The sequence below is a fragment of the Serratia sp. TSA_105.2 genome (genome assembly GCF_052692115.1).
Map to the genome: position 1 here is coordinate 55,735 of NZ_JBQZFT010000004.1, position 55,068 is coordinate 110,802.

The following is a 55,068-nucleotide window of genomic DNA, read 5'->3' on the forward strand; positions in this document are numbered from 1 at the left end:
GGTGCTCCGATGCCGGCAAGACCTGCAGCGCGGCGATCGCCTTGTCGGCTTCTTCTTCGGCGCGTTTGCGGGTGTACTCCAGCGAACCGCATTGTTGCATCGCCTGCAGTACCGGCTCCAACAGATGACGACCGTTGCCTTGCTCAATCGCACCGCGGATCATGTCACGCTGCGCGTCGTCGCCGTTGTGCATCGCGTGCAGCAGCGGCAGGGTCGGTTTCCCTTCGTTCAGATCGTCGCCGGTGTTTTTACCCAGGGTGCTGCCGTCGGCGCTGTAGTCGAGCAGATCGTCGATCAGCTGGAAAGCGGTGCCGAGGTAGCGGCCATAGTCTTGCAGCGCCTGTTCTTGCTCAGCGCTGGCACCGGACAGGATCGCCGACGATTGCGCCGCCGCCTCGAACAGACGGGCGGTTTTGCTGTAGATCACCCGCATATAGCTTTCTTCGGTGATGTCGGGATCGTGCACGTTCATCAACTGCAGCACTTCACCTTCGGCGATGACGTTGACCGCCTCCGACATCAGCGCCAGCACGCGCAGGGATTCCAGGCTGGTCATCATCTGGAAGGCGCGGGTATAGATAAAGTCGCCGACCAGCACGCTGGCGGCGTTGCCGAACGCCGCGTTGGCGGTGGCTTTGCCGCGGCGCATGTCCGATTCGTCGACGACGTCGTCATGCAGCAGCGTGGCGGTATGGATGAATTCGATCAGGGCGGCCACGGTGACGTGCTTGTTGCCTTCATAGCCCAACGCCCGCGCCGCCAGAACGGCGATCATCGGCCGGATGCGCTTACCGCCACCACTGATAATGTAATAGCCAAGCTGATTGATGAGCGTGACATCGGAATTCAGCTGTTCGAGAATTGTTGCGTTCACGGCCGCCATATCTTGCGCGGTTAACTCGGTAATTTGCTCTAGGTTCATTGTGTTTTTTTCAGCTGTGTTTCTCTTCACCGCGTTGAGATCGCTGCTCACATCGGTACATGGCGGTAACTGTCCCTATGATTGTACTTGAAAAACGGTTCAGATAAACGCCACGAAAGAAACTGCGCTTTTTTTCTTCTTTTTTCTTGTTCTGGTCTTATTCTGCTCTTGTCATGCGCTGCTTTTTTGCGTAGAATTCGCGCCCTATTGTGAATATTTATAGCGCGCTCTGAACTAACACAGTCGGGCACGCGGAAAGCGGAGTTTTATATGTACGCGGTTTTCCAAAGTGGTGGTAAACAACACCGAGTAAGCGAAGGTCAGACCGTTCGCTTGGAAAAGCTGGACATCGCAACTGGTGAAGCGGTTGAGTTTGACCAGATTCTGATGATCGCTAATGGCGAAGATATCAAAATCGGCGTTCCTTTCGTCGATGGCGGCAAGATCAAAGCTGAAGTTGTTGCTCACGGTCGTGGCGAGAAAATTAAAATCGTTAAGTTTCGTCGTCGTAAACACCACCGTAAGCAGCAGGGCCACCGTCAGTGGTTCACTGACGTTAAAATCACCGGCATCAGCGCTTAAGTTAGGAGAGCGGATTAATGGCACACAAAAAGGCTGGCGGCTCGACTCGTAACGGTCGCGATTCAGAAGCTAAACGTCTGGGCGTAAAACGCTTTGGCGGCGAAGCAGTACTGGCAGGCAGCATCATCGTTCGTCAGCGCGGCACCAAATTCCACGCTGGTACCAACGTGGGTTGCGGCAAAGACCACACTCTGTTTGCTTTGAAAGACGGTAAAGTCAAATTCGAAGTTAAAGGCCCGAGCAATCGTAAATTCATCAGCATCGAAGCTGAATAATTTTTCGAGCCTTACGAAATAGATGTAAGCCCCGCAATTCGTTGCGGGGCTTTTTACATTTATGGGTTGCCTGAGGGCAGGCCCGTCAGCGTTGGCGAAGGTGATATGGATACGAAGCAGCAGGTCGGCGTTGGCATTTCTCTGGCGTTAACCACGGCGGTTTGCTGGGGCGCGTTGCCGATCGCGATGAAAGAAGTGTTAGTGGTGATGGAGCCGTTTACCGTTGTCTGGTATCGCTTTACCATGGCCGCCATCGGCTTGGGCGTGATCCTCGCGGTGCGCGGCAAGCTGCCGCCGCTGACGATGTTCCGCCAGCCGCGTTGGCTGCTGCTGTTGGCGATCGCGACAGCGGGGCTGCTGGGCAACTTTGTGTTCTTCAGTTCCTCGCTGCAATACCTGAGCCCGACGGCGTCGCAGGTGATTGGCCAGCTGTCGCCGGTCGGCATGATGTTCGCCAGCGTGCTGATTTTAAAAGAACGCATGCGTATCACCCAGGTCATTGGCGCCCTGATGCTGATTTGCGGACTGATGCTGTTTTTCAACGTCAGTCTGATAGAGATCTTCACCCGGCTGACGGACTACACGCTGGGCGTCATGCTGGGCGTGTGCGCGGCGATGGTCTGGGTGAGCTACGGCGTGGCGCAGAAGGTGTTGCTGCGCCGACTGGCTTCGCCGCAGATCCTGGTTATGTTGTACACTTTATGTGCGATAGCGTTGTTCCCTCTGGCCAAACCCGAGGTGATTTTCCAGCTGAGCGGCTGGCAATTGGCGTGCCTGCTGTTTTGCGGCGCCAACACGCTGATCGGCTATGGCGCGCTGGCAGAGGCTATGGCGCGCTGGCAGGCGGCGCAGGTGAGCGCGTTGGTTACGCTGACCCCGCTGTTTACCCTGCTGTTTTCAGATTTATTGGCGCTGGCCTGGCCCCAGGCATTCGCCGCGCCGACGCTGAACATCGTCGGCTATGTCGGTGCGTTTGTGGTTGTGGCGGGCGCCATGTTTTCCGCAATTGGTCACCGGTGGTGGCCGCGACGGGCAGAACCCCCCCTGGTTGCTCCTTTGAAGCAATCCGGTGAATGATTTACGGAGACGGTAAATGAAGTTTGTAGATGAAGCAGCGATTCTGGTCGTTGCAGGCGACGGTGGTAACGGATGCGTCAGCTTCCGCCGCGAAAAATATATTCCCAACGGTGGGCCTGACGGCGGCGACGGCGGCGACGGCGGCGACGTCTACCTGCTGGCGGACGAGAACCTCAACACCCTGATCGACTACCGTTTTGAGAAGTCTTTCCGCGCCGAGCGCGGCCAGAATGGTCAGAGCCGCGACTGTACCGGTAAACGCGGTAAAGACGTCATCATCAAGGTGCCGGTCGGCACGCGCGTGAAGGATCAGGGCACCGGCGAGATCCTCGGCGACATGACCCGCCACGAGCAAAAGCTGATGGTCGCCAAAGGCGGCTGGCACGGCCTGGGCAACACCCGTTTCAAATCTTCGGTCAACCGAGCGCCGCGTCAGAAGACGCTGGGTACCGCCGGCGAAGCGCGCGACCTGTTGCTGGAGCTGTTGCTGCTGGCCGATGTAGGCATGCTGGGGCTGCCGAACGCCGGTAAATCGACCTTCATTCGCGCGGTGTCCGCCGCCAAGCCGAAGGTGGCCGATTATCCGTTTACCACGCTGGTGCCGAGCCTGGGCGTGGTGCGCATGGACCACGAGCAGAGCTTTGTGGTTGCGGACATTCCGGGGTTGATCGAGGGTGCCTCTGAAGGCGCGGGCCTGGGTATTCGCTTCCTGAAGCACCTGGAGCGTTGCCGCGTGCTGCTGCACCTGGTGGATATCGCGCCGATCGACGAAACCGATCCGGTGGAAAACGCCAAAGTGATCATCAACGAGTTGAATCAATACAGCGAAAATCTGGCGCAGAAGCCGCGTTGGCTGGTGTTCAACAAAATTGATGTGATTGGTGAGGAAGAAGCCGCCGAACGCGCCAAAGCGATTGTGGAAGGCATGGGCTGGGAAGGGAAGTACTACATGATCTCCGCCGCCAACCGCGAAGGCGTCAACGCGCTGTGCTGGGACGTGATGAACTTCATCAACACTCAGCCGAAAGCGATGGCGATCGAAGAAAGCGAACCGGAAAAAGTCGAATTCATGTGGGATGACTACCACCGCGAGCAGATCGCGGAAGTGGAAGCCGAAGCGGAAGATGACTGGGATGACGACTGGGACGAAGACGACGACGAAGGCGTCGAAATCATTTACCAGAAGTGATTCGGTGATAAAGGGCTCAGCAACGCTGGGCCCTTGTTATTTAAGCGCCTTTTCCGGCAGCCAACACTGGGCGTTCAGGCCGCGCACATTGCGGCGGTTTTCCAGCGTCAAACGGCCCTGATGCAACTGCGCGATGCGGATCACGATATTCAAGCCCAGTCCGCTGCCGCCGTAGCGTTGATCCATGCGGCGAAACGCCTGTGTCAGCTCCCCGACCATCTCCTCCTTGATACCTGGGCCATCGTCGATGACCTGCAGCAGATAGCCGTGGTCTTGCGGCGTTAACCGCACCTGTATCGCCCCGCCTTCCGGGCCGTAACGGTGGGCGTTTTCGACCAGGTTGCGCAGCAGCAGCCGCAGCAGCACCGGATCGCCGTTCACCGCGGCGACACCCGGCAATTGCCAATCCAGCGTCTGCCCGCGTTGGGCGGTCATTTCGTCGAGCTCTTCACGCAGCGGTTGAATCACATCGGCTACCCAATCGAAATGCTGATAATGGCCGCTGGCGAAGTCTTGTCCGGCGCGCGACAGCATCAGCAACTGCTCGACGGTGTGCATCAGCTGATCGATGCGGGCGATCAGCGCCTGGCTGCCCTTGACGCCCTGCTTTTCCATCAGTTCCAGATGCAGGCGGATGCCGGCCAGCGGCGTGCGCAGCTCATGGGCGGCGTCAGCGGTGAACAGGCGTTCCTGTTGAATGGTGTTATCCAGCCGTGAAAACAGCTGATTGAGTGCATTGGTGACCGCCACCATTTCCTGGCTGTCGCTGGTGATTGGCAGCGGCGTCAGGTTATCGGCAGAGCGCTTTTCCAGCCGCTGCTGCAATTGGTTGAGCGGGCGGATGATCCAACTGATGGCCCAAAACGACGCCAGCAGCGTGACGACCATCATGATCAGCGAAGGCGCCAGCAGCGACGCGATGGCCTCGGCGATCTCGGTATCGACGCGTTCGGTACGCACTTTGGCGGACAGGGTTTCGTCCACCAGGAAGCTGATCTGCTCCTGGCTTTCGTGCCACAGCCAAAAGGCGCTGATGAGTTGCGTGACCAGCAGGATCAGCGCCAGCATCAGCAGCAGGCGGCGGCGCATGCTGATCATGACGAGGGTTCCAGGCGGTAGCCGATGCCGCGCACGGTGCGGATGCGATCCTTGCCCAGTTTGCGGCGCAGGTTGTGGATGTGCACTTCCAGCGTGTTGGAACCCAAGTCGTCCTGCCAGGTGTAGAGGTCCTGTTGCAGGAGTTCGCGGTTGACCGTTTGGCCGGCACGCATGATAAGACGCGCCAGAATGGCGAACTCTTTCGGCGTGACCTCCACCGGCTGCTGCTGCAGATAGACCTGCTGGCTGGAGAGGTTCAACTGCAGGTCATCCACCTGCATCAGATTGTCGCTGTGGCCCTGGTAGCGCCGCAGGAGGGCGCGCACGCGCGCCTGCAGTTCGACCAGCGCGAAGGGTTTGACCAGGTAGTCATCGGCGCCGGCATCCAGCCCGTCGACGCGATCTTCCAGCGCATCGCGAGCGGTCAGGATCAGCACAGGCAGATCGATCTGCTGTCGGCGCCACTGCCGCAGCAGCGCGGCGCCGTCCATGTCCGGCAGGCCGAGATCCAGGATCACCATGCTGTATTGGCTGGTGATGAGCAGGCTGTTGGCCTCCGCCGCCGTGGCGGCGCAGTCGCAGACGTAGCCTTCGCCGGTCAGCGCCAGCGCCAGCCCCTGTTGCAGCAGTTCATCATCCTCAACGACCAGCAGCTTCATGGCGATCCTCAGTTGTTTTGGTAAATATCCCGATACAGGCGGCTTTCGAAGCGTACCAGCGGTGCGCGGCGCTGTTTCTGATCTTCCGGCGGTACGGCGTAACCGGAAAGATACTGCACGAACGCCATGCGCTGGCCGCTGGCGGTGGTGATGAAGCCCGCCAGGTTGTACACGCCCTGCAGCGCGCCGGTTTTGGCCGACACTTTGCCGTCGACGCCGGCTTCGTGCAGGCCGCCGCGGTAGCGCAAGGTGCCGTCATAGCCGGACAGCGGCAGCATCGAGATGAAGTTCAGCTCGTTGTCGTGCTGCGCGATGTACTGTAACGCTTGCATCATGGTCGCCGGCGCCAGCAGGTTGTGGCGCGACAGGCCGGAACCGTCGGCGATGATGGTATTGCCCAGATCGATGCCGGCCTTCTGGCGCAGCACCTGCCGCACCGCATCGGAACCCGCTCGCCAGGTGCCCGGTACGCCGAAGCGTTCGTGGCCAATGGTGCGGAAGACGGTATCGGCGATCATGTTGTCCGATTTCTTCAGCATGATCTTCAACAGATCGTGCAGTGGCGCCGACTGGGTTTGCGCGATTACCGTGCCGGTGATGCCAGGGCGCGTCTGGCGTTTCAAATGCCCGTCTATCTGGATACCGGCCTGGGTCAGTTCGTCTTTCAGGATGGCACCCGCATAGCTGGCGCCGTCCTGGATGGCGAAGGCCAGCGGCAGCGGTTCGCTGCGCTGCGTCAGGCAGCCGGTCAGGGTAAAGCGGTTCAGCTCGCCCGGCACCACGTCCAGCTCGCAGTACTGCGCGTCTGCAGAGCCGCGCGCCAGGGTGCGCACCTGGCTAAACATATTGACCGGATAATAGGAGGCGACGCGGATAAACGCCATGTCGCCCGGGTTCGGCGCGCTGTAGAGCGAGACCGAGAAACAGTTGCGATCGACGATGGCGGCGGCCGGCGGTGCGCTGAAGCACTGCGTCAGATCGTTCCACGGCCAGCCGGGCGCCTTGTCATGGCTGGCGAAGACCGAGGTATCGACCAGCACGTCGCCGCTGATTTGGCGCACGCCCTGTTTCTTCAGGACGGCCACCATATTGCGCAGGCTCTGGCGTTTGAAGGTCGGATCGCCGCTGAAGCGGGCGATCAGGTTGCCGCGCAGCACGCCGTCGCGGATATCGCCCTGGCTCTCCAGCGTGGTGGTGAAACGGTAATCGGGCCCGAGTTGCAGCAATGCCGCCAGCGCCGTCAGCACTTTTTGGGTACTGGCCGGCAGCGCCATCTGCTGAGAGTGATAATCGATCGTCGGCGCGCCGGCACCGATTTTCTGAACGACCAGGGCAAGGTTGGCCCCATCAGGCAGATATTGTGTGTACTCTTCAACCGGGGCCGCATTCGCATTCAGAACAAATGCGCAAGCCAATGCACTGACAATTCGTGAAAAACGCATAATCTCGGGATAACAGCTGGATAACGTGCCGTCATACTACGGTGCAATCAGGGAAAAAGTAAACGATGACCCTCAAGGAACTCTAGGCTAAAATGCGTATCAAAATGCAAAACCAATCTTGGCTTGGGCCTCGTTCCGAGTCAGGTTTCTTTTGTTTGTCGCCTGGAGGCGGGTGGCGGTATGCCAACCGTGTTTTCATCCGAATACGTCAGGATGACGGTTATTTGAACAGGAAAGATTTAGAGGTATTTATACGATGAACCAAATTCCGATGACCTTGTTTGGCGCTGAAAAACTGCGCGAAGAGCTCGAATATCTGAAAAGCGTGCGCCGCCCGAAAATCATTGCGGATATCGCTGACGCCCGTGAGCACGGCGATTTGAAAGAGAATGCCGAGTACCACGCCGCCCGCGAACAGCAGGGTTTCTGCGAAGGCCGCATTCAGGAAATCGAAGCCAAGCTGTCCAATGCTCAGGTGATCGATATCACCAAGATGCCGAACACCGGCCGGGTGATCTTCGGCGCCACCGTATCGGTGATGAATCTGGACAGCGAAGAAGAAGTGACTTACCGCATCGTTGGCGACGATGAGGCCGATTTCAAGAAAAATCTGATTTCGGTAAACTCGCCGATGGCCCGCGGCCTGATCGGCAAAGAGCAAGACGACGTGGTGGTGATCAAAACCCCCGGCGGCGACGTTGAGTATGAGATCCTGAAGGTCGAGTATCTCTGATCGAGGCCGTTGGTCACTAATGCGCCAACGTTTTGTAAAGATAGGAAAAAGGCCGCGAGCGGCCTTTTATCTTGGTCAGGCGCATGGCACCTTTTCGTTAACCTGATGGTTATTAACGCGGTAGACTGATCTTGCGCTCTTTCGACGGGCGGTAAAGAATAAGCGTACTGCCGATAACTTGCACATTGCAGGCGCCCGTTTCACGCACGATAGCATCGGCGATCAGGGTTTTGGTTTCGCGATCTTCAGCGGCGATTTTTACCTTGATCAGCTCATGATGCTCCAGAGCCTGTTCAATTTCAGCCAGCACCCCTTCGGTAAGACCGTTATTGCCCAGCATCACCACCGGTTTTAACGGATGCGCCAGGCCTTTCAGGTGCTGTTTTTGTTTATTATTCAGATTCATTGTCTTTTTTGCTTAAGTTGGGATTGAAAACGGTACATTCTACCGCCATCTCATGTATATCACCAAATCGGTCTTCACCGGTGTGAGTCTACGTGAGCAGCGACCCTGACATAAGACTCTTTTTATGATAGTTGGAAAACGAGATGGCTAATAAAAAGCGTTCGGCTAGCTCCAGTCGCTGGTTACAAGAACACTTTAGCGATAAATATGTACAGCAGGCGCAGAAAAAGGGACTGCGTTCCCGTGCCTGGTTTAAACTTGATGAAATACAGCAGAGCGACAAACTGTTCAAACCGGGCATGACCGTGGTTGATCTCGGCGCCGCGCCGGGTGGCTGGTCGCAGTATGTGGTCACCCAAATCGGCGGTACCGGGCGTATCATCGCCTGTGATATTTTGCCAATGGATCCTATCGTTGGCGTCGATTTCCTTCAGGGCGATTTTCGTGATGAACTGGTGCTGAAGGCGCTGTTGGAACGAGTAGGCGAGAGTAAGGTTCAGGTGGTCATGTCCGATATGGCCCCGAATATGAGTGGCACCCCGGCGGTCGATATTCCAAGATCGATGTATCTGGTGGAGTTGGCGCTGGATATGTGTCGTGATGTCCTCGCACCAGGCGGAAGTTTCCTGGTGAAGGTGTTCCAGGGAGATGGCTTTGACGAGTACCTACGGGAAATTCGCTCCCTGTTTACGAAGGTTAAGATTCGTAAGCCAGACGCTTCCCGCGCTCGTTCGCGCGAAGTGTACATTGTAGCGACAGGGCGCAAACTGTAGTACCCTAACGCTGTTTGTTAACACAGTTGTAAGATGAGGTTAATCCCTTGAGTGACATGGCGAAAAACCTAATTCTCTGGTTAGTCATCGCGGTAGTGTTGATGTCTGTATTCCAGAGCTTTGGGCCCAGCGAGTCGAATGGCCGTAGGGTGGATTACTCTACCTTCATGTCCGAACTGACCCAAGATCAGGTTCGCGAAGCGCGAATCAACGGACGTGAAATTAACGTTACCAAGAAAGACAGTAACAAATACACGACCTACATCCCTGTCAACGATCCTAAGTTGCTGGATACGTTGTTAACGAAGAATGTGAAAGTTGTCGGCGAGCCGCCTGAAGAGCCGAGCCTGCTGGCTTCTATCTTTATCTCTTGGTTCCCGATGCTGTTGCTGATCGGGGTCTGGATCTTCTTTATGCGGCAAATGCAGGGCGGCGGCGGCAAGGGCGCGATGTCCTTCGGCAAGAGCAAGGCCCGCATGCTGACGGAAGACCAGATCAAGACCACTTTCGCCGATGTCGCCGGTTGTGACGAAGCGAAAGAAGAGGTGAGCGAACTGGTGGAATACCTGCGCGAGCCGAGCCGTTTCCAGAAACTGGGCGGCAAGATCCCGAAAGGCGTGCTGATGGTTGGCCCGCCGGGGACCGGTAAAACGCTGTTGGCGAAAGCGATCGCTGGCGAAGCGAAGGTACCGTTCTTCACCATTTCCGGTTCCGACTTCGTCGAAATGTTCGTCGGCGTGGGTGCATCTCGCGTGCGCGACATGTTCGAACAAGCGAAGAAAGCCGCGCCGTGCATCATCTTCATCGATGAAATCGACGCCGTCGGCCGCCAGCGTGGCGCCGGCCTGGGTGGCGGTCACGATGAGCGCGAGCAGACCCTGAACCAGATGCTGGTTGAGATGGACGGTTTCGAAGGCAACGAGGGCATCATCGTCATCGCGGCTACCAACCGTCCGGACGTGCTTGACCCGGCGCTGCTGCGCCCGGGCCGTTTCGACCGTCAGGTCGTGGTCGGGCTGCCGGATGTGCGTGGCCGTGAGCAAATCCTGAAGGTGCACATGCGCCGCGTGCCGTTGGCCGCCGACATCGACGCCTCCGTCATTGCGCGCGGTACGCCGGGCTTCTCCGGTGCCGATCTGGCTAACCTGGTCAACGAAGCGGCGCTGTTCGCCGCCCGCGGCAATAAGCGCGTGGTGTCGATGGTGGAGTTCGAGAAAGCCAAAGACAAGATCATGATGGGCGCGGAACGCCGCTCCATGGTGATGACCGAAGCGCAGAAAGAGTCGACCGCGTATCACGAAGCGGGCCACGCCATCATTGGCCGCCTGGTTCCTGAACACGATCCGGTACACAAGGTGACGATCATTCCTCGTGGCCGTGCGCTCGGCGTGACCTTCTTCCTGCCGGAAGGGGATGCGATCAGCGCCAGCCGTCAGAAGCTGGAGAGCCAAATCTCTACCCTGTACGGCGGCCGTCTGGCGGAAGAGATCATCTACGGGCCGGAAAAAGTCTCTACCGGTGCGTCGAACGACATCAAAGTGGCGACCTCCATCGCCCGCAACATGGTGACCCAGTGGGGCTTCTCCGAGAAGCTGGGGCCGCTGCTGTATGCGGAAGAAGAGGGCGAAGTGTTCCTGGGCCGTTCCGTGGCCAAGGCGAAGCACATGTCGGATGAAACCGCGCGTATTATCGACCAGGAAGTGAAGTCGCTGATCGAGCGTAACTACACGCGTGCTCGCTCGCTGTTGATGGAAAACATGGACATCCTGCACTCGATGAAGGATGCGCTGATGAAGTATGAAACCATCGATGCGCCGCAGATCGACGATCTGATGAACCGCAAAGACGTGCGTCCGCCGGCGGGCTGGGACGATGCGAACAAAGGCAACAGCTCCGACAACGGCGGCACCCCGAAAGCCCCGACGCCGGTAGATGAGCCTCGCACCCCAACGCCGGGCAACACCATGTCCGAACAGCTCGACAAGTAACAGCGGCTGTGTAATAACATCGAACCCCGGCATGCCGGGGTTTTTTTTGCCCGGCGGGCAGTGAACCAGGCAACAATAAGGTGGACCAACCATGCAGTTAACCGTGCGCGACATGACGCTCAACCTCTCCCATCCGCAGGTGATGGGTATCCTCAACGTGACGCCGGATTCGTTTTCCGACGGCGGCCGCCACAACACCCTGAACCAGGCGCTGGTGCATGCGCATGCGCTGATTTCGGCCGGCGCCACGATGATCGATATCGGCGGTGAATCGACAAGGCCGGGTGCGGCGGAAGTGAGCGAAGAGGAGGAGCTTGAGCGGGTCGTGCCGGTGGTGGAAGCGCTTGCGCAGCGTTTTGAAGTCTTTATCTCTGTCGATACCTCGAAAGCGGGCGTGATCCGCGAATCGGCGCACGCTGGCGCACATCTGATCAACGACATTCGTTCGCTGCAGGAGCCGGGTGCCCTGGCTGCGGCGGCGGAAAGCGGGCTGCCGGTCTGTCTGATGCATATGCAAGGGCAGCCGCGCACCATGCAACAGGCGCCGCACTACGACGATCTGATCGCTGACGTTCAGGCGTTTTTCGAGCACCATATTCGGCGCTGTAACGAGGCGGGGATAACAAATCAGAAATTGCTGCTCGACCCAGGCTTCGGTTTCGGTAAAAATTTGGCGCACAACTATCAGCTTCTGGCCCGGTTGTCGGAGTTTCATCGTTTTGGTTTGCCGCTGTTGGTCGGCATGTCGCGCAAATCGATGATAGGACAACTGCTGAACGTACCGCCGGATCAACGGGTTATCGGCAGCGTGGCCTGCGCGGTAATCGCGGCGATGCAGGGCGCGCAGATTGTCAGAGTGCATGACGTTAAAGAAACCGTCGAGGCGATGCGTGTCGTCGAGGCAACACTTTCAGCTAAGGGACAGTAGAGACATGAGCGAGCGCAAATATTTTGGCACCGACGGCATCCGTGGCAAGGTCGGGGACAGCCCCATCACGCCGGACTTCGTGCTGAAGCTGGGCTGGGCGGCCGGTAAAGTGCTGGCGCGTCACGGTTCCCGCAAGATCATCATCGGTAAGGACACGCGCATCTCCGGCTATATGCTGGAATCCGCGCTGGAAGCCGGCCTGGCGGCCGCAGGGTTATCCGCCTCTTTCACCGGGCCGATGCCCACCCCGGCGGTGGCTTATCTGACGCGCACCTTCCGCGCAGAAGCGGGCATCGTCATCTCCGCGTCGCATAACCCGTTTTATGACAACGGCATCAAGTTCTTCTCGATCGACGGCGCCAAGCTGCCGGACAACGTCGAAGAAGCGATCGAAGCCGAGATGGAAAAGCCGCTGACCTGCGTGGAGTCGGCCGAGTTGGGTAAAGCCAGCCGCATCATCGACGCCGCCGGCCGCTACATCGAATTCTGCAAAGGCACCTTCCCGAGCGAGCTGAGCCTGAAAGGGCTGAAAATCGTGGTCGACTGCGCCAACGGCGCGACTTACCACATCGCGCCGAGCGTGCTGCGCGAGCTGGGCGCCACGGTGATCGCCATCGGCGTTGAGCCAGACGGCATGAACATCAACGAAAAATGCGGCGCCACCGACGTGCGCCAGCTGCAGGAGCGCGTGCTGCAGGAAAAAGCGCACGTTGGCCTGGCGTTCGACGGCGACGGCGATCGCGTGATGATGGTGGACCACCTGGGCAACAAGGTGGACGGCGATCAGATCTTGTACATCATTGCCCGCGAAGGCCTGCGTCAGGGGCAACTGCGCGGTGGTGCAGTCGGCACCCTGATGAGCAACATGGGGCTGGAGCTGGCGCTGAAACAGCTGGGCATTCCGTTCGCTCGCGCCAAAGTGGGCGACCGCTATGTGTTGGAGAAGCTGCAGGAGCTGGGCTGGCGTATCGGTGCGGAAAACTCCGGCCATGTGATCCTGCTGGACAAAACCACCACCGGCGACGGCATCGTGGCTGGGCTGCAGGTGCTGACCGCCATGGTGCGCAACCACATGACCCTGCACGACCTGTGCAGCGGCATGAAGCTGCTGCCGCAGATCCTGGTCAACGTGCGCTTCGCCGGCGATCACAATCCGCTGGAGTCTGAAGCGGTGCGTAAAGTCACCGAGCAGGTGGAAGCCGAACTGGCCGGCCGCGGCCGGGTGCTGCTGCGCAAATCGGGCACCGAACCGCTGATCCGCGTAATGGTGGAAGGCGAGGACGAGCAGCAGGTGACCGCGCTGGCGCATCGCATCGCCGACGCGGTAAAATCCGCCGGTTAAAACAGTCAGTTAGCCGCCGGGCTCGGCAAAGCTGAGCCCGGAGAGGCGATTGTTGGCGTTTTTTTCCGCAAACGCGCCGGCGGCTGCAAATTGCCCTTGCGCGGGTTGGCGGCTTTGGTTAGTATTCACACCCGCTTCAGTAGGCAGTTTATAAAAATGCCTGCTTGATGAGTGTGAAGCATTTGGCATGCGGTGAGGCCGCAAGGATACGGGTACTACTATGTACGAAGCTCTTCTGGTAATTTTCCTGCTGATTTCAATCGGGCTGGTTGCTCTGATTATGTTGCAGCAAGGTAAAGGCGCTGATATGGGAGCCTCTTTCGGAGCAGGTGCATCAGGCACATTGTTCGGTTCGAGTGGTTCCGGTAACTTTATGACCCGCATGACTGCTGTGCTGGCGACGCTGTTCTTCGTCATCAGCCTGATTCTGGGCAACCTCAGCAGCAACCAAAGCAAGAAAGGCAGCGAGTGGGAAAACCTGGGTCAGCCAGTGAAAACTGAGCAGACAACCGCGCCGGCAGCACCTGCCAAGCCGAGCAGCGACATCCCGCAGTAAGCCGCAAAAAAGTTTGTAAACGGTGGTTGTGAACTCGAAAAAACAACGGCCGTTAGCAGTAAGAATCAGTACCGAGGTGGTGGAATTGGTAGACACGCTACCTTGAGGTGGTAGTGCCCTAACGGGCTTGTGGGTTCGAGTCCCATCCTCGGTACCAAATCCCAAAGATAACTTGCAATTTTGCGATTATCGGCGTAGTATTTGCCACGTTTTCGGACGCGGGGTGGAGCAGCCTGGTAGCTCGTCGGGCTCATAACCCGAAGGTCGTCGGTTCAAATCCGGCCCCCGCAACCACTTTCCTTTAAGTGTTTATTTTCAAATACACTTTTCGATTGAAATCCGCTTTTCTCGATCAACATTTGAAAATGACACTTGCTCGAAAGTTGTACCGAGGCCGCCTAGCGGCAAACAGGGTCCAGTTGCATAAAGCCCCGATTTTTCGGGGTTTTTTGTTATTTGGCAACAGAATCACTGGGCTATTTAGCCCTTTTTTTATGTCTTGGGGGTGGGCTTGTCCACATTAGAGCAACAGTTAACAGAGATGCTTTCGGCACCGGTAGAAGCGTTGGGCTTTGAGCTTGTAGGCATCGAATTCATTCGTGCGCGCCAATCGACGCTCCGCATCTATATTGATAGTGATAACGGCATCAATGTTGATGATTGCGCTGATGTCAGCCACCAGGTCAGCGCTGTATTGGACGTCGAAGATCCAATCACGGTCGCTTACAACTTGGAAGTCTCCTCTCCTGGCCTTGATCGCCCGATGTTCACCGCAGAACACTATACGCGTTACCTCGGTGAAGAAGTCAGCCTGGTCCTGCGCATGGCGGTGCAGAACCGTCGCAAGTGGCAGGGTATTATCAAGTCTGTCGAAGGCGAGATGATCACGGTTACTGTGGAAGGGAAAGATGAAGTGTTCGCGCTGAGCAACATCCAGAAAGCGAACCTGGTACCCCACTTTTAAAGTTTGGAAGAGGCAACTAGGATGAACAAAGAGATTCTGGCTGTTGTTGAAGCAGTTTCCAATGAAAAATCCCTTCCGCGCGAGAAGATTTTCGAAGCGCTGGAAACTGCATTAGCCACCGCAACCAAGAAAAAATACGAGCAGGAAATCGACGTGCGCGTCAGCATTGACCGCAGAACCGGCGATTTCGACACCTTCCGCCGTTGGGTCGCCGTAGACGAGGTGACTCAGCCAACGCGTGAAATCACGCTGGAAGCCGCTCAGTTTGAAGATCCGAGCATCGAGCTCGGCGGCTACGTCGAAGATCAGATCGAATCCGTGACCTTTGACCGTATCACCACCCAAACCGCCAAGCAGGTTATCGTGCAGAAAGTGCGTGAAGCCGAGCGTGCGATGGTGGTCGACGCTTTCCGTGAACACGAAGGTGAGATCGTCACCGGCGTGGTGAAAAAAGTGAACCGTGACAGCATCGCGCTGGATCTGGGCAACAACGCCGAAGCGGTGATTGGCCGTGAAGACATGCTGCCGCGCGAAAACTTCCGTCCGGGCGACCGCATTCGCGGCGTACTGTACGCCGTGCGTCCTGAAGCTCGCGGCGCGCAGCTGTTCGTCAGCCGTTCCAGCTCTGAAATGCTGAAAGAACTGTTCCGCATCGAAGTGCCGGAAATCGGCGAAGAAGTGATCGAAATTAAAGCGGCAGCCCGCGATCCAGGCTCCCGCGCGAAAATTGCAGTGAAAACCAACGACAAGCGCATCGATCCGGTCGGCGCCTGCGTAGGTATGCGCGGTGCGCGCGTTCAGGCCGTGTCGAGCGAGCTCGGCGGCGAACGCATCGACATCATCCTGTGGGATGATAACCCAGCGCAATTCGTCATCAACGCCATGGCGCCGGCCGACGTCGCGTCGATCGTGGTAGACGAAGATAACTGCACCATGGATATCGCCGTTGAAGCCAGCAACCTGGCACAGGCGATCGGCCGTAACGGCCAAAACGTGCGTTTGGCTTCCCAGCTGCTGAAACAACACCGCGGCGACGATCGTTGGGAACTGAACGTGATGACGGCGGACGACCTGCAGGCCAAGCACCAGGCCGAGGCTCATGCCGCTATTGATACCTTCACCAAGTATCTTGATATCGACGAAGATTTCGCCACCGTACTGGTTGAAGAAGGCTTCTCCACGCTGGAAGAGCTGGCCTACGTGCCGATCAAAGAGCTGTTGGAAATCGACGGTCTGGATGAAGATACGGTTGAAGCATTGCGCGAACGCGCCAAAGCTGCATTGACCACGCTGGCCCTGGCACAAGAAGAAAGCCTGGGCGACAACAAACCGGCCGACGATTTGCTCAACCTGCCGGGTCTTGAGCGCAGCATGGCCTTTAAACTGGCCGCGCGTGGGGTTTGTACGCTGGAAGATCTTGCCGAGCAGGGTGTTGACGATCTGGCTGATATTGAAGGGCTTAGCGACGAGCAAGCCGGTGAGCTGATCATGGCTGCACGCAATATCTGTTGGTTTGGCGACAACGCGTAATAACTGTAGCAGGAAGGAACAGCATGACGACAGATGTAACCGTAAAATCGCTGGCAGCAGAGATTCAGACTCCGGTTGATCGCCTGGTACAGCAGTTTGCTGATGCAGGGATCAACAAGTCCGAGTCGGACTCTGTTACCCAGCAAGAAAAAGAAACATTGCTGGCGCACCTGAACCGTGAACACGGCAGCGCGCCGGGTAAACTCACTTTGCAGCGCAAAACGCGCAGCACCTTGAATATCCCGAGCACCGGCGGTAAAAGTAAATCGGTGCAAATTGAGGTCCGCAAGAAACGCACTTATGTAAATCGCGATACGCAGGAAGCCCAGTTGGCTGAAGCGGCAGAGCAGGCACAGCGTGAAGCGGAAGAGCAGGCACGGCGCGAAGCGGAAGAGCTCGTAAAACGCGAAGCGGAAGCGAAGCGCGCAGCCGAAGAGCAAGCCAAACGTGAGGCCGCGGAGATTGCTAAGCGTAATTCAGCGGAAAAAGAAAAAGTGACCAATCAACATACCGACGAAATGACCAAGCCAGCTCAGGCGGAAAAAGCACGCCGTGAAGCCGAAGCCGCTGAACTGAAACGCAAAGCGGAAGAGGAAGTGCGCCGCAAGGTTGAAGAGGAAGCCAAGCGCGTGGCGGAAGAAGCCCGCCGCATGGCCGAAGAGAACGGCGAGAAGTGGGCTCAGGCAGACGCGGCAAGCGCTGCGGTTGAAAGTGCCGACTATCACGTGACCACCTCTCAGCACGCCCGTGCCGCTGAAGACGAAAACGACGCCAAAGTTGAAGGCGATCGTCGCAGCCGCACCCGCGGCGGCAAAGCCACCAAGCAGAAGAAAGGCAACAAGCTGTCCGAATCCAAAGCGGATCGTGAAGAGGCGCGTGCCGTTACCCGTGGCGGTAAAGGCAAACGCAAGCCTAGCGCTCTGCAGCAGGGCTTCAACAAGCCGGCACAGGTGGTTAACCGTGACGTGGTGATCGGCGAAACCATCACCGTGGCCGAGCTGGCCAACAAGATGGCGGTAAAAGGTTCTCAGGTCATCAAAGTGATGATGAAGCTGGGCGCCATGGCCACCATCAACCAGGTTATCGACCAGGAAACCGCACAGCTGGTTGCCGAAGAGATGGGCCACAAAGTTATCCTGCGCCGTGAAAACGAGCTGGAAGAAGCGCTGATGAGCGACCGTGATACGGGCGCTGCGGCCGAGCCGCGCGCGCCGGTCGTGACCATCATGGGCCACGTTGACCACGGTAAAACCTCTCTGCTGGACTACATCCGCTCCACCAAAGTGGCGGCGGGCGAAGCCGGCGGCATTACCCAGCACATCGGTGCCTACCACGTAGAAACCGAGAACGGCATGATCACCTTCCTGGATACTCCGGGCCACGCCGCGTTTACCTCGATGCGTGCTCGCGGTGCTCAGGCGACTGACATCGTGGTTCTGGTGGTGGCGGCCGACGACGGCGTGATGCCACAGACCATCGAAGCTATCCAGCACGCGAAAGCGGCGCAGGTGCCGTTGGTGGTTGCGGTGAACAAAATCGACAAGCCGGAAGCCGATCCGGACCGCGTTAAGCAGGAACTGTCTCAGTACGGCGTTATGCCGGAAGAGTGGGGCGGCGAAGCGCAGTTCGTCCACGTGTCCGCGAAAGCCGGTACCGGTATCGACGAGCTGCTGCAGGCTATCCTGCTGCAGGCCGAAGTGCTGGAACTGAAAGCAGTTCGCAGCGGCATGGCGAGCGGCGTGGTGATCGAGTCCTTCCTGGATAAAGGCCGTGGCCCTGTGGCTACCGTGCTGGTTCAGGAAGGTACGCTGAACAAGGGCGATATCGTTCTGTGCGGCTTCGAATACGGCCGTGTGCGTGCGATGCGCGACGAATTGGGTCGTGACGTGACCTCCGCAGGTCCGTCTATCCCTGTGGAAATCCTGGGTCTGTCCAGCGTGCCTGCAGCGGGTGACGAAGCGACCGTGGTGCGCGACGAGAAGAAAGCGCGTGAAGTGGCGCTGTACCGTCAGGGCAAATTCCGCGAAGTCAAACTGGCGCGTCAGCAGAAGTCCAAGCTGGAAAACATGTTCGCCAACATGACCGACGGCGAAGTGTCCGAGCTGAACATCGTACTGAAGTCCGACGTACAGGGTTCTTGCGAAGCGATCAGCGACTCGCTGCTGAAACTCTCCACCGACGAAGTGAAGGTGAAGATTGTCGGCTCTGGCGTAGGTGGTATCACCGAAACCGACGCGACGCTGGCTGCGGCATCCAACGCCATCATCCTGGGCTTCAACGTACGTGCCGACGCTTCTGCGCGCCGCGTAATCGAAGCGGAAAGCCTGGACCTGCGTTACTACTCCGTGATCTATAACCTGATCGACGAAGTGAAGCAGGCGATGAGCGGTATGCTGGCGCCGGAATACAAGCAGCAGATCATCGGCCTGGCCGAAGTGCGCGACGTGTTCAAATCGCCTAAGTTCGGCGCTATCGCCGGCTGTATGGTTACCGAAGGGACCATCAAGCGTCACAACCCAATCCGCGTACTGCGCGACAACGTGGTTATCTATGAAGGCGAGCTGGAATCCCTGCGCCGCTTCAAGGATGACGTTAACGAAGTCCGTAACGGCATGGAATGTGGTATCGGCGTTAAGAACTATAACGACGTGCGCGTCGGCGACATGATCGAAGTGTTCGAAATCATTGAGATCCAACGCACCATCGCTTAACGATTGCACATCTGCTTATATCTGTTTACGGGGGGCCTTTGTGCCCCCCGATTTGTCTGGAGAATCCAAAATGGCAAAAGAATTCAGCCGCGGTCAACGCGTGGCGCAAGAGATGCAGAAAGAGATTGCGATCATTCTGCAGCGTGAAGTGAAAGATCCGCGCGTCGGCATGGCGACCGTTTCCGGCGTGGAAGTGTCCCGCGACCTGGCGTATGCCAAGGTTTACGTCACCTTCCTGAACGTGCTGACCGAGAACCACGATCCGGATCTGGTCACCAACGGCATTAAAGCGTTGCAGGACGCTTCCGGCTACATCCGCACCCTGCTGGGCAAAGCGATGCGCCTGCGCGTGGTGCCGGAGCTGACCTTCGCCTACGACAACTCCCTGGTGGAAGGCATGCGCATGTCCAACCTGGTGACCAACGTGGTGAAGAACGACGCCGAGCGCCGTTCCGCCTCAGGCGATGACAAGGAGGATTAATGAGTCGCCCTCGTCGCCGCGGCCGTGATATCCACGGCGTGCTGTTGCTGGACAAGCCCCAGGGTTTGTCGTCCAACGATGCGCTGCAAAAAGTAAAACGCCTGTACAACGCCAACCGGGCGGGCCATACCGGCGCGCTCGATCCGTTGGCGACCGGCATGCTGCCTATCTGCCTGGGCGAAGCGACCAAGTTTTCGCAATACCTGCTCGATTCCGACAAGCGTTATCGGGTGATCGCCAAGCTGGGGCAGCGTACCGATACCTCCGACGCCGACGGCCAGATCGTGCAGGAGCGCCCGGTGAATTTCACCCAGGCGCAACTCGACGCGGCGCTGGACACCTTCCGCGGTGACATCCAGCAGGTGCCGTCGATGTATTCGGCGCTGAAATACCAGGGCAAGAAACTCTACGAGTATGCGCGCCAGGGCATTGAAGTGCCGCGCGAAGCGCGCAGCATCACGGTGTACGAGCTGCAGTTTATCCGCTGGGAAGGGGATGAGCTGGAGCTGGAGATCCACTGCTCGAAAGGCACCTACATCCGCACCATCACCGACGATCTCGGCGAGCTGCTGGGCTGTGGCGCGCACGTGATCTATCTGCGCCGCCTGCAGGTGGCGACTTACCCGATCGCGCGCATGGTGACGCTGGAACAGCTGAACGCCTTGCTGGCGCAAGCGCAGGAACAGGCGATCGCGCCCGGCGAGCTGCTCGATCCGCTGCTGATGCCGATGGACAGCCCGGTTGAGAACTATCCGGAAGTGAATTTGCTGCCGGTGGTAGCAGGCTACGTCAAGCAGGGGCAACCGGTGCAAGTGGCCGGCGCGCCGGCTTCCGGCCTGGTGCGCATCACCGAGGGTGAAGAGCGAAAATTCATCGGCGTTGGCGACATCGCCGAGGATGGTCGCGTGGCGCCGCGCCGCCTGGTGGTCGAGCATTTCGACTGACGGCGGGGCACTGCGTCGCCTTGCGATCGCACTGCGCTAAGAGTAGAATGGCGCAGCTTATGCATTGGGTTGCTGAATTAGAGATCGGCGCCTGTTTTTATTATCTATAATCTGGAGTATTACAATGTCTCTAAGTGTTGAAGCTAAAGCTCAAATCGTAGCTGATTTCGGTCGTGGTACTAACGACAGCGGTTCTACCGAAGTTCAGGTTGCCCTGCTGACTGCGCAGATCAACCATCTGCAAGGCCACTTCTCCGAGCACAAAAAAGATCACCACAGCCGTCGTGGTCTGCTGCGTATGGTTTCTCAGCGTCGTAAGCTGCTGGACTACCTGAAGCGTAAAGATGTAGCACGTTACACCAGCCTGATCGAGCGTCTGGGTCTGCGTCGCTAATCTAGCAAGTTTCAGTGGAAAGGGGCCTATTTTGGCCCCTTTCTTCTAGGAAGCATAAGCAAATCAGGTTAATGTATTACTGATGTTTCCAAACAGGCTCTTCCGTTACAGAGGTTCGCGCGGCTAATGAGAGGCTTTATCTCCCGCCTGAGATAAGGATTGTCATTAGTCGCGAGGATGTAGTGAGAAGGCAAATCGAGTCACAGGCGTGTCGAGTCGTCAATGCGATTGCGCGCCGCTAATCAAGGATATAATTTTGCTGACACCGATCATTCGCAAATTCCAGTATGGCCAGCATACCGTCACCATCGAAACCGGTATGATGGCTCGTCAGGCCACCGCCGCCGTTATGGTGAGCATGGATGACACCGCCGTATTCGTTACCGTCGTTGGCCAGAAAAAAGCCAAGCCGGGCCAGAGCTTCTTCCCGCTGACCGTTAACTACCAAGAGCGCACTTACGCCGCCGGCCGTATCCCGGGCAGCTTCTTCCGTCGCGAAGGCCGTCCGAGCGAAGGCGAGACGCTGACTTCCCGTCTGATTGACCGTCCGATCCGCCCACTGTTCCCGGACAGCTTCCTGAACGAAGTTCAGGTGATCGCGACCGTGGTTTCCGTTAACCCGCAGGTGAACCCGGACATCGTTGCGATGATCGGTGCTTCTGCCGCACTGAGCCTGTCCGGTATTCCGTTCAACGGCCCAATCGGCGCAGCGCGCGTAGGTTACATCAACGATCAGTACGTGCTGAACCCGACGACTGACGAGCTGAAAGAAAGCCGTCTGGACCTGGTGGTTGCCGGTACTGCCGGCGCGGTGCTGATGGTTGAATCCGAAGCGGAAGTGCTGAGCGAAGATCAGATGCTGGGCGCCGTGGTATTCGGCCACGACCAGCAGCAAGTGGTTATCGAAAACATCAACTCCCTGGTTGCCGAAGCCGGCAAGCCGAAGTGGGATTGGCAGGCCCCAGCGGTCAACGAAGCGCTGCACGCGCGCGTGGCTGAACTGGCTGAAGCTCGCCTGGGCGACGCTTACCACATCACCGAAAAACAAGAGCGTTACGCTCAGGTTGACGCGATCAAAGACAGCGTTGTTGAAACCCTGCTGGCGCAGGACGAAACGCTGGACGCCGGCGAAATCCAGGACATCCTGGGCAACGTCGAGAAGAACGTAGTGCGCAGCCGCGTACTGCGTGGCGAGCCGCGTATCGACGGTCGTGAAAAAGACATGATCCGTGGCCTGGACGTGCGCACCGGCGTACTGCCGCGCACCCACGGTTCCGCGCTGTTCACCCGTGGTGAAACTCAGGCGCTGGTTACCGCGACCCTGGGCACCGCGCGCGACGCGCAGAACCTGGATGAGCTGATGGGCGAGAAGACCGACAGCTTCCTGTTCCACTACAACTTCCCTCCGTACTCCGTAGGCGAAACCGGCATGGTCGGTTCTCCTAAGCGTCGTGAAATCGGTCACGGTCGCCTGGCGAAACGCGGCGTATTGGCTATGATGCCTAAACCGGAAGATTTCCCGTACACCGTTCGCGTCGTGTCTGAAATCACCGAATCCAACGGTTCTTCTTCCATGGCTTCCGTGTGCGGCGCGTCTCTGGCGCTGATGGACGCCGGTGTGCCAATCAAGGCTGCCGTTGCGGGTATCGCGATGGGCCTGGTGAAAGAAGCCGATAACTTTGTGGTTCTGTCCGACATTCTGGGTGACGAAGATCACCTGGGCGACATGGACTTTAAAGTGGCCGGTAGCCGCGACGGTATCACCGCGCTGCAGATGGACATTAAAATCGAAGGCATCACCCGCGAAATCATGCAGGTGGCTCTGAACCAGGCCAAGGGCGCGCGTCTGCACATCCTGGGCGTGATGGAACAGGCTATCAGCTCCCCGCGCGGCGATATCTCCGAATTCGCACCGCGTATTCATACTATCCGCATCAACCCGGATAAAATCAAAGACGTGATCGGTAAGGGCGGTTCCGTTATCCGCGCACTGACCGAAGAGACTGGCACTACCATCGAAATCGAAGATGATGGTACAGTTAAAATCGCTGCGACCGACGGTGAGAAGGCGAAATTCGCTATCCGTCGTATCGAAGAGATCACGGCAGAGATCGAAGTGGGCCGTATCTACCAGGGTAAAGTGACCCGTATCGTTGATTTCGGCGCATTCGTCGCCATCGGCGGTGGTAAAGAAGGTCTGGTACACATTTCTCAGATCGCCGACAAGCGCGTCGAGAAAGTGACCGACTATCTGCAGATGGGTCAGGAAGTGCCGGTTAAGGTACTGGAAGTGGACCGTCAGGGCCGCGTGCGTCTGAGCATCAAAGAAGCGATGGCGCCGGAAGCGGGTTCACCTGCGCCTGAAGCAGAATAACTGTATAGATAGTTTTACAGCTCCCCGCCACGGGGTTGGGAGCTGTTCGTATCGCGCGGGTAGGATGCCCGCGTATTAGCAAACGGAGGACAGGACGTTCATCCAATGTTTGTCTTCGGGAGTGGGAAATGAAGCCTTTCTTGCGCTGGTGTTACGTTGCGACAGCACTCATGCTGGCAGGATGCAGCAACCATGATTGGCGTAAAGACGAAGTTTTGGCAATCCCGTTGCAGCCTACGTTGCAGCAGGAAGTGATCCTGGCGCGCATGGAACAAATTCTTGCCAGCCGGGCACTGACGGACGACGAACGCGCACAGCTTTTATATGAGCGCGGTGTGCTGTATGATAGCCTCGGGTTACGTGCATTAGCGCGCAATGATTTCTCGCAGGCGCTGGCGATACGTCCCGACATGCCGGAAGTTTTCAACTACCTGGGCATTTACTTAACGCAGGCAGGCAATTTTGATGCTGCCTATGAAGCGTTTGATTCTGTACTAGAGCTTGATCCAACTTACAATTACGCGCGTTTAAACCGGGGCATCGCACTGTATTATGGCGGCCGCTTCCCGTTGGCGCAGGATGATCTGCAGGCGTTTTATCAAGACGACCCAAACGATCCCTTCCGTTCGTTATGGCTGTATCTGGTGGAGCGAGAAATCGATCCCAAGAAGGCCGAGGTAGCGCTTCAGCAGCGCTATGACAAAGCGGACAGAGGGCAATGGGGATGGAATATTGTCGAATTCTACCTGGGCAAGATCAGCGAAAAAACGCTGATGGAACGCCTCAAGGCAGATGCAACGGATAACACTTCGCTCGCTGAGCATCTCAGTGAAACTGACTTCTATTTGGGTAAACACTACCTGAGTCTGGGGGACAAGGACACCGCTTCGGCGCTGTTCAAACTGACGGTGTCTAACAACGTTCACAACTTCGTTGAGCACCGCTATGCATTGTTGGAATTGGCGCTTTTGGGCCAAGAGCAAGACGACCTATCGGAATCGGACCAGCAATAGCTGACGAACACCTATCAGCCTGATGGACATTGGTTTTTAACCAAAGTTATCGCCTTCACGGGCGAGGGCTTTTTTGTTCGTTTTATAATCTAATTTGAGCCGGTTCACACTTTTCAATGAAAATGACTGAAAATTTTCTCGACGAGTTATGTAGACTGGCTGCCATTATTAATGAGGCACGTGTACATGACGACTGAGTTTGAAACCTCTTTTGCTGATCTGGGGCTGTCTGCTCCAATCATTTCCGCCCTGAACGATCTGGGCTATGAAAAACCATCACCGATCCAGGCTGAGTGTATTCCTCACCTGTTGAACGGCCGCGACGTGCTGGGCATGGCACAGACCGGTAGTGGTAAAACTGCAGCGTTCTCGCTGCCGCTGCTGCACAACCTGCAGGCAGACCTGAAAGCACCTCAGATCCTGGTGCTGGCACCGACCCGCGAACTGGCGGTTCAGGTTGCCGAAGCGATGACCGATTTCTCCAAACACATGAACGGCGTCAACGTGGTAGCCCTGTACGGCGGCCAGCGTTACGACGTGCAGCTGCGCGCTCTGCGCCAGGGCCCGCAAATCGTCGTGGGTACCCCAGGCCGCCTGCTGGACCACCTGAAGCGCGGCACCCTGAACCTCTCTAACCTGAGCGGTCTGGTGCTGGATGAAGCCGACGAAATGCTGCGCATGGGCTTTATCGAAGACGTAGAAACCATCATGGCTGAGATCCCGGCTGAACATCAGACCGCGCTGTTCTCCGCCACCATGCCGGAAGCGATCCGTCGCATCACCCGCCGCTTCATGAAAGAGCCGCAGGAAGTGCGCATCCAGTCCAGCGTGACCACCCGTCCGGACATCAGCCAGAGCTACTGGTCGGTCTACGGCATGCGTAAAAACGAAGCGCTGGTGCGTTTCCTGGAAGCTGAAGACTTTGATGCGGCGATCATCTTCGTGCGCACCAAGAACGCGACCCTGGAAGTGGCCGAAGCGCTGGAGCGCAGCGGTTACAGCAGCGCCGCGCTGAACGGCGACATGAACCAGGCGCTGCGTGAGCAGACCCTGGAGCGCCTGAAAGACGGTCGTCTGGATATCCTGATCGCGACCGACGTTGCGGCCCGTGGCCTGGACGTTGAGCGCATCAGCCTGGTTGTCAACTATGACATCCCGATGGACTCCGAGTCTTACGTTCACCGTATCGGCCGTACCGGTCGTGCGGGCCGCGCCGGCCGCGCGCTGCTGTTCGTGGAAAACCGCGAACGCCGCCTGCTGCGCAACATTGAACGCACCATGAAGCTGACCATCCCGGAAGTGGAACTGCCGAACGCAGAACTGCTGGGTGAGCGTCGTCTGGCCAAGTTCGCCGCAAAAGTTCAGCAGCAGCTGGAAAGCAGCGATCTGGATCTGTACCGCGCACTGCTGACCAAACTGCAGCCGGAAGAAGAGCTGGATATGGAAACCCTGGCCGCAGCGCTGCTGAAAATGGCACAGGGCGAACGTCCGCTGATCCTGCCGCCGGATCCGGTCTTCAAGCCGCGTCAGCGTCGCGAGTTCAACGACCGTGACGATCGTCGCGGTGATCGTGGCGACCGTCGCGACAGCCGCGATAGCCGTGACGGCGACCGTCCGCGTCGCGAACGTCGTGACGTTGGCGAAATGCAGCTGTACCGCATTGAAGTGGGCCGTGACGATGGCGTAGAAGTCCGTCACATCGTTGGCGCGATCGCTAACGAAGGCGACATCAGCAGCCGTTACATCGGTAACATCAAGCTGTTCGCTTCCCACTCCACCATCGAGCTGCCAAAAGGCATGCCGGGCGAGATCCTGAATCACTTCACTCGTACTCGCATCCTGAACAAGCCGATGAACATGCAGCTGCTGGGCGATGCACAGCCGTTCGAACGTCGCGAGCGTCGTGACGGTGGCAACGGTGGCGAGCGTCGTGGCAACGGTCGTCCGTTCAACGGCGAACGTCGCGAAGGCGGCCCACGTCGCTCCTTCGGTGAACGTCGTGAAGGCGGCAACGGCGGCGAGCGTCGTGGCGGTAACTTCAACCGTGACGGCAAACCGGCCCCACGCCGTGATGACGGCGCACCGGCAGCACCACGTCGTCGTTTCGGCGACGCGTAATCGCTGATTCACCGTTCGCGGTGAAGCGCTCTGAAAAACCAGCCTGCGGGCTGGTTTTTTTATGCCTGAAAGTTGCCGTCAAACGTCCCTGAATGGCGTATCATTCATAAGGTTTTTTCTTACGGATGATATGCACGGGAGATGCCATGAGTTGGCAGCAGTTCAAATCTCAATACCTAGTGCGCTTTTGGGCGCCGCTGCCGGCGGTGATCGCCGCCGGGATCCTTTCTACCTACTACTTCGGCATGACCGGCACCTTCTGGGCGGTGACCGGCGAGTTCACCCGCTGGGGCGGCCATGTGCTGCAGTGGTTCGGCCTGCACCCCGAGCAGTGGGGCTATTTCAAGGTTATCGGCCTGCAGGGCACGCCGCTGCAGCGCATCGACGGGCGCATGATCATCGGCATGTTCGCCGGCTGCATCGCCGCCGCGCTGTGGGCCAACAACATCAAGCTGCGCCAGCCGCAGCACCGCATTCGCATCGTGCAGGCGCTGCTGGGCGGCATCATCGCCGGTTTCGGCGCGCGCCTGGCGATGGGCTGTAACCTGGCGGCGTTCTTCACCGGTATTCCGCAGTTTTCGCTGCACGCCTGGTTCTTCGCGCTGGCGACCGCCGCCGGCTCCTACTTCGGCGCCAAATTCACGCTGCTGCCGATGTTCCGCATCCCGGTCAAATTGCAAAAGGTGAAGGCCGCCGCGCCGCTGACGCAGAAACCTGAGCAGGCGCGCCGCCGCTTCCGGTTGGGCATGGCGGTCTTCGGCCTGGCGGTGGCCTGGTCGCTGTGGACGCTGTTCGATGCGCCGAAGCTCGGTATCGCCATGCTGTTCGGCATCGGTTTCGGTCTGCTGATCGAACGCGCGCAGATCTGCTTCACCTCGGCGTTCCGCGATCTGTGGATCACCGGCCGCACCCACATGGCGAAAGCCATCATCATCGGCATGGCGGTGAGCGCCATCGGCATCTTCAGCTACGTGCAGCTCGGCGTGGCGCCGAAAATCATGTGGGCCGGCCCGAATGCGGTGCTGGGCGGCTTGCTGTTCGGCTTCGGCATCGTGCTGGCCGGCGGTTGCGAGACCGGCTGGATGTACCGCGCGGTGGAAGGGCAGGTACACTACTGGTGGGTGGGGCTGGGCAACATCATCGGCGCCACGCTGCTGGCCTATTACTGGGACGATCTGGCGCCGGCGCTGGCGACCGACTATGACAAGATCAACCTGCTCGACACCTTCGGCCCGATCGGCGGCCTGCTGGTGACCTACCTGCTGCTGGCGCTGGCCTTCGCCGCCATGCTGTGGTGGGAGAAACGCTTTTTCCGCGCCCGGCCTGAGGCGCAGGTGGTGAATTTGAGGAGCATGCCATGAAAGAGACGACGATAGTGCCGGACTACCGGCTGGACATGCTGGGTGAGCCTTGCCCGTACCCGGCGGTGGCGACGCTGGAGGCGATGCCGCAGCTGAAGCCAGGGGAAATCCTGGAGGTGATCAGCGATTGCCCGCAGTCGATCAACAACATCCCGCTCGATGCGCGCAACCACGGCTACAAGGTGCTGGATATCCAGCAGGACGGGCCGACCATCCGCTATCTGATCCAGCGTTAACGCCGAGGCGGTGGGGTTCCCCACCGCCTTATCGCGTTTTATCCCTTCACGACGTCGCCTTTCACTCCGGCAACAATCTCGAACGAACGCAGCCGCGCCTGATGATCGAAGATCTGGCCGTTGACCATGATCTCGTCGGCATCGGTTTCACGCAGCAGCGTTTGCAGCCCGTGGCGCACGGTTTTTTCATCGCCGACGATCGACATCCGCAGCGCCTGCTCGACGCCGTATTGCTCACCGGCGGTCCACAGCGCGTGGATGTTATCCACCGGCGGCGGCAGCGGGCCGGGCGAACCGCGGCGCAGGTTGATGAACTGCTGCTGCATCGAGCTGAACAGGAAGCGCGCATCGCTATCGCTGTCGGCGGCGATCACGTTGACGCACACCATGGCATGCGGCTGCGCCAGCTGTTTGGACGGTTTGAAGTTCTCGCGGTACAGCTGGAGCGCCTGGAACAGCATATCCGGGGCGAAGTGCGAGGCGAAGGCGAACGGCAGGCCGAGCTGCGCCGCCAGCTGCGCGCTGTAGAGGCTGGAGCCGAGCAGCCAGAGCGGCACGTGCAGCCCCTGGCCCGGCACCGCCTGCACCGGCTGACCGGGCTGCGCGTCGCAGAAGTAGTTTTGCAGCTCCTGCACGTCGCGCGGGAAGGTATCCACATCGCCGGACAGGTGGCGGCGCAGCGCCATCATGGTGCGCTGATCGGTGCCGGGCGCGCGGCCCAGCCCCAGATCGATGCGGCCGGGGTAGAGCGACTCCAGCGTACCGAACTGCTCGGCGATCACCAGCGGCGCATGGTTCGGCAGCATCACGCCGCCGGAGCCGAGGCGAATGCTCTGGGTGCCGGCGGCCAGATAGCCCAGCAGAACCGAGGTGGCGGCGCTGCCGATGCCGGTCATGTTGTGGTGCTCGGCCAGCCAGTAGCGCCGGTAGCCCCAGCGTTCGGCATGCTGCGCCAAATCCAGCGAACAGTGGAAAGCGTCGCGCGCTTTGGCCCCTTGCGGGATTGGCGATAAATCCAGTACCGACAGCGGTACGGCAGTGTTTTCAGTCATGACATCGTCCATCAGAGAGTGGATCGCTTAAAGGGCGATTGCAGGAGTCTGCATACCAAAAAGCCGAAAATGATGCTTTTTAGTGTTAAAAGCATAATCCAATTTATAGTTATAAAAGAGGAGATATGTGCTTGTGATATCCTCATGAGAGCAATGGTGTTTTTTGGAGCAATTTGAGACATGGAAATGATGATCCCCGCCCGCCGCTTACCGTTCCGGGAGCCGATATAATGAAAAAAAAGACGCTGTTTACCCTGTTGCTGATGATGGTGGCGATCGCATTGGCGATCCTGTTCCGCGCGCATAATCAGGATCTGTTACTGCAGGGTGAAGTGGACGCCCCCGAAGTGATCGTCGCTTCCAAAGCGAAAGGCCGGGTGGTTGAACGCCTGATCGAACGCGGCGACGACGTGAAAAGCGGCCAGCTGATTATTCAGCTCGACAGCCCCGAACTGATGGCGCAGCTGCGTTCCGCGCAGGCGACGCGTGACGAAGCCAAGGCGCAGCTCGATCAGTCGCTGCACGGCACCCGTGAAGAGAGCATCCGCAACCTGCGAGCCAACCTGGCGCAGGCCGAGGCGCAGTACCGCAACGCGCAAAACGACTACAACCGCAACCTGAGCGTGTCGGGCAGGGGTTATATCTCGAAGTCCGAGCTGGACGCTTCGCGCCGGGCGCGCGATACCGCCTTCCAGCAGGTGCAGGCGGCCAAGGCCAATCTGGACGAAGGTATCAACGGCGACCGCGTCGAGCTGCGGCAACAATACGCGGCGGCGCTGCGGGCGGCGGAAGAGAACCTGCTGCAGATCCAGGCGCAGAGCGACGATCTGCAGGTGAAAGCGCCGGTAGACGGCGAAGTGGGGCCGATCCCGGCCGAAGTGGGCGAATTGCTGAACGCCGGCAGCCCGCTGGTGACGCTGATCCGGGTGCCGGACGCCTACTTCGTGTTTAACCTGCGCGAAGACATCCTGGCCCACGTGCGCAAAGGCGACAAGGTCAAGCTGCGGGTGCCGGCGCTGAAGGATAAAATGATCGACACCGAGGTGCGTTACATCGCGCCGCTGGGGGATTACGCCACCAAACGCGCCACCCGCGCCACCGGCGACTTCGACCTGAAAACCTTCGAAGTGCGCCTGTATCCGTCACAGCCGGTGGACGGCCTGCGTCCGGGGATGAGCACCTTATGGCAATGGAAAGAGTAAGGGCCGGCTGGCGCTGCTTCAGTCACGCGTTCGACAAAGAGTGTCGCGTCGCCTTTCGCAGCCCGGTGGTGCACTGGCTGAGCTGGATCTTTCCGCTGATCCTGTTTGGGCTGATCAGCAGCAACTTCTCCGAAGGCACGCTGCTCGATCTGCCGGTCTCGGTGGTGGACAGCGATCACAGCCCGCTGTCCAAGTCGCTGACGCGGCGGCTGGACGCCGGGTCGCACGCCCACGTCGAGGCCTACGGCGGCGGGCTGCCGGAGTCGCTGAACCGCCTGCGCAGCGCGCAAGATTACGCGTTGCTGTACATCCCGCCGGACTTCGAGGCCAACGCGCTGTCGGGCAAGCAGCCGAGCGTGGTGATGTACTACAACGCGCTGTTCTACGGCGCCGGGCTGTATTCCACCCAGGACTTCGGCGGCCTGATGAACGAAATCAACGCCAGCACCCGCAGCATCATCGCCACCGAAATGGGCAAATCGCTGCCGCCGCTGGCGGACGTAACGCTCTCTTACGGCAGCTTGTTCAACGCCAGCGGCAGCTATATCTATTATCAGCAGTTCGCCGCCACCATTCACCTGCTGCAGCTGTTCGTGGTGACCTGCATGATCTACGTGCTGGCGCGCAGCAAATCGCTGCTGCAGGCCAAGCCGTTCAGCCTGGCGCTGCTCGGCAAGCTGGCGCCTTACACGCTGTGTTTCACCACCCTGCTGATGGTGGAGATCGCGGCGCTGGTGGGCATCTTTGACGCCCGCGTCAGCGGCAATCCGCTGTTTATGCTGATGATCGGCCTGTTTTACGTGATGGCGGCGCAGAGCATCGGCCTGCTGCTGTATACCTTTACCGGCAGCACCATCACCGCTTACAGCCTGATCGGTATTTTGGTCAGTATCGCGATGACCTTCTCCGGCATGGCGGTGCCTGAGCTGTCGATGCCGCTGCCGGCGCGCATCATTTCCAACATCGAGCCGCTGACCCACGCGCTGTACGCGATGTTCGACGTGTTCCTGCGGCAGGTGCACGCCAGCGCCATCTTCAGCGTGTGTGCGCTGCTGGCGGTCTATCCGCTGGTGGCCGCGCTGCTGGTGCGTAATCGCCTGCCGGCGCGGCTGGCAAAAGAGGGGAGCGCCGGATGAAGCTCTATTGGCAAACCTTCGTTAAGGTGCTGCTCGGCATGCTGGAGCGGCCGGTGTGGCTGATGCTGATCCTGTCGCTGTGCATCATGAGCATGGTGTATGCCAACCGCACGGTGTGGGATCTGCCGGTGGGGGTGGTCGATCAGGATCACAGCACCGCCAGCCGGCAGCTGATCCGCCAACTGGACGCCACGTCCAAGATAGCGATCGAAACCTACGACAGCCTGGAACAGGCGCAGCGCGATCTCGGCTGGCGCAAGCTGTTTGCGGTAATCATCATGCCGGTGGATCTGGAGAAGAAGATCCTCAGCGGGCAGAACATTGTGGTGCCGGTGTACGGCGATGCCACCAACCGCCTGGCCAACGGCCAGATCCAACAGGACGTGGTGGCGGCCTACCAGCAGCTGCTGACGGAGTACAACAACGGGCTGCTGCTGCGCAGCGGCTTCAGCGAACGGCAGGCGCAGATACTGCTGACGCCGATACTGGGGCAAACGCTGGACGTGTTTAACCCCGGCATCAGCTTCGCGGCGATCATCTTCCCCGGCCTGCTGGTGATGCTGTTGCAGCACTCGCTGCTGATCGCCTGTATCCGCGTCAACATCGCCATGAAGAGCATGCCCGGTGGCAAGGCGCCGCTGGCGGCGCACCTCGGCGGGCTGACGGCGCTGCTGCCGATCTGGCTGTTCCTGTCGATCGTGCTGTTCGTGCTGTGGCCGTGGGTATTGGGCTACAGGCAGACGGCGAACATCGCCGAACTGCTGCTGCTGACCTTCCCGTTCCTGCTGGCGGTACTGGGGCTGGGCAAGCTGGTGACCGAGTGCCTGCGCAGCGTCGAAATGATCTACCTGACGCTGGCGTTCATTACCACGCCGATCTTCTACCTGTCCGGCACCATCTGGCCGCTGCAGTCGATGCCGGCCTGGGTGCGCGCCATCTCGTACAGCATTCCCTCCACCTGGGGCACCAAGGCGATCGCCGGCGTCAACCAGATGGGGCTGTCGCTGAACGAAGTGTGGGGCGACGTGATGATGATGCTGGTGCTCGGCGTGATCTACACCCTGCTGGGCTTCGGCGTCGGCTTCTTGCGCAACAGTGTGGCGCTGCGCGGGATGTTCAGGAAGCGGAGGGCGTAGGAAACCAATAAAGGCGCCATATTCGGCGCCTTTATTATTTCGTATTATCGATATGTGTAAGGTTATTTATTTGGCGGGATGTCTATTGTTATTTTGATTTAATTTCTTATATTAACTTTGGTAATTATCATTGCCGACTGGTTTAGGGAATTAATGGTTGACGTTAGTTTTATCTGTAACGTGTTATTTAAAGGATGATATAAACATGTCAACAATAAGAGAGCTTACTTCTGATGAGATGAAACTGATTGGCGGTTGTGGTGATGGAAATAACGGCGGCGATCGTGACAGGCCAGGCAGAGGTGCACCAAACTCCTGTGCCAATCAGGTTGGAATGGGCATCATCATTGGCGCATTTACCGGTTTTTCAGGTGGCCCGCCAGGCATGATAGGTATGGCGATTGCCGGTGGCTTGATGGGGGCAGTCTCTTGCGCCGATAACAGCCCCGCGGGAATAATAAGCATAACGATGGTGCCTTGGGTGGGAATAAAAACGCCAATAGCGTTAATGGGCAATGTCGCCGATGATGAGTAAATCGTTTCTAGAGTGTCAAAAGTAGAGGGTGGGTTATGGTTAACAGACGTCTTTTAAACCCGCTTTGTAATATGATTGCGCTAATATTGAGTATGTTACTTGTCTCGTTCTCCTCACTGAGTATTATTTCATACGGAGAAAATTTGGTAGATGCGGTCATCGCGGTTTTCACTTATTTTGGTATCAGAAGCTGCTGCCTGATGTGTGTAAGTTTATTCCATTGGTTCCACGGTGGAAATAACCGCATTAATCTTGATAAATAAACGGTGCCGGCAGAGCCAACTGTCGGCACTGTCCTCGCTAAGACACCAACTCCAACCCCGCCACGCGGCGCCAGTAGCCGTTGCAGTCGGCGTGATCGGTCAAGGCCAAGGGCTTTTCGCCGCGTTCGTTGGCGCGGAAGGCATCGATTTGCGCCAGCGTCTCGGCGCCCTGCGGCGACAGCCGCACGATATCCACCAGCCCCTGCATGCTCGGCAGCTCGTTGCCGAGGTTGTAGCAGTAGCCGCTCATGGTCTGGATGCCGTTGAGTACGAACACCTGCTGCTGTTCCTGCGAGCGCATCATGCGGCCCTGCGGATACTTGATGCAGCAGGTTTCGCACTCGTCCTTGCCGCGGTTCTCCGAGCGGGCGGTGAAGCAGCGCGCCGAGTAGGCCAGCGGCAGGTGGCCGTAGCTCAGCACCTCCACCTCGAAGTCGTGGCGGAACCCCAGCTCGTCGCACTGCGTCAGCAGGTTGGCCAGCCAGTCGCGCGAAAGCTCGACCGGCATGCACCAGCGCATCATGCCCTGGCGGCGCAGCAGGCGCAGGGTATAGGCGTTGTAGCAGTTCAGCGCATGGCCGGCGACGAACGGCAATCCTCGTTCCGCCGCCATGTTCACCGCGCCCAGATCGTTGGCTTCAAACAGGAACTCGCCGTTTTCCACATAGCGTTTCAGCTCATTCAGCTCGGACGGCGCCTGCAGCAGCGCCAGCGTGGAGATCACCACCTGCTTGCCGCTGCGGGCGATTTCGCGCGCCAGCGCCAGCCAATCGCCGACCTTCATCTCGCGCCGCTTGGTGCAGACGCTCTCGCCGAGGTAAATGATGTCGGCGCTGCTCTCCGCCGCCTGTTGATAGAACGCCGCGATGTCGTTTTTCGGCCAGTAGTAGAGTACCGGCCCCAGTGCGTATTTCATGTTTCCTCCGGCTACTGCCATTTGCGGTGATAGGCGCCCAGCGTGGTTTGGGTGCCCTCGGACATCGCGCCCAGCGTCTCCATCCAGGCGGCGTCGGCGCGGTAGGTGGCCGGATCGGCCTGGCAGCGGTCGATCGCCTGGCGCCAGACGCGCGCCACCTGGCTGACGTAAGCCGGGCTGCGCTGGCGGCCTTCGATCTTCACCGAGGCGATGTTGGCGGCCAGCAGCTCCGGCAGCAGCTCCAGCGTATTGAGGCTGGTGGGCTCTTCCAGCGCGTGGTAGCGCACGTCGTCCACCAGATAGCGGCCCTTGCACAGCGTCGGGTAACCGGCGTTTTCATGATCCTGATAGCGGTCGATCAGCACGTCGTTCAGGCGCGACTCCATGCCCTGCGGGGTTTGCTGCCAGCGCACGAAACGCGCCGGCGAACAGGCGCCGACGGTGTTCGGCGACTCGCCGGTCAGGTAGGAAGAGAGGTAGCAGCGCCCCTCGGCCATGATGCACAGGCTGCCGAAGGCGAACACTTCCAGCGGCACCGGGCTGGTGCGCGCCAGCTGTTTCACCTGATGCATCGACAGCACGCGCGGCAGCACCACCCGGCCCACGTCGAAGTTGCGCTGGTAGAAACGGATCGCCTCTTCGTTGGTGGCGGAGGCCTGCACCGAAACGTGGCGCTCCAGCTGCGGGTAGCGCTGGGCGGCATATTCCAGCATCGCCAGATCCGCCAGAATCAGCGCGTCGGCGCCCAGCTGGGCCGCCATATCCACCGCGCGCTGCCAGCGGGCGTAGCCGTCGGGATGGGCGAAGGTGTTGATGGCGATATGCAGCTTGCGGCCGTGGCGATGCACGTAATCGACCGCTTCCTGCAGCTTTTTCTCGGTGAAGTTGAGGCCGGCGAAGTGGCGCGCGTTGGTATCGTCTTTCAGACCGATGTAAACGGCGTCGGCACCGTTATCCACCGCGGCCTTCAGGGCCGGCAGGTTGCCGGCGGGACAAAGCAGCTCCATAGATTTATCCTGGCTTAGCCGTGCGCCCGGCCGGGCGCACGCTGTCTTTAAAGGTTGCCGACGGCGGTGTTCCGCCGGCAAACGCGAATCGGGGAGGCCATTTTAGGCAAAGGGGCGCACACAGGTTTTGATTTGAGGCAGCTTATGGCGTATTGATAAACATGGCGGTGAAATGCACTATTTGTTGATATAGACCGCTGAAGCCGCGCGCCAGTGTGGCAAAATAGCGGTAGTCCGTATTGAAAGGAGTGGATGACCGTGTTGGAACAACTACGAGCACGCCTTGTGCGCCAGGGGCCGTCGCTGCTGCGCATCCCGCTGAAATTCACGCCGTTCGCCCTGCAGCGCCAGCTGCTGCAACAGGTGCTGAGCTGGCAGTTCCGCCAGGCGTTGGCGGATGGGGATTTGGAATTTCTCGAATCGCGCTGGTTGAAGATCGAAGTTCGCGATCTGGCGCTACAATGGTTTATGACGGTAGAAAACGACAAACTGGTGGTCAGCCAGCACGCCGAAGCGGACGTCAGCTTCAGCGGTGACGCCAACGATCTGATCCTGATCGCGGCGCGCAAGCAAGATCCGGATACGCTGTTCTTTCAGCGTCGGCTGCAGATTGAAGGGGATACCGAATTGGGCCTGTATGTGAAAAATTTGATGGACGCCATCGAGCTGGAAAGCATGCCTGCGCCGCTGCGCATGGGGCTGTTGCAGTTGGCTGATTTTGTCGAAGCAGGATTGCAGGAGGGCACGGCGTCGGCTTCCCGTGTGGCGGTATCATGCTGATCCGCGTAGAGATCCCGGTAGACGCGGCGGGCATCGATGCCTTGCTGCGCCGCGCCTTTGGCCGCGACGACGAAGCCGATCTGGTGCAGCAGCTGCGCGAAGACGGCCTGCTGACGCTGGGCGTGGTCGCCACTGACGACGAAGGCGGGGTAGTGGGTTACGCCGCGTTCAGCCCGGTGGACGTGGCCGGCGAAGACCGCCAATGGGTGGCGCTGGCGCCGCTGGCGGTAGACGAAAGCCTGCGCCGCCAGGGGCTGGCTGAAAAGCTGGTGTACGAAGGCTTGGATTCGCTGAACGAATTCAGCTACGCCGCGGTGGTGGTGCTGGGCGAGCCGGCCTATTACGGCCGCTTCGGCTTTAAGCCGGCCGCCGCCTATGGTCTGCATTGCCGCTGGCCGGACACGGAAAGTGCATTCCAGGTCTACCCGTTGGCGGAAGACGCCCTGAATGGCGTCAGCGGCGAAGTGGCTTTTTCGGCGCCGTTTAATCGCTTTTAACGACCGGCAATAGATACTCCAACGACAGCGGCGGGTGATTCACCAGCCGCTCTTTTTGTATTTTGCTCAGCTGCTTGACGCGGTATTCCAGCTTCAGCGCCGTTGAACGATCCCCCACCTGGCAGTGAAACGCCAGCGTCAATTCCCCTTTGCCGCGCAGCGCCTTGGCGCCTTTGCCGGCCTGATGCTGCGCCAGGCGGCGCGCCACGTCGGTGGTGATGCCGGTATACAGCATGCCACTCGGTAAACGCAGCATGTAGAGGTGCCAGAGAGAGGGGGAAGTGTCGGTCATCGTACGCCGTTTCGGTGGCCAGGGTCGGCGTATGATGGCATGTTCGCCATCACAATCCCATCCCCGGCCACCGGTGCCTTACCGCTTTACCCCTTTTTTCCCGCCAGCTCGAAGCGCGGCGAGACGATACCGTACAGCGTCCAGCCGAGGAAGGTGGCGATGGCGCCCCACATCATCGCTTCCTCACCGGAGCTGTAGAGCGCGTAGAAGCTGTACAGCGCGCCGATGCCGGCGATGATATTGGCGATACGCGCCTTGTTGTCCGGCACCTTCGCCACTTTCTGAATAATGACCAGCGCCGCCATCGACAGGATGTAAGGGATGATGTTGGTCACCACCGCCAGGTTCACCAGCACGTTGAACTGCTTGTTCAGCGACGGGCTGATGGTCATCAGCGACAGGCCGCTCTGGATGACGACGATGGTCAGCATGCCTTTAACCGGCGCGTCGGCCTTGCTCAGCTTGGAGAAGATTTTCGGGAAGAAGCCGCTGTCGGCGGAGGATTTGAACACCTGAGCGATGGTGAACTGCCAGCCGAGCAGCGAGCCGACGCAGGACATGACCATCAACGCCATGATGATCTTGCCGACCGTCGGGTTGAACATGTGGGAGAACGCCAGACCGAACGGGGCGGTGGAGTTGGCCAGATCCATGTTCGGCACGATGCCGGCGATCACGTTGGTCGAAATGATATAGATCACCGCCGCGCTGAGGGTGCCGCCCAGTACGGCGATCGGCACGTTGCGCTCCGGATTTTCCACCACGTCGGTGTTGGCGCAGGCGGATTCCAGCCCCAGAAACGCCCACAGGGTCATTGAGATCGAGGCGCCGATGGCTTCGAAGGTCGGCACCTGATGCGGGTTCCAGGCGGCGACGTAGGCGCTGCCACTGAACCAGTACCAGCCGATGACCGAGATGCCCACCACCGGAATGATCACGCCCCAGACGGTGATGCCGCTGATTTTACCGGTGATGCGCGCACCGCCGAAGTTGGCGACGGTCGCAAGCCACAGCACGCCGATGGTGGCGATACAGATCCCGAGCGGGCTGAGCGTAGCGCCAAACAGCTCGGTGCCGTAGCCGACGGCGGAAATGGCGATGGCGATGTTGGCGATCAGCAGCGAAACGCCGTAGGTGTAGTTCGCCATAAAGTTGCCTGATTTGCCGAAGGCGTATTCGGCGTAGCCACCCATGCCGCCGGATTTACGGCTGAACATGCCGCATTTGGCGAAGGCGTAGGCCAGCGCCATCGAGCCGACGGCGGTCACCAGCCAGGAAACGATCGAAATCGTGCCCACTTCGGCCAGCTTGGTCGGCAGCATAATTATGCCGGAACCCATCATATTCACGGCGGTCAGGATCGTTAATTGTACGACCCCCATTTTATTATTGGACTTACTCATGATCATTTTCTCTTTTAGGATGCGATCCGGGCGGCGAAAATAATCGCCGCCCCGTAAGGTGATTAATTTTTCATGACGTAGCCGTAAGCGCGGTTCCAGCCGTCCTCATCCTGTTGGATATAAACGCCCTGCAATTCCGGCGCGAATCCCGGCAATAAGTTGATGCCTTCTTCCAGAGCCAGGAAATAACGCTGCGCGGCGCCGCCCCAAATTTCACCGGGCACCACGCACAGCACGCCCGGCGGATAAGGCAGGGCGCCTTCGGCGGCGATGCGGCCCTCGGCTTTAGCCAGCGAGACCAATTCCACATTGCCGCGCACGAACTCGGTATTGGCGTCCTGCGGATTCATCACAACGCGCGGGAAATAACTTTTGCGGAACATCTCTTTTTGCAGCTCTTTAACGTCGTAGCTGACGTAAAGGTCGTGCATTTCCTGGCACAGCTGGCGGATGGTGTAGTTTTTGTAGCGCTGCTGGTGGTTTTTATAGACCGCCGGCAGCACCTCGCTGAGCAGGGAGTTCTGCTCGATGTGCTTCTCGAAGCGGGCGATCAGGGCCACCAGATGCTGCATCTTGGCGATGTCTTCCGCCGGCGTCAGCAGAAACAGGATCGAGTTGAGATCGCATTTTTCCGGCACGATGCCGTTTTCGCGCAGGTAGTTGGCCAGAATGGTCGCCGGGATGCCGAATTCGCTGTAGCTGCCGGTGGCGGTATCGATGCCCGGCGTGGTGAGCAGCAGTTTGCACGGATCGACGAAGTACTGCGATTCGGCATAGCCCTCAAAGGCGTGCCATTTTTCGCCGGGCACGAAGTTGAAGAAGCGCAGATCGTTGGCCATCGCCGCGGTGTCATAGGCCTGCCACGGTTTGCCGTCGATCTGATCCGGCACGAACGGTTTGATCATCGTGCAGGTGTCCAGCAGCATTTTGCGCGCTTCGATCCCCACGCGCACGCACTCCTGCCACAGGCGCTGGCCGCTTTTGCCCTCGTGCATCTTGGCATTGACGTCCAGCGCGGCGAACAGCGGATAGAACGGGCTGGTGGAGGCGTGCAGCATAAAGGCGTTGTTGAAGCGCTTGTGGTTGCAGTAGCGGCTCTGTCCCTTGATGTGCTTGTCTTTTTTGTGGATCTGCGAGGTCTGCGAGAAGCCAGCCTGCTGTTTGTGCACCGACTGGGTGACGATGATGCCGGGATCGTTTTCGTTCAGCTCCAGCAGCAGCGGCGAGCAGTCTTTCATCATCGGAATGAACTGCTCATAGCCTACCCAGGCGGAGTCGAACAGGATGTAATCGCACAGGTGGCCAATCTTGTCGACCACCTGGCGGGCGTTGTAGATGGTGCCATCGTAGGTGCCGAGCTGGATGATCGCCAGGCGGAACGGGCGGGCTTCGTTGGCGCGTTCCGGCGCCACTTCGCGGATCTGTTGGCGCAGGTAGCGTTCGTCGAAGCAGTGCGCGTCGATACCGCCGATAAAGCCGAACGGGTTGCGGGCGGTTTCCAGGTAAACCGGCGTGGCACCGGCCTGGATCAACGCGCCGTGGTGGTTGGATTTATGGTTGTTGCGGTCGAACAGCACCAGGTCGCCGCGCGTCAGCAGGGCGTTGGTCGCCACCTTGTTCGAGGCCGAGGTGCCGTTGAGCACGAAGTAGGTCTTGTCGGCGTTGAACACCTTGGCGGCGTGCTGCTGCGCGGCGCAAGGCGCGCCTTCGTGGATCAACAGATCGCCCAGTTTGACGTCGGCGTTGCACATGTCGGAGCGGAAAAGCGTTTCGCCGTAGAAGTCGAAGAACTGGCGGCCCGCCGGGTGTTTGCGGAAGAACTCGCCGCCCTGGTGGCCGGGGCAGGCGAAGGTGGCGTTGCCCATTTCTACGTATTGCGTCAGCGTGTTGAAGAACGGTGGCAGCAGCTCGCTCTCATATTTGGCGGCGGCGGCCTCCAGCTGTTTGCCGTAGAACTGGGTATTCTTGCCGCACAGCTCAAACACGCCGTGCAGCGCCGGCAATACGGCGTTATCCAGCTCTTCTTCGCAGCACACGGCGACGAACAGCGGAATGTTCAGGCCGTGCTCTTCGATGCGCGCCAACATACCTTGCGTGACGTCGTCTACCGACAGCACGATGGCGGCGACGTCATTGAAATCGCTGTGATGCACATCGACGATGTCGCGTTCAGTTTCAAAGCAGCCGAGGGTTTGGGTGTTGGCGGCAATTTTTAATTTTTTCATTTTTCTCATTCTTCAGGCAAAGGCAGTCCGCCGGCAAATAATTCCATTTGCCGTTAACGCCTTCACGAAAATAAAGGTATGCGAGAACCCAGCGATGCCGAAAGGCATTAACTGTGTTCGCTGTTTTATTTGGCTTGGATGCGCTTGGCCGAAATTAAGAATGAATTGCGTGCCCTTCCCGGTTAGCGAGAAAGAGGTATTATCACCGGCGTGCGGAGAATAAATAAAAACGCAATGACACTCTTATTAACGGCGTAAGAGCGAGGGGGGAGGGTTATCTGTAGTTGAAGAATGCGAAGCTAAAGCAGCTGCGATGAGCCATCATCATAATATGGGTTGTGCGCCTGATATGCGCCATTTTGCGGTTATTGTTTTCCATTTTCTAATCCACCTTGCTGAGTGAAAAGATGGCGCTATTTTAACGCAAGGTGGGCTAAAAATCGTGATGGGAGTCACATAAATGCCGGTATTTATAAATAACTATTCACCTGTTATGCAATAAGTTGCATAAACAGCGTTCAGGCGAGCTAGCGGGCATGTAAACGAATTGATAATCGACTCCGGACGGGGGCACTAAATTTACGTACCTTCAGGATGGGAACAATAAAATCGCTCGATTAACCGGTTGCATAACGATCAAATAAATCTGTCTTGTATTTTTTATGTTATAAATCTGCTTTGGGCTTAAATTAATAAAAATGCATTTATTGTGTTTTTATATTCATTTTTGGTTTTTGATGATTATCGTTATTTGTGACTCGCCTCAACAACGCAGGGTAAGATGAAGTGAGTGAACAGGGAGGCGAGTAACCTTGAATACCCCAGAACAACGGCAGCAGATTGCGGATTTCATCGGCAAACAACATGTCTTGACGCTGTGCGCCGGCGACGGTCTCGACATGTGGTGCGCCAACTGTTTTTACGTGTTCGACGCCGCGGCGATGGCGCTGTGGCTGATGACCGAACCGCACACCCGCCACGGTGGGCTGATGCTGAACAACGGCTGGGTGGTTGGCACCATCGCGCCGAAGCCGAAAAGCATCGCGCTGATCCGCGGCGTGCAGTATCGCGCCGAGGCGGTGCTGCTGAGCGGCGAAGAAGCCGAGGCGGCGCGCGCGCGTTACTGCAAGCGCTTCCCGATCGCCAGGGCGATGAAGGCCGCGGTTTGGCGGCTGGATCTGCACGAGGTGAAGATGACCGACAACACCCTCGGCTTCGGCAAGAAGCTGCACTGGTCGCGGTCTATACTTTAAGTCGACGTATTGATTACAACGGGAGATTGCATGGCGCGAGCACTGTTAGTCGGCGCAACCGGGCTGGTGGGGCGCGAGTTGCTGCAGTTGTTGCAAAGCGATCCGCAGATAACGGCCATCGTGGCGCCGACGCGCACGCCGCTGCCGCCGCACGGCAAGCTGACCAACCCGGTCGGCGATGCGCTGTTCGAGCTGCTGAGTAGCCTGCAGCAGCCGGTCGATCTGGTGTTCTGCTGCCTGGGCACCACCCGCCGGGCGGCGGGCAGCGCCGATGCCTTCCGCTACGTCGATTATCAACTGGTGGTGGAGAGCGCGCTGACCGGCCGCCGGTTGGGGGCGCAGCACTGTCTGGTGGTAAGCGCGTTGGGCGCCAACGCGGATTCCACCTTCCTGTATAACCGCACCAAAGGCGAGATGGAGCAGGCGCTGCGCGAACAGCACTGGCCGCGCTTGACGCTGGTGCGGCCTTCCATGCTGGTGGGGGATCGCCCTGCGCCGCGCCTGATGGAGCGCCTCACGCTGCCGCTGTTCAGGCTGCTGCCCGGCAAATGGCGTGCCGTCTCCGCCAAAGACGTGGCGCAAACGCTGCTGCAGCAGGCGTTTACGCCGGGCGAAGGGGTCAGGGTACTGGAGTCGGATCGGCTGCACTGCTACCGAGGCTGACGCTGAGATGATCGAACGCCAGCTCCAGCCCGGCGGGCAGTTCGTTGTCCAGCAGCCACAGATCGAGATGATGGCTGATGTGCGTCAGCAGCGTGCGTTTGGGCTGCAGCAACCGCTGCGTCTCCTGCGCGCGGGTCAGGTCGTTGTGGTTGCGCGGCGCCTGCGGCTGTGGCGGCAGGCTGCAATCGAGCACCAGCAGATCCAGCGCCACGTTCTGCAGATAGTCGGCGGTGGCCGGCGGCAGGCCGACGGTGTCGGTCAGGTAGGCCAGCGCAGCGCCCGCCGCCTGGATCAGATAACCGTGGGTCAGCTTGGAGTGTTGCAGCGGCAGCGGGGTGATGCGCATGCCGCCCAGCTCGACGGTGGCAAAGGGCGCCAGCGGCGGCTGAAACGCCAGAATGCCGGGGTGTTTGAACAGATCGTCGCAGCCCTGTTCATCCGGCGGGCCATACACCGGAATGGAATTTCCGCACCCCCAACGCAAAGGAAATAACCCCTGAACGTGATCCATGTGGTAATGTGTCAGTAAAAAACGTTGAATTTGCCCCGCCGAAAATCGCCGCTCCAAAGCCGGCAATCCCGCATCCAATAAGGTCGTTTCCCCCTGATAGTTAAGCATGGCGCTGCACGCTCGCCGCCGAAATGCCGGCTCGCGTCGCGCCCGTTGGCAGATAGGGCAGTCGCAGCCGAACACCGGCACCTGCTGCGCGCCGCCGGTGCCGAGAAAGGTCAGTTGCATCGCTCCCCTCCGTTAAAGGTACTTCTGGGCAAAGCGGTTGATGTCGCGAAAATCCGCCAGCCGCGCCTGCAGCGTGGCGTGATCCCAGTGCCACCACTGGCTGCGTTCGATGCGTTCTATCAGCGCGTCGTCAAAGCGCATGCCGATCTTCTTGGCCGCCACGCCGGCGACGATGCTGTAAGGCTCCACGTCCTTGGTGACCACCGCCGCGCTGCCGATCACCGCGCCGTTGCCGACGCTGACGCCCGGCATCAGGATGGCGTTATGGCCGATCCACACGTCGTGGCCAACGGTGACGTGGTGCTCGCGCCGCCAGTCGAAGAACGCCGCGTCGTCTTCCCCCAGCCCGTATTCGGAAGCGCGGTAGGTGAAGTGGTGCTGCGCGATGCGCTGGTAGGTTGGGTGGTTGCCGGGATTGATGCGCGCATAGGAGGCGATGGAGACGAACTTGCCGATGGTGGCGTAAAAGATCTGGTTGTGCCCGGCGGTGTAGGAGTAGTCCCCCATCTCCACCTCTTCCAGGATCGCATCGTCGGCCAGATGCACATACTGGCCGAGCCGGGTGCGGTTAAGGGTCACGTTGTCGCCGATTTTCGGCTGGGCAAAGTCGTTCATGGCGTCGCGTCCTGAGCTTGTCGGGTGGCGGTAGGCAGCAGCGCCAGCAGCGCTGCCAGGGTGTCATCGAGTGGGCCATCGTTGTGCAGCAGCCGGCAGCCGGCGGGCAGACTCTGCTGATATTCCGCCGCCCGCGCCAGCCGCTGCTCGATCTGTTCGGCGCTTTCTCGCCCGCGATCCTGCAGGCGCCGGCGCAGGATCCCGGTGCTGACCTGCAGGCACACCGGCAGCAGCTGCGCACCATAGCGCTGCTGCGCCTGCGGCAGGTGGGCGCGCGAACCGTTGACCGCCACGTCGATCCCCTGCAGCAGCCAAAGATCCACTTCGATCCCAAACGCATAGCGCTGCTGGTGCGCCTGCCAGTCGAGCGCGAACAGCCCCTTGGCGCGGCGGCGCAGAAATTCCGGTTCGCTCAGCGCGATATGATTCTCGCAGCCGGCGTCCGCCGGCCGGGTGATGTAACGGTGCGCCACCAGCGGCGCGCGGTCGGCGTCGGCCCGCAGCGCGGCCAGCAGGCTGTCCTTGCCTGCGCCGGAAGGCCCCATCAGATAGATGAGCCGCGCCATCAGAACACCTGCCTGCCCTGGCGCCACACGTTCTGCACGTAAACGTGCTCACCGTGCGGCCGCGCCAGCACCAGATCCGCTCGCAGCCCTTCGGCGAGGGTGCCGCGATCCTGCAGATCCAGCGCCCGCGCCGGGTTGCGGGTGATCATGCGCACCGCCTGGGGCAGATCGTAGGCGTTGCGTTCGTCCGCCGCGAGGCGAAACGCCGCGTCCAGCAGGCTGGCCGGGTAATAATCGGAAGAGAGGATATCCAGCACCCCCAGCGCCGCCAGATGGTGCGCCGCCACGTTGCCGGAGTGGGAACCGCCGCGCACGATGTTCGGCGCGCCCATCAGCACCTGCAGGCCCTGCTGGTGCGAGGCGCGGGCGGCCGCCTCGGTGGTGGGGAACTCGGCAATGGCGCTGCCCAGCGCGCAGGATTCGGCCACGTGTGCGGCGGTGGCGTCGTCATGGCTGGCCAGCGAGATGCGGCGCGCGCGGCAGTGGGCGGCGATCGCCTCGCGGTTCGGCGCGGCCCAGCGGGCGGACAGGGCGACCTGCTGTTCCTCGTACTCGCTCATCTGCTGGTCGTTGAGGTGGTATTTGCCCTGATAATATTCGCGGTATTTTTCGCGCGAGGCGAACTGGCGCTGGCCCGGCGAGTGGTCCATCAGCGACACCAGCGACACGCCCGGCTTGTCCATCAGCTGTTCGAACAGCGGCAGCGTGCTCTCGTGCGGCAGCTCGCAGCGCAGGTGCAGACGGTGCTCGGCGCGGTTGACCCCGGCGCGCTGGCTGTGGATCACCGCGTCGATCATCTTCTGCAGGTTTTCCAGCCGGTGGCCGCCATCGCGCACGTCGCCGATCGCCACCGCGTCCAATACCGTGGTGATGCCGTTGGCCACCATCAGCGCGTCGTGGCTGCTCATCGCCGAATGGGCCGGCCAGTCGACGTTCGGGCGCGGGGTGAAGAACTTGTCCAGGTTGTCGGTATGCAGTTCGATCAGCCCCGGCAGCAGCCAGCCGCCGTCGCCGTCCAGCGCCTGCGGCAGCCGGCTCGGGCCGTCGGCGAAGCTGCGGATCACGCCGTCCTGCATCTCCAGCGAGCCTTGCACCACCTGGTCATCCAGCACCAGCTTAACGTTATTGACGATCATCAGAGGGCCTCCAGCGCCTGCGGCGCCTGCATGTCATAAAGCCGGTCGGCGACCTGTCGGCGGACGCCTTCATCGTGGAAAATGCCGACGATCGCTGCGCCGCGCGCCTTGGCGCGTTCGATAAGCTGCACCACCGCCGCGCTGTTGCGGCTGTCGAGCGAGGCGGTCGGTTCGTCCAGCAACAGAATGGGGTAATCGACGATAAAGCCGCGCGCGATGTTCACCCGCTGCTGCTCGCCGCCGGAGAAGGTGGACGGCGCCAGCGGCCACAGGCGCTGCGGCACGTTGAGCGCAGCGAGCAGCGCTTCGGCGCGTTCGCGGCACTCGGCGCGCTCGACGCCCTGTTCCAGCAACGGCTGCATCACCACCTCCAGCGCGCTGATGCGCGGGATCACCCGCAGGAACTGGCTGACCCAGCCCAGCGTATGGCGGCGCACCGCCAGAATTTGGCGCGCGTCGGCGCTGACCATGTCCAGCCAGTCGCCCTGGTGGTTGATCCAGATATGGCCGCTGTCCGGCAGGTAATTGGCGTACAGCGAGCGCAGCAGGGTGGATTTGCCGCTGCCGGAGTGGCCGTGCAGCACCACGCATTCGCCGCCGTGGACCGTCAGGTTGGCGTCGTGCAGCACCGGCAGGCGGGTGCCGTACTGCTGGTGCAGCACAAAGGTTTTACTGAGATGTTCAACTCGGATTTGCATAGTCATCTGTTATCGCCTTGGGTTACGACAGCACCGAAGAAACCAGCAGCTGGGTGTAGGGATGGTGCGGATCGTCCAGCACCCGGTCGGTCAGGCCGCTCTCCACCACTTCGCCCTGTTTCATCACCAGCAGGCGGTGGGCCAGCAGCCGCGCCACGCCGAGATCGTGGGTGACGATCACCGCCGCCAGCTGCATCTCCACCACCAGGTTGCGCAGCAGATCGAGCAGGCGCGCCTGCACCGACACGTCCAGCCCGCCGGTCGGCTCATCCATAAACACCAGCTTGGGGTGGGTGACCAGATTGCGGGCGATCTGCAGCCGCTGCTGCATGCCGCCGGAGAAGGTGGTCGGCAGATCGTCGAGGCGCGACAGCGGGATTTCGACGTCTTCCAGCCACTGGCCGGCCTGGCGGCGAATGTCGCCATAGTGGCGCTGGCCGATGGCCATCAGCCGCTCGCCGATGTTGCCGCCGGCGGAGACCTGCGGTCGCAGCCCGTCGAGCGGGTGCTGGTGCACCACGCCCCAGTCGGTGCGCAGCAGGCGGCGGCGATCGCTCTCCGCCATGGCGTACAGATCCTGTTCCTGGCCCGCCTGCGGGCGGTAAAGGATCTGCCCGCGCTGCGGCGCCAGCCGCGCCGAGATCGACTTCAGCAGTGTGGTTTTGCCGGAGCCGGATTCGCCGACGATGCCCAGCACTTCGCCGGGGTAGATGTCGAACGACACGTCGCTGAAGCCCTTGCCGGGGGCGTACAGGTGGGTGAGCCGGTTCACCGACAGCAGCGGAGTGGTGCTCAAAGGGGTGGAAGTCATCAGTGCTGCGCCTCTTGCGAAGATTGCGCCAGCTGCTGCCGGCAGTAGTCGGTGTCCGAACAGACGAACATGCGGTTGCCCCGGTCGTCGAGCACCACCTCGTCCAGATAGCTGTGGCGCGAGCCGCACAGCGCGCAGGGTTCGTCCCACTGCTGCACGCTGAACGGGTGGTCGTCGAAGTCCAGGCTCTCCACCTTGGTGAACGGCGGCAGGGCGTAGATGCGTTTCTCGCGCCCGGCGCCGAACAGCTGCAGCGCCGGCATCAGATGCATTTTCGGGTTGTCGAATTTCGGGATCGGCGAAGGATCCATCACGTAGCGATCGTTGACCTTCACCGGGTAGGCGTAGGTGGTGGCGATATGGCCGTAGCGCGCGATGTCTTCATACAGCTTCACCTGCATCACGCCGTACTCCTCCAGCGCGTGCATCTTGCGGGTCTCGGTTTCGCGCGGTTCGATAAAGCGCAGCGGCTCCGGGATCGGCACCTGATAGATCAGGATCTGGTCTTCGCGCAGCGCCGTTTCCGGAATGCGGTGACGGGTCTGGATCAGCGTGGCCTCCGGCGTGCGTTCGGTGGTTTCTACCCCGGCGACGCGCTGGAAGAAGCGGCGGATCGACACCGCGTTGGTGGTGTCGTCGGCGCCCTGGTCGATCACCTTCAGCACGTCGGCGCGGCCGATGACGCTGGCGGTGAGCTGAATGCCGCCGGTGCCCCAGCCGTAGGGCATCGGCATCTCGCGGCCGCCGAACGGCACCTGATAGCCGGGGATCGCCACCGCCTTGAGGATGGCGCGGCGGATCATGCGCTTGGTCTGCTCGTCCAGATAACCGAGGTTATAGCCGGTCAATACTTCACTCATCGCGGGCCTCCTGACGCTCGCTGTATTCCTGTCGCAGCCGCTTGAGCAGCTCCAGTTCGGCTTGGAAGTCGACGTAGTGCGGCAGCTTGAGATGGGAGACGAAGCCGGCGGCCTCGACGTTGTCGGCGTGGGCCAGCACGAACTCTTCGTCCTGCGCCGGGCCGGCGACGCCTTCGCCGTAGTCGGGGCTTTGCAATGCGCGGTCCACCAGCGCCATCGCCATCGCCTTGCGTTCGGCGCGGCCGAACACCAGCCCGTAGCCGCGGGTGAAGTGCGGCGGGTGGTCCTTTGGATCGACGAAGCCGTTGACCATTTCGCACTCGGTCAGCAGGATTTCGCCGATGTCGATGGCGAAACCGAGCTCTTCAGGCACGATCTCCACCGAAACGTGGCCGGTGCGGATCTCGCCGGCGAACGGGTGGTTGCGGCCGTAGCCGCGCTGGGTGGCGTAGCCGAGCGCCAGCAGAAAACCTTCGTCGCCGCGCACCAGCTGCTGCAGGCGCGCCGAGCGTGAGCAGGGGTAAACCGGCGGATTGCGGGTGATGTCGTCCGGCGTACTGCCGTCGTCCTGTTCCTCCCGCGCCAGCTGTTGGCGACACAACAGATCGAACACGTGGCTGCAGTTGTCCGGCAGCGGTTCGTCGGCCTGCGGCGCACGCGGCGCCTCGCCTTCCGCCAGCAGCGCGAAGTCCAGCAGCCGGTGGGTGTAGTCGTAGGTCGGCCCCAGCACCTGCCCGCCGGGCAAGTCCTTGTAAACCGCCGAGATGCGCCGCTCCAGCCGCATGTTTTCGCTGGCCAGCGGCTCGCTGACCGCCAGGCGCGGCAGGGTGGTGCGGTAGGCGCGCAGCAGGAAGATCGCCTCCACCAGATCGCCGCTGGCCTGTTTGATGGCCAGCGCCGCCAGCTCGCGATCGTAGATGCCGCCTTCGGTCATCACCCGATCCACCGCCAGCCCCAGCTGCTGTTCGATTTGTTCCGCGCCGATCGCCGGCAGCGCGTCGTCGCCGCGCCGCAGCTGTTCCTGCAGCTGATGGGCCGCCTCAATGGCTTTTTCGCCCCCTTTTACCGCTACGTACATCAGCACACCTCCACGCGGGTGGTCCGCGGGATCGCCAGCAGGCGATCGCCGCAGGTCAGTAAAATATCCAGCCCCAGCGGGAAGCGCTGTGGGCGGTTGACCAGGTAATCCAGCAGCGCCGGCGGCAGGTGCGGCGCAATCAGGCGTTGGCTCTCGATGCCGGGGCCGGTCAGGCGCAGCGCGGCGCCGTTCTCCAGCTCGGCGAGCTGCACGATGACCGTGGCGCCGAACTCCGGCGAGATTTCCGTGCCGTGCGGCAACGACTGCAGGTCGGCGGCCTGCAGCTGCTCATCGAACAGGGCAAAACAGACCTCCTGCGCCGTGGCGGCCAGCGGCGCGCCGCTGTGAAAACGAATGTTTGTTAGCACTTGCTCACTTTTTAGCGCCGCGCACAGCTGCAGCGGCGTTTCCTGATCGGCCAGCGTCAGCAGCGCGGCGGTGCTGGCGGCGTTCAGCGGCGCCCAGGCTGGGCCGTTTGGCAGCGTCACCCGGTGGCCCGGTTCGCTCAAGGCTTTAAGAATCAAACGGAAAGCGTGCTGCGATTGGTCTATCGGTTGTTCAAAACCGGTCAATAAACTCATGGCTTAATCCCCTCGCACCAGCGTAAAGAAGTCCACCCGGCTGGCGGCGATCGCCCGGGCGCGCAGCTGGCGCTGCTCGTGCTGCAGCGCGGCCAGCGGCGCGATCAGCTGTTGTTGCAGGCGTTCGCCGTGTTCCGGCTGTTGCAGCAGCGCATCGGCCAGCGCGCACAGCTCGGCGTGCGCCTTGTCGCGCCCGGCGATATAGCTGTAGCCGTAGCCGCCGTTGTCCAACTGCACCACCGCGCGGGTGACCGTCATGTCCCCCAGCACGAAGCGGCGGCCGGTGGCGCCCATGCGCCCCTGCAGCTGGGCCAGGCCGATCTCCGGCGCGCGGATGCTGCGGTAACCCGGGCTGAGGTTCAGCGCCTGCCAGTGGCTGCGCAGCTGCTCGGGCCGGCTGTGCGCCAGCACCGACATCCAGCGTTGTCTCGACTCTAAGGCTTGCATTCAGTGCTCCATCGTCAGTTCAATCATGTCGGCGCGGGCCAGGCTGACGGAGTATTCCGCCACGTCTTCGCCGCCGCTGCGGACGTTAAGGGTGCGCACGCACAGCAGCGGCGCGTGGGTGGCGATCTCCAGCAGCCGGCTCTCTTTGGCCTGCGCGCGGCGCGCGCTGATGCGCGTCTGGCGGCGGGTCAGCGGCTGCTGGAGGTGCTGTTCGATAAACTGGTGCAGCGAACCGCTGTGGAACTGCTGCAGCGCCGGCCACCAGTCCAGATCGGGCAGATAGTGGTCGATCACGCTCATCGGCACACCGTTGACCCGGCGCAGGGTGCGCAGGTGGATCACCATTTCGCCTTCTTCACGCGAGAGTGCGCTGGCAACATGCCCATTGCACGGGCGCAAGACAGCGAGTAAGCGCTCACTGGTGGGATGGCTGCCCTGCTCGAACAGGTTCTGGCTGAAGCGGGTATTGGCGTGCAGCGGGTAGTCGTAAGGCCGCATCAGCACCAGAATGCCGACGCCGTGGCGGCGCTGCAGCCAGCCGCGCTCCACCAGCTGATCTACCGCGCGGCGCAGCGTGTGGCGATTGACCTGGTAACGCTCGGCCAGCTGCTGTTCCGAAGGCAGGTAGTCGCCGCAGCGGTACTGCGTGCGCAGCTCCTGTTCCAGCTGTGCGGCGATCTGCTGATAGCGGGTGGGGTAAGTGGTAGGATGTCTAGATAACTCCATCATAATAAAAACCTCGTCATACCGATGGCTGTGCGATGAAGGCGGAAGCGGTGCGTTTCATCGGGCGTCTACCCTGTGGTTTTCAAGTTGGCATCATGGTGCCGGGCGCAGATGACAATCGCGTTACGCGTCGGTGGCGAACAGATGAACTATTTAGGACAGCCCGGACGTGCACGGGCGGCGGCGGCGCGCTATGCTGGCGCCTCTGTTGACTGACTCTGGCCGCTACCATGCCGCAACCTCTGAACGCCCCTGAACACGCCCCACGCGCCTGGCCGCTGTGGAAACCGATCCTGTTTCTGCTGGTGGTGGCCGTCGGCCTCTACTACGTCAAATGGCAGCCTTACTACGGCAAGGCATTCGTGGCGGCGGACAGTCACTCGATCGGCAAATCGATCCTGGCTGACGGCGCCGCGAGCCCCTGGCTGGCGGCCTGGCAGTACGCGCTGGTCTACTTCACCGCGGTGTGGAAGGCCGCGCTGCTCGGGGTGCTGTTAGGTTCGCTGGTGCAGGTGCTGATCCCGCGCGACTGGCTGGCGCGCACGCTCGGCCACCGGCGTTTTTCCGGCACCGTGCTGGGGGCGCTGATCGCGCTGCCGGGCATGATGTGCACCTGCTGCGCCGCACCGGTTGCCGCCGGCATGCGCCGCCAGTCGGTATCCAGCGGCGCCGCGCTGGCCTTTTGGCTCGCCAACCCGGTATTGAACCCGGCGACGCTGGTATTCATGGGGTTTGTGCTCGGTTGGTCGTTCGCCGCTATCCGCCTGGTGGCGGGCGTGGTGATGGTGCTGGGCATCGCCTGGCTGGTGCAGCGCGTGACCGCCAACGACCCGCAGCCCGCCGCGCCTCAGCCGCCGGTGATGACGGCGCAGAATGACGAGCGGCCGTTCCTTGCCCGCTGGGGCAAAGCGCTGTGGGCGCTGTTTTGGTCGACCATTCCGATCTACGTGCTGGCGGTGCTGGCGCTGGGCGCGGCGCGGGTCTGGCTGTTCCCGCACGCCGACGGCGCCGTCGACAATAGCCTGCTGTGGATCATCGGCCTGGCGATCGTCGGCTGCCTGTTCGTTATCCCCACCGCGGCGGAAATCCCGATCGTGCAGACCATGATGCTGGCGGGCATGGGCGCCGGCCCGGCGCTGGCGCTGCTGATGACCCTGCCGGCGGTCAGCCTGCCTTCGCTGCTGATGCTCAACAAAGCCTTCTCCGCCCGAGCGCTGTGCCTGACGGCGGCGCTGGTGGCGCTGTGCGGCGTACTGACCGGCGTGGTGGGGATGGGGTTGTTGTAACTTACCGCTGTTGCTGAGTGGCCCGATGCTGTCTTAAGGAGGAGATGGAAATGGAACAGCGGAATAAACTTGAAATGGACGTAGAGGCGATGTTGCTGGGGCAAGCGTTGCGTGAAAGGGTAGATGCCGCCCTTGAACGCTTAAGAAATGGCACCGCGGTTTATCTCAGCCATTCGGAGGTAGAAAAACGAATGGCTTTATTCAAAGCGAAGAGCCGGGGACGCTATCGGTGAGGGGGGAGTTTAGAACTGGGTTGGCAGGTTCTAGAGATAGAACAGGCGGGCAACTTTGAGCGAAAAGCGGACATAGGACGGAAAAAAGCCGCCTGGTGGCGGCTTTCATCTGGAGGGAATTATGTGCTGCTTTTACGATACAAAGCTAACGAACCCGCGAGGATTAACAGAAACGATCCGCTGATACGGTTCATCCATTTAATGCCACTGGCTTTCCAGAGGCTGACGGATTTCTTACCCAAAACCGCATAGCCCAACATCACCGCCACATCGATTAAAACTATCACTGTCGCCAGGCTGGCATACTGTGGTAAGGCGGGTTGCGTTGTACTGACGAACTGAGGGAGTAATGCGGTCATGAAGATGTAATATTTAGGATTGCTCATGGCGACAAAGAAGCTTTTGAGAAAAAGCGAACGACGTGCCGGAGCCATTTCCTCCATACTACCAGGCAAAGAAGTATTTGAAGAAAGCAGCATACGCAAACCGATATAAGCAAGCCACGCTGCACCGACCCACTTCAGGGTGACAAAAAGCGTTTCCGAAGCAGCCAGAACAACGCCAAGTCCCAAACCGACCAGTGCCACGAGAAGGATATCCGCTGCTGCTGCGCCAATAATTCCCCATGATGCCCGTCTGATACCAAAGCGGGCCGCATTATTGAGAGCAAGCAGAACGGTCGGACCGGGAGTGACGATCCCGGCAGACATAATCAGGGCAAAAGCCATTAGGGCAGTTAAAGACATAGAATATTCCTCGTCATAACTTGACTTGCACTATATCAGCAACAGAAGCCGGTGAGGAATGGTTTGGATGGTGGAAGTTAACTGCTCGCTTGTTAAAAATTTACGCCCTGCATGCGCTTAAAATCCTGCCAACAATTTTAACGACCTTTGGTCAATTGGCGCAAAGCGGCCTATCAGATCAGGTTTAGCTCTGTGCCGTAGCCGTGTCATGCCGACTTTGGATTAACACACGTCGAGACACGCGCTATCAGCTCATCGCAACCTATGCACCACCTGGTTGCTGCTGCCGCGCCAGATCAGCGCCGGGTCTTTCAAATCCTGCACGAACTTGCCGTCGATCAGCACGTTGATCTTGTCCACCACCTGCATTTGCTGCGCGTCCAGCTCCGCCAGCCGGTAGCCGGTCCACAGCCAGATATCCTTGCCGGGGCACTCGGCGCGCACCCGTTTCACCAACTGCAAGATGCTCGGGACGTTGGCCGGGTGCAGCGGATCGCCGCCGGAGAGCGACAGCCCCTGGCGCGGCACGCGCGAATCGTTCAGATCGGTGATGATGCGGTCTTCCAGCGCCGGGGTAAACGGCTGGCCGGAGTTGAGTCGCCAGGTGCTCTTGTTGTAGCAGCCGGGGCACTGGTGCACGCAGCCGGCGACAAACAGCGTGCAGCGGGTGCCGGGGCCGTTGACGACGTCAATCGGGTAGTACTGGTGATAATTCATGTGAGGCCTGCCCATCAGGCTATTTTACTGGCCATTTGGCCTCCGGGCAGTGCTCCCAATCCTCACGTACTGCGTGTACGCTGCGGTTTGTGTGCGCTGGCCGAAGGCAAACTGGCGGCGACAATCACGCCTGATGAACAGGCTGATACTTTGGTTGCGCGACGGCTTTTCAGCCGAGCTGCCCGTTGCCGAGGTGTTTCACCCGGCGTTTCACCTCTTCCTGCTTGCCGGCGTTGAACGGCCGGGCATCGGGGCTGCCGAGATAGCCGCACACCCGGCGGGTGACCGAGACTTTGGCCGAGTCGTGGTTGCCGCATTTCGGGCAGGTGAAGCCTTTGCTGGTGCAAGAGAATTCACCGGTGAAGCCGCACTCGTAGCACTCGTCGATCGGCGTGTTGGTGCCGTAGTAAGGCACCCGGCTGTAGCTGTAGTCCCACACGTCTTCCAGCGCCTTCAGGTTGTGCTGCAGGTTCGGGTACTCGCCGTAGCAGATGAAGCCGCCGCTGGCCAACGGCGGGTAGGGCGCTTCGAAGTCAAGCTTGTCATACGGGTTAACTTTCTTCTCCACGTCGAGGTGGAAGCTGTTGGTGTAATAGCCCTTGTCGGTGACGCCCGGCACTACGCCGAAATCGGCGGTGTCCAGCCGGCAGAAGCGATCGCACAGGTTTTCGCTCGGCGTGCTGTAGAGGCTGAAGCCGTAGCCGGTCTCGTCTTTCCAGGCGTCGACGGCGGCGCGCAGGCGCGCGACGATCGCCACCGCTTTGGCGCGCAGCGCTTCGTCGTCATACACGTGGTTTTCGCCGCCGAACAGCGCGTTGATGGTCTCGTGCAGGCCGATGTAGCCCAGCGAAATCGAGGCGCGGCCGTTCTTGAAGATATCGGCGATGTTGTCGTCGGCCTTGAGCCGCACGCCGCAGGCGCCTTCCATGTACAGGATTGGCGCCACCCGCGCCTTGATGCCTTCCAGCCGGGCGATACGCGTCATCAGGGCCTTTTTCGCCAGCTGCAGGCGTTGATCCAGCAGCGCCCAGAAGCGCGACTCATCGCCCATTGCCTCCAGCGCGATGCGCGGCAGGTTGAGGCTGATGACGCCGATGTTGTTGCGGCCGTCGTGCACCAGTTCGCCGTCCTGCTCGTAGGTGCCGAGGAAGCTGCGGCAGCCCATCGGTGTTTTGAACGAGCCGGTCACCTTCACCACCTGATCGTAGTTAAGAATGTCCGGGTACATGCGCTTGCTGGCGCACTCCAGCGCCAGCTGCTTGATGTCGTAGTTCGGATCGCCGTACTGGTGGTTGAGGCCGTCGCGGATGGCGAACACCAGTTTGGGGAACACGGCGGTCTTGCGGTTTTTGCCCAGCCCGGCGATGCGGTTT

The 55,068-nt window shown here is 60.0% G+C and carries 58 protein-coding genes and 2 tRNA genes (2 of these 60 cut by a window edge); 34 read left to right on the forward strand and 26 right to left on the reverse strand.

The window, feature by feature from the left end; genetic code table 11:
• On the reverse strand, positions 1-922 hold the 5' portion of the coding sequence (gene ispB, locus ACUTSC_RS14460; RefSeq protein WP_063991610.1) for an octaprenyl diphosphate synthase. 50 nt of this gene lie to the left of the window's left edge; the window shows 922 of its 972 coding nt (coding positions 1-922); the start codon lies at positions 920-922; its stop codon lies off the left edge, out of view.
• A gap of 270 nt (positions 923-1,192) precedes the next feature.
• On the opposite strand from ispB, the gene rplU reads away from it, so the two are divergent.
• The 4 genes from rplU to cgtA all read left to right on the forward strand — a co-directional run bounded on the left by rplU (position 1,193) and on the right by cgtA (position 4,045).
• Positions 1,193-1,504, forward strand: coding sequence for a 50S ribosomal protein L21 (gene rplU / locus ACUTSC_RS14465; RefSeq protein ID WP_004933561.1), 312 nt, complete (start codon positions 1,193-1,195; stop codon positions 1,502-1,504).
• 17 nt (positions 1,505-1,521) lie between these two features.
• Positions 1,522-1,779, forward strand: a complete 258-nt coding sequence (gene rpmA, locus ACUTSC_RS14470) for a 50S ribosomal protein L27 (protein WP_004933559.1) — start codon at positions 1,522-1,524, stop codon at positions 1,777-1,779.
• Between the two features lie 105 nt (positions 1,780-1,884).
• Entirely contained in the window at positions 1,885-2,856 is a 972-nt protein-coding gene (locus tag ACUTSC_RS14475) for an EamA family transporter (protein WP_197767100.1), read from the forward strand.
• Positions 2,857-2,872: 16 nt separating this feature from the next.
• Complete coding sequence (gene cgtA, locus ACUTSC_RS14480) at positions 2,873-4,045, forward strand: Obg family GTPase CgtA (protein WP_445653412.1); 1,173 nt, start codon at positions 2,873-2,875, stop codon at positions 4,043-4,045.
• Between the two features lie 36 nt (positions 4,046-4,081).
• On the opposite strand, the gene pmrB is transcribed toward cgtA, so the two are convergent.
• From pmrB to dacB, 3 genes are read right to left on the reverse strand one after another with little or no spacing between them, the layout of a single operon-like run.
• Entirely contained in the window at positions 4,082-5,143 is a 1,062-nt protein-coding gene (gene pmrB / locus ACUTSC_RS14485; protein WP_197767099.1) for a two-component system sensor histidine kinase PmrB, read from the reverse strand.
• Positions 5,140-5,802 (reverse strand): two-component system response regulator PmrA, encoded by a 663-nt coding sequence (gene pmrA / locus ACUTSC_RS14490; RefSeq protein ID WP_019453348.1) that lies wholly within the window; start codon positions 5,800-5,802, stop codon positions 5,140-5,142. The genes pmrB and pmrA overlap by 4 nt, the downstream gene beginning before the upstream one ends.
• An 8-nt stretch (positions 5,803-5,810) precedes the next feature.
• Complete coding sequence (dacB, locus tag ACUTSC_RS14495) at positions 5,811-7,244, reverse strand: serine-type D-Ala-D-Ala carboxypeptidase (protein WP_025305050.1); 1,434 nt, start codon at positions 7,242-7,244, stop codon at positions 5,811-5,813.
• Positions 7,245-7,500: 256 nt separating this feature from the next.
• Here dacB and greA point away from each other — a divergent pair, with 256 nt between their 5' ends.
• Positions 7,501-7,977, forward strand: a complete 477-nt coding sequence (gene greA, locus ACUTSC_RS14500) for a transcription elongation factor GreA (protein WP_025305051.1) — start codon at positions 7,501-7,503, stop codon at positions 7,975-7,977.
• A gap of 112 nt (positions 7,978-8,089) precedes the next feature.
• On the opposite strand, the gene yhbY is transcribed toward greA, so the two are convergent.
• A complete protein-coding gene (yhbY, locus tag ACUTSC_RS14505; protein ID WP_004933536.1) occupies positions 8,090-8,383 on the reverse strand; it encodes a ribosome assembly RNA-binding protein YhbY in 294 nt (97 codons plus the stop codon).
• Positions 8,384-8,526: 143 nt separating this feature from the next.
• Between yhbY and rlmE the strand changes: the two genes are divergently transcribed.
• The 19 genes from rlmE to yedF all read left to right on the forward strand — a co-directional run bounded on the left by rlmE (position 8,527) and on the right by yedF (position 28,096).
• Positions 8,527-9,156, forward strand: coding sequence for a 23S rRNA (uridine(2552)-2'-O)-methyltransferase RlmE (gene rlmE / locus ACUTSC_RS14510; RefSeq protein ID WP_004933533.1), 630 nt, complete (start codon positions 8,527-8,529; stop codon positions 9,154-9,156).
• Positions 9,157-9,212: 56 nt separating this feature from the next.
• Positions 9,213-11,144 (forward strand): ATP-dependent zinc metalloprotease FtsH, encoded by a 1,932-nt coding sequence (ftsH, locus tag ACUTSC_RS14515; protein WP_004933529.1) that lies wholly within the window; start codon positions 9,213-9,215, stop codon positions 11,142-11,144.
• A gap of 91 nt (positions 11,145-11,235) precedes the next feature.
• A complete protein-coding gene (folP, locus tag ACUTSC_RS14520) occupies positions 11,236-12,072 on the forward strand; it encodes a dihydropteroate synthase (protein WP_197767098.1) in 837 nt (278 codons plus the stop codon).
• A gap of 4 nt (positions 12,073-12,076) precedes the next feature.
• On the forward strand, positions 12,077-13,414 hold the full coding sequence (gene glmM / locus ACUTSC_RS14525) for a phosphoglucosamine mutase (RefSeq protein ID WP_049233337.1): 1,338 nt from the start codon (positions 12,077-12,079) through the stop codon (positions 13,412-13,414).
• Between the two features lie 220 nt (positions 13,415-13,634).
• On the forward strand, positions 13,635-13,970 hold the full coding sequence (gene secG / locus ACUTSC_RS14530; protein ID WP_004933519.1) for a preprotein translocase subunit SecG: 336 nt from the start codon (positions 13,635-13,637) through the stop codon (positions 13,968-13,970).
• Positions 13,971-14,040: 70 nt separating this feature from the next.
• Positions 14,041-14,127: transfer RNA gene (locus tag ACUTSC_RS14535), tRNA-Leu, on the forward strand.
• 60 nt (positions 14,128-14,187) lie between these two features.
• A tRNA-Met gene (locus tag ACUTSC_RS14540) sits at positions 14,188-14,264 on the forward strand.
• Positions 14,265-14,481: 217 nt separating this feature from the next.
• Complete coding sequence (gene rimP / locus ACUTSC_RS14545; protein WP_004933515.1) at positions 14,482-14,934, forward strand: ribosome maturation factor RimP; 453 nt, start codon at positions 14,482-14,484, stop codon at positions 14,932-14,934.
• A 21-nt stretch (positions 14,935-14,955) separates the two neighbouring features.
• Entirely contained in the window at positions 14,956-16,464 is a 1,509-nt protein-coding gene (gene nusA / locus ACUTSC_RS14550) for a transcription termination factor NusA (RefSeq protein ID WP_019453340.1), read from the forward strand.
• A gap of 23 nt (positions 16,465-16,487) precedes the next feature.
• The gene (gene infB / locus ACUTSC_RS14555) at positions 16,488-19,175 is read left to right on the forward strand and encodes a translation initiation factor IF-2 (RefSeq protein ID WP_063991605.1); all 2,688 of its coding nucleotides are present in this window, start codon (positions 16,488-16,490) and stop codon (positions 19,173-19,175) included.
• 70 nt (positions 19,176-19,245) lie between these two features.
• Complete coding sequence (rbfA, locus tag ACUTSC_RS14560; RefSeq protein ID WP_004933508.1) at positions 19,246-19,656, forward strand: 30S ribosome-binding factor RbfA; 411 nt, start codon at positions 19,246-19,248, stop codon at positions 19,654-19,656.
• Positions 19,656-20,600: a tRNA pseudouridine(55) synthase TruB gene (gene truB / locus ACUTSC_RS14565; RefSeq protein ID WP_039567792.1), complete on the forward strand. Its 945-nt coding sequence runs from the start codon at positions 19,656-19,658 to the stop codon at positions 20,598-20,600. Before rbfA ends, truB begins: the two co-directional genes overlap by 1 nt.
• Before the next feature lie 124 nt (positions 20,601-20,724).
• Complete coding sequence (gene rpsO, locus ACUTSC_RS14570; RefSeq protein ID WP_004933502.1) at positions 20,725-20,994, forward strand: 30S ribosomal protein S15; 270 nt, start codon at positions 20,725-20,727, stop codon at positions 20,992-20,994.
• Positions 20,995-21,250: 256 nt separating this feature from the next.
• Positions 21,251-23,368: a polyribonucleotide nucleotidyltransferase gene (pnp, locus tag ACUTSC_RS14575; RefSeq protein WP_025305055.1), complete on the forward strand. Its 2,118-nt coding sequence runs from the start codon at positions 21,251-21,253 to the stop codon at positions 23,366-23,368.
• A 128-nt stretch (positions 23,369-23,496) separates the two neighbouring features.
• Positions 23,497-24,381, forward strand: a complete 885-nt coding sequence (gene nlpI, locus ACUTSC_RS14580; protein WP_004933495.1) for a lipoprotein NlpI — start codon at positions 23,497-23,499, stop codon at positions 24,379-24,381.
• 122 nt (positions 24,382-24,503) lie between these two features.
• Complete coding sequence (yrbN, locus tag ACUTSC_RS14585; protein WP_223182019.1) at positions 24,504-24,578, forward strand: protein YrbN; 75 nt, start codon at positions 24,504-24,506, stop codon at positions 24,576-24,578.
• Positions 24,568-26,499 carry a DEAD/DEAH family ATP-dependent RNA helicase gene (locus ACUTSC_RS14590; protein WP_197767097.1) on the forward strand — a complete coding sequence of 644 codons (1,932 nt, stop codon included), beginning with the start codon at positions 24,568-24,570 and terminating at the stop codon, positions 26,497-26,499. Before yrbN ends, ACUTSC_RS14590 begins: the two co-directional genes overlap by 11 nt.
• Before the next feature lie 146 nt (positions 26,500-26,645).
• Positions 26,646-27,860: a selenium metabolism membrane protein YedE/FdhT gene (gene yedE, locus ACUTSC_RS14595; RefSeq protein ID WP_197767096.1), complete on the forward strand. Its 1,215-nt coding sequence runs from the start codon at positions 26,646-26,648 to the stop codon at positions 27,858-27,860.
• On the forward strand, positions 27,857-28,096 hold the full coding sequence (gene yedF / locus ACUTSC_RS14600) for a sulfurtransferase-like selenium metabolism protein YedF (protein WP_004933486.1): 240 nt from the start codon (positions 27,857-27,859) through the stop codon (positions 28,094-28,096). The genes yedE and yedF overlap by 4 nt, the downstream gene beginning before the upstream one ends.
• Before the next feature lie 38 nt (positions 28,097-28,134).
• Here yedF and ACUTSC_RS14605 read toward each other — a convergent pair whose 3' ends face one another.
• On the reverse strand, positions 28,135-29,148 hold the full coding sequence (locus ACUTSC_RS14605) for a luciferase-like monooxygenase (RefSeq protein WP_049288409.1): 1,014 nt from the start codon (positions 29,146-29,148) through the stop codon (positions 28,135-28,137).
• Between the two features lie 230 nt (positions 29,149-29,378).
• On the opposite strand from ACUTSC_RS14605, the gene ACUTSC_RS14610 reads away from it, so the two are divergent.
• From ACUTSC_RS14610 to ACUTSC_RS14625, 4 genes are all read left to right on the forward strand, one after another.
• Positions 29,379-30,350: an efflux RND transporter periplasmic adaptor subunit gene (locus tag ACUTSC_RS14610; protein ID WP_197767095.1), complete on the forward strand. Its 972-nt coding sequence runs from the start codon at positions 29,379-29,381 to the stop codon at positions 30,348-30,350.
• Positions 30,332-31,486 carry an ABC transporter permease gene (locus ACUTSC_RS14615; protein ID WP_197767094.1) on the forward strand — a complete coding sequence of 385 codons (1,155 nt, stop codon included), beginning with the start codon at positions 30,332-30,334 and terminating at the stop codon, positions 31,484-31,486. Before ACUTSC_RS14610 ends, ACUTSC_RS14615 begins: the two co-directional genes overlap by 19 nt.
• Positions 31,483-32,622 carry an ABC transporter permease gene (locus tag ACUTSC_RS14620; protein WP_197767093.1) on the forward strand — a complete coding sequence of 380 codons (1,140 nt, stop codon included), beginning with the start codon at positions 31,483-31,485 and terminating at the stop codon, positions 32,620-32,622. Before ACUTSC_RS14615 ends, ACUTSC_RS14620 begins: the two co-directional genes overlap by 4 nt.
• 157 nt (positions 32,623-32,779) lie before the next feature.
• Positions 32,780-33,157 carry a hypothetical protein gene (locus ACUTSC_RS14625; protein ID WP_445653413.1) on the forward strand — a complete coding sequence of 126 codons (378 nt, stop codon included), beginning with the start codon at positions 32,780-32,782 and terminating at the stop codon, positions 33,155-33,157.
• 300 nt (positions 33,158-33,457) lie between these two features.
• On the opposite strand, the gene ACUTSC_RS14630 is transcribed toward ACUTSC_RS14625, so the two are convergent.
• Positions 33,458-34,336: a U32 family peptidase gene (locus ACUTSC_RS14630; protein WP_060430738.1), complete on the reverse strand. Its 879-nt coding sequence runs from the start codon at positions 34,334-34,336 to the stop codon at positions 33,458-33,460.
• Positions 34,337-34,347: 11 nt separating this feature from the next.
• Complete coding sequence (gene ubiU, locus ACUTSC_RS14635) at positions 34,348-35,343, reverse strand: ubiquinone anaerobic biosynthesis protein UbiU (protein WP_197767092.1); 996 nt, start codon at positions 35,341-35,343, stop codon at positions 34,348-34,350.
• Positions 35,344-35,601: 258 nt separating this feature from the next.
• Here ubiU and ubiT point away from each other — a divergent pair, with 258 nt between their 5' ends.
• Positions 35,602-36,123 carry a ubiquinone anaerobic biosynthesis accessory factor UbiT gene (gene ubiT, locus ACUTSC_RS14640; protein ID WP_039567957.1) on the forward strand — a complete coding sequence of 174 codons (522 nt, stop codon included), beginning with the start codon at positions 35,602-35,604 and terminating at the stop codon, positions 36,121-36,123.
• Complete coding sequence (locus ACUTSC_RS14645) at positions 36,117-36,620, forward strand: GNAT family N-acetyltransferase (protein ID WP_049201571.1); 504 nt, start codon at positions 36,117-36,119, stop codon at positions 36,618-36,620. Before ubiT ends, ACUTSC_RS14645 begins: the two co-directional genes overlap by 7 nt.
• Here the strand turns inward: ACUTSC_RS14645 and ACUTSC_RS14650 are convergent.
• From ACUTSC_RS14650 to speFL, 4 genes are all read right to left on the reverse strand, one after another.
• Entirely contained in the window at positions 36,607-36,912 is a 306-nt protein-coding gene (locus ACUTSC_RS14650; RefSeq protein WP_141957793.1) for a GIY-YIG nuclease family protein, read from the reverse strand. The two genes, ACUTSC_RS14645 and ACUTSC_RS14650, sit on opposite strands and share 14 nt — an antisense overlap.
• Positions 36,913-36,998: 86 nt before the next feature.
• A complete protein-coding gene (gene potE / locus ACUTSC_RS14655) occupies positions 36,999-38,315 on the reverse strand; it encodes a putrescine-ornithine antiporter (RefSeq protein ID WP_047571695.1) in 1,317 nt (438 codons plus the stop codon).
• Positions 38,316-38,377: 62 nt separating this feature from the next.
• Complete coding sequence (speF, locus tag ACUTSC_RS14660; protein WP_048232506.1) at positions 38,378-40,540, reverse strand: ornithine decarboxylase SpeF; 2,163 nt, start codon at positions 40,538-40,540, stop codon at positions 38,378-38,380.
• 274 nt (positions 40,541-40,814) lie between these two features.
• Positions 40,815-40,919, reverse strand: a complete 105-nt coding sequence (gene speFL, locus ACUTSC_RS14665) for a leader peptide SpeFL (protein WP_004933443.1) — start codon at positions 40,917-40,919, stop codon at positions 40,815-40,817.
• A 433-nt stretch (positions 40,920-41,352) separates the two neighbouring features.
• Between speFL and ACUTSC_RS14670 the strand changes: the two genes are divergently transcribed.
• Positions 41,353-41,793 (forward strand): YhbP family protein, encoded by a 441-nt coding sequence (locus tag ACUTSC_RS14670; protein ID WP_197767091.1) that lies wholly within the window; start codon positions 41,353-41,355, stop codon positions 41,791-41,793.
• A gap of 30 nt (positions 41,794-41,823) precedes the next feature.
• Positions 41,824-42,456 (forward strand): NAD(P)H-binding protein, encoded by a 633-nt coding sequence (locus tag ACUTSC_RS14675; RefSeq protein WP_033652768.1) that lies wholly within the window; start codon positions 41,824-41,826, stop codon positions 42,454-42,456.
• Here the strand turns inward: ACUTSC_RS14675 and phnP are convergent.
• The 11 genes from phnP to phnF are packed head-to-tail and all read right to left on the reverse strand — an operon-like array spanning position 42,413 to position 50,716.
• Positions 42,413-43,195: a phosphonate metabolism protein PhnP gene (phnP, locus tag ACUTSC_RS14680; protein WP_445653414.1), complete on the reverse strand. Its 783-nt coding sequence runs from the start codon at positions 43,193-43,195 to the stop codon at positions 42,413-42,415. The two genes, ACUTSC_RS14675 and phnP, sit on opposite strands and share 44 nt — an antisense overlap.
• Before the next feature lie 12 nt (positions 43,196-43,207).
• Positions 43,208-43,810 (reverse strand): DapH/DapD/GlmU-related protein, encoded by a 603-nt coding sequence (locus tag ACUTSC_RS14685; protein WP_015376431.1) that lies wholly within the window; start codon positions 43,808-43,810, stop codon positions 43,208-43,210.
• Positions 43,807-44,376: a ribose 1,5-bisphosphokinase gene (phnN, locus tag ACUTSC_RS14690; RefSeq protein WP_164134810.1), complete on the reverse strand. Its 570-nt coding sequence runs from the start codon at positions 44,374-44,376 to the stop codon at positions 43,807-43,809. The genes ACUTSC_RS14685 and phnN overlap by 4 nt, the downstream gene beginning before the upstream one ends.
• Positions 44,376-45,512 carry an alpha-D-ribose 1-methylphosphonate 5-triphosphate diphosphatase gene (gene phnM / locus ACUTSC_RS14695; protein WP_015376433.1) on the reverse strand — a complete coding sequence of 379 codons (1,137 nt, stop codon included), beginning with the start codon at positions 45,510-45,512 and terminating at the stop codon, positions 44,376-44,378. The genes phnN and phnM overlap by 1 nt, the downstream gene beginning before the upstream one ends.
• A complete protein-coding gene (gene phnL / locus ACUTSC_RS14700; protein WP_019453319.1) occupies positions 45,512-46,216 on the reverse strand; it encodes a phosphonate C-P lyase system protein PhnL in 705 nt (234 codons plus the stop codon). Before phnL ends, phnM begins: the two co-directional genes overlap by 1 nt.
• Positions 46,217-46,232: 16 nt before the next feature.
• Positions 46,233-47,021 carry a phosphonate C-P lyase system protein PhnK gene (gene phnK / locus ACUTSC_RS14705; RefSeq protein WP_038879071.1) on the reverse strand — a complete coding sequence of 263 codons (789 nt, stop codon included), beginning with the start codon at positions 47,019-47,021 and terminating at the stop codon, positions 46,233-46,235.
• Positions 47,021-47,881, reverse strand: coding sequence for an alpha-D-ribose 1-methylphosphonate 5-phosphate C-P-lyase PhnJ (locus ACUTSC_RS14710; protein WP_445653415.1), 861 nt, complete (start codon positions 47,879-47,881; stop codon positions 47,021-47,023). Before ACUTSC_RS14710 ends, phnK begins: the two co-directional genes overlap by 1 nt.
• Positions 47,874-48,959, reverse strand: a complete 1,086-nt coding sequence (locus ACUTSC_RS14715) for a carbon-phosphorus lyase complex subunit PhnI (RefSeq protein WP_041037630.1) — start codon at positions 48,957-48,959, stop codon at positions 47,874-47,876. Before ACUTSC_RS14715 ends, ACUTSC_RS14710 begins: the two co-directional genes overlap by 8 nt.
• Entirely contained in the window at positions 48,959-49,540 is a 582-nt protein-coding gene (phnH, locus tag ACUTSC_RS14720) for a phosphonate C-P lyase system protein PhnH (RefSeq protein WP_197767089.1), read from the reverse strand. Before phnH ends, ACUTSC_RS14715 begins: the two co-directional genes overlap by 1 nt.
• A 3-nt stretch (positions 49,541-49,543) precedes the next feature.
• Positions 49,544-49,987: a phosphonate C-P lyase system protein PhnG gene (gene phnG / locus ACUTSC_RS14725; RefSeq protein ID WP_019453314.1), complete on the reverse strand. Its 444-nt coding sequence runs from the start codon at positions 49,985-49,987 to the stop codon at positions 49,544-49,546.
• Positions 49,988-50,716, reverse strand: a complete 729-nt coding sequence (gene phnF / locus ACUTSC_RS14730; RefSeq protein ID WP_015376439.1) for a phosphonate metabolism transcriptional regulator PhnF — start codon at positions 50,714-50,716, stop codon at positions 49,988-49,990. It abuts the gene before it with no gap.
• 227 nt (positions 50,717-50,943) lie between these two features.
• On the opposite strand from phnF, the gene ACUTSC_RS14735 reads away from it, so the two are divergent.
• Positions 50,944-51,999: a permease gene (locus tag ACUTSC_RS14735; protein ID WP_197767088.1), complete on the forward strand. Its 1,056-nt coding sequence runs from the start codon at positions 50,944-50,946 to the stop codon at positions 51,997-51,999.
• Positions 52,000-52,043: 44 nt separating this feature from the next.
• On the forward strand, positions 52,044-52,232 hold the full coding sequence (locus ACUTSC_RS14740; RefSeq protein ID WP_443006767.1) for a hypothetical protein: 189 nt from the start codon (positions 52,044-52,046) through the stop codon (positions 52,230-52,232).
• Between the two features lie 119 nt (positions 52,233-52,351).
• On the opposite strand, the gene ACUTSC_RS14745 is transcribed toward ACUTSC_RS14740, so the two are convergent.
• From ACUTSC_RS14745 to nrdD, 3 genes are all read right to left on the reverse strand, one after another.
• Positions 52,352-52,978 (reverse strand): LysE family transporter, encoded by a 627-nt coding sequence (locus ACUTSC_RS14745; RefSeq protein ID WP_197767087.1) that lies wholly within the window; start codon positions 52,976-52,978, stop codon positions 52,352-52,354.
• Between the two features lie 252 nt (positions 52,979-53,230).
• A complete protein-coding gene (gene nrdG, locus ACUTSC_RS14750) occupies positions 53,231-53,695 on the reverse strand; it encodes an anaerobic ribonucleoside-triphosphate reductase-activating protein (protein ID WP_197767086.1) in 465 nt (154 codons plus the stop codon).
• A gap of 169 nt (positions 53,696-53,864) precedes the next feature.
• On the reverse strand, positions 53,865-55,068 hold the 3' portion of the coding sequence (gene nrdD, locus ACUTSC_RS14755) for an anaerobic ribonucleoside-triphosphate reductase (RefSeq protein ID WP_004933403.1). The gene runs 935 nt beyond the window's last position; 1,204 of the gene's 2,139 nt are visible here — the last part of the coding sequence; its start codon lies off the right edge, out of view; it ends in the stop codon at positions 53,865-53,867.

Coding starts and splice junctions, on each gene's coding strand:
- phnF (WP_015376439.1), bottom strand. CDS start 50,716: ATGATGGAGTTATCTAGACATCCTACCACTTACCCCACCCGCTATCAG.
- ACUTSC_RS14605 (WP_049288409.1), bottom strand. CDS start 29,148: ATGACTGAAAACACTGCCGTACCGCTGTCGGTACTGGATTTATCGCCA.
- ACUTSC_RS14590 (WP_197767097.1), top strand. CDS start 24,568: ATGACGACTGAGTTTGAAACCTCTTTTGCTGATCTGGGGCTGTCTGCT.
- greA (WP_025305051.1), top strand. CDS start 7,501: ATGAACCAAATTCCGATGACCTTGTTTGGCGCTGAAAAACTGCGCGAA.
- phnM (WP_015376433.1), bottom strand. CDS start 45,512: ATGATCGTCAATAACGTTAAGCTGGTGCTGGATGACCAGGTGGTGCAA.
- glmM (WP_049233337.1), top strand. CDS start 12,077: ATGAGCGAGCGCAAATATTTTGGCACCGACGGCATCCGTGGCAAGGTC.
- ACUTSC_RS14620 (WP_197767093.1), top strand. CDS start 31,483: ATGAAGCTCTATTGGCAAACCTTCGTTAAGGTGCTGCTCGGCATGCTG.
- phnG (WP_019453314.1), bottom strand. CDS start 49,987: ATGCAAGCCTTAGAGTCGAGACAACGCTGGATGTCGGTGCTGGCGCAC.
- folP (WP_197767098.1), top strand. CDS start 11,236: ATGCAGTTAACCGTGCGCGACATGACGCTCAACCTCTCCCATCCGCAG.
- secG (WP_004933519.1), top strand. CDS start 13,635: ATGTACGAAGCTCTTCTGGTAATTTTCCTGCTGATTTCAATCGGGCTG.
- nlpI (WP_004933495.1), top strand. CDS start 23,497: ATGAAGCCTTTCTTGCGCTGGTGTTACGTTGCGACAGCACTCATGCTG.
- ACUTSC_RS14745 (WP_197767087.1), bottom strand. CDS start 52,978: ATGTCTTTAACTGCCCTAATGGCTTTTGCCCTGATTATGTCTGCCGGG.
- ACUTSC_RS14735 (WP_197767088.1), top strand. CDS start 50,944: ATGCCGCAACCTCTGAACGCCCCTGAACACGCCCCACGCGCCTGGCCG.
- ACUTSC_RS14610 (WP_197767095.1), top strand. CDS start 29,379: ATGAAAAAAAAGACGCTGTTTACCCTGTTGCTGATGATGGTGGCGATC.
- rbfA (WP_004933508.1), top strand. CDS start 19,246: ATGGCAAAAGAATTCAGCCGCGGTCAACGCGTGGCGCAAGAGATGCAG.
- rpmA (WP_004933559.1), top strand. CDS start 1,522: ATGGCACACAAAAAGGCTGGCGGCTCGACTCGTAACGGTCGCGATTCA.
- rlmE (WP_004933533.1), top strand. CDS start 8,527: ATGGCTAATAAAAAGCGTTCGGCTAGCTCCAGTCGCTGGTTACAAGAA.
- nusA (WP_019453340.1), top strand. CDS start 14,956: ATGAACAAAGAGATTCTGGCTGTTGTTGAAGCAGTTTCCAATGAAAAA.
- truB (WP_039567792.1), top strand. CDS start 19,656: ATGAGTCGCCCTCGTCGCCGCGGCCGTGATATCCACGGCGTGCTGTTG.
- ACUTSC_RS14630 (WP_060430738.1), bottom strand. CDS start 34,336: ATGAAATACGCACTGGGGCCGGTACTCTACTACTGGCCGAAAAACGAC.
- ACUTSC_RS14615 (WP_197767094.1), top strand. CDS start 30,332: ATGGCAATGGAAAGAGTAAGGGCCGGCTGGCGCTGCTTCAGTCACGCG.
- infB (WP_063991605.1), top strand. CDS start 16,488: ATGACGACAGATGTAACCGTAAAATCGCTGGCAGCAGAGATTCAGACT.
- ACUTSC_RS14685 (WP_015376431.1), bottom strand. CDS start 43,810: ATGAACGACTTTGCCCAGCCGAAAATCGGCGACAACGTGACCCTTAAC.
- ACUTSC_RS14645 (WP_049201571.1), top strand. CDS start 36,117: ATGCTGATCCGCGTAGAGATCCCGGTAGACGCGGCGGGCATCGATGCC.
- rplU (WP_004933561.1), top strand. CDS start 1,193: ATGTACGCGGTTTTCCAAAGTGGTGGTAAACAACACCGAGTAAGCGAA.
- pmrB (WP_197767099.1), bottom strand. CDS start 5,143: ATGATCAGCATGCGCCGCCGCCTGCTGCTGATGCTGGCGCTGATCCTG.
- ACUTSC_RS14715 (WP_041037630.1), bottom strand. CDS start 48,959: ATGTACGTAGCGGTAAAAGGGGGCGAAAAAGCCATTGAGGCGGCCCAT.
- speFL (WP_004933443.1), bottom strand. CDS start 40,919: ATGGAAAACAATAACCGCAAAATGGCGCATATCAGGCGCACAACCCAT.
- phnH (WP_197767089.1), bottom strand. CDS start 49,540: ATGAGTTTATTGACCGGTTTTGAACAACCGATAGACCAATCGCAGCAC.
- cgtA (WP_445653412.1), top strand. CDS start 2,873: ATGAAGTTTGTAGATGAAGCAGCGATTCTGGTCGTTGCAGGCGACGGT.
- nrdG (WP_197767086.1), bottom strand. CDS start 53,695: ATGAATTATCACCAGTACTACCCGATTGACGTCGTCAACGGCCCCGGC.
- ACUTSC_RS14475 (WP_197767100.1), top strand. CDS start 1,885: ATGGATACGAAGCAGCAGGTCGGCGTTGGCATTTCTCTGGCGTTAACC.
- yedE (WP_197767096.1), top strand. CDS start 26,646: ATGAGTTGGCAGCAGTTCAAATCTCAATACCTAGTGCGCTTTTGGGCG.
- phnP (WP_445653414.1), bottom strand. CDS start 43,195: ATGCAACTGACCTTTCTCGGCACCGGCGGCGCGCAGCAGGTGCCGGTG.
- ftsH (WP_004933529.1), top strand. CDS start 9,213: ATGGCGAAAAACCTAATTCTCTGGTTAGTCATCGCGGTAGTGTTGATG.
- dacB (WP_025305050.1), bottom strand. CDS start 7,244: ATGCGTTTTTCACGAATTGTCAGTGCATTGGCTTGCGCATTTGTTCTG.
- yhbY (WP_004933536.1), bottom strand. CDS start 8,383: ATGAATCTGAATAATAAACAAAAACAGCACCTGAAAGGCCTGGCGCAT.
- phnK (WP_038879071.1), bottom strand. CDS start 47,021: ATGACTTCCACCCCTTTGAGCACCACTCCGCTGCTGTCGGTGAACCGG.
- phnL (WP_019453319.1), bottom strand. CDS start 46,216: ATGACTATGCAAATCCGAGTTGAACATCTCAGTAAAACCTTTGTGCTG.
- potE (WP_047571695.1), bottom strand. CDS start 38,315: ATGAGTAAGTCCAATAATAAAATGGGGGTCGTACAATTAACGATCCTG.
- ACUTSC_RS14740 (WP_443006767.1), top strand. CDS start 52,044: ATGGAAATGGAACAGCGGAATAAACTTGAAATGGACGTAGAGGCGATG.
- pmrA (WP_019453348.1), bottom strand. CDS start 5,802: ATGAAGCTGCTGGTCGTTGAGGATGATGAACTGCTGCAACAGGGGCTG.
- phnN (WP_164134810.1), bottom strand. CDS start 44,376: ATGGCGCGGCTCATCTATCTGATGGGGCCTTCCGGCGCAGGCAAGGAC.
- ubiU (WP_197767092.1), bottom strand. CDS start 35,343: ATGGAGCTGCTTTGTCCCGCCGGCAACCTGCCGGCCCTGAAGGCCGCG.
- yedF (WP_004933486.1), top strand. CDS start 27,857: ATGAAAGAGACGACGATAGTGCCGGACTACCGGCTGGACATGCTGGGT.
- rpsO (WP_004933502.1), top strand. CDS start 20,725: ATGTCTCTAAGTGTTGAAGCTAAAGCTCAAATCGTAGCTGATTTCGGT.
- ACUTSC_RS14710 (WP_445653415.1), bottom strand. CDS start 47,881: ATGAGTGAAGTATTGACCGGCTATAACCTCGGTTATCTGGACGAGCAG.
- ACUTSC_RS14650 (WP_141957793.1), bottom strand. CDS start 36,912: ATGACCGACACTTCCCCCTCTCTCTGGCACCTCTACATGCTGCGTTTA.
- speF (WP_048232506.1), bottom strand. CDS start 40,540: ATGAAAAAATTAAAAATTGCCGCCAACACCCAAACCCTCGGCTGCTTT.
- ACUTSC_RS14675 (WP_033652768.1), top strand. CDS start 41,824: ATGGCGCGAGCACTGTTAGTCGGCGCAACCGGGCTGGTGGGGCGCGAG.